The following is a 56,856-nucleotide window of genomic DNA, read 5'->3' as shown; positions in this document are numbered from 1 at the left end:
GACCGTCATCGAACACATGGCCCTGATGCCCGCCGCAGCGCGCGCAGTGGTATTCGGTGCGCGGCAGAATCATCTTGAAGTCCCGCTTGAAGCCGAGATGGCCGTCGATATACGACCAGAAGCTCGGCCAGCCGGTACCGGACTCGTACTTCCATTCCGACTTGAACAGCGGCAACTCGCAGCCGGCACAGACGAACGTACCCTCGCGCTTCTCCGCGTTCAGCGGGCTGCTGCCGGGGGATTCCGTGCCTTCCTTGCGCAGCACGTAGAACTGTTCCTCGGTGAGGATTTCCTTCCACTCCGAGGCACTCTTCTCGATGGTCTCGATGTCGGTCATGGCCTCGCTCTTGTTATCGGGATTGCCCGGCGCGGCGCCCGCCACCGCCAGCCGCATGGCGGTGGCCGATGCGCCCAGACCGAGCAGCCCCAGAACCAGATGTCGTCGCCGCATGATTGTACTCCGTGGATGCGTACCGATAGTGCCAGTACGGACCGGCGTACGCCCGGGATGCTTGCAAAAAACATGACATGGGTGTCAACTATCGCGATTATTTTCAGCCATTTCACGCCCGGCCAGCCGCTGGTGCGCCCTGTCATGACCGGAAAACGCGAACGAAACAAGCAGGCCAACCGCGCCACCATCCTGGCCGCGGCACGGGACTGTTTCATCGAGCAGTCCTTCGATGCCATCAGCGTGCGCGACATCATCCGCCGTACGCCGCTGGCCGCCGGCACCTTCTATAACTATTTCCCGGACAAGGACAGCGTCTATAGCGCCCTGCTGGACGACCGCATGCGCAGCCTCACCGAGCGCCTGACCGGCATCCGCCGCAACGCCCGCACTCTGCGGGAGTTCGTGCATGGCGCCTACAGTGCCGCCTTCGAGACCATTGCCACCGATCCGCTGTTCTACGAGGGCATCCTGCGCAATATTTCGATGGTCCGGGACACCTTCGAGCAGAGCGTGCTGGGCGTGTCGGTGCGGGCGCTGGAGAACGACATCCGCGACGCCATCGACCGCGGCCTGATCCCCGATACCGACGTGGAATACCTGGCCGCCGCGTTCTTCGGCGTGGGCTTCGAGATGGGCCGCAGCCTCGCCCGCCGCAAGGACCGCGACCCGGCCCGGGCCGCCGACATGGCCACGGCGATATTCCTGGACGGGTTCAGCGCGCCATCGCGGCCGCAGCACGCCGTGGCCTGACTCCGGGAAACAAGCCGGTGCGTTAAAATGGAACCATGAGCGCACTGATCGCCGACACCCGATCGATCGACCACCATCGCGCCGAGTTCGCCCGCGACGGCTACACCATCGTGCGCGGCATGGCGGATGCCGGGCGGCTGCAGCGCCTGCGCGATCTGGTCGGTGAGCATCTGACCCGGGCCGTCGCGCCGGTGGAATACGAGGCCGATGTGGCCTACCCCGGTGCTCCAGCGGGCCGCGATGCCCCCGGCGGTCAGACCGTGAGACGGCTGCTGCAGGCCTTCGACCGCGATGCCCATCTGGCCGACTGGGCACTCGTCCCGGCCGCCACCGCCATGGTCGGCGCGCTGCTGGACAGCCGCGACCTGCGCCTGACCCGCTGCCATCACAATTGCGTGATGACCAAGCAGCCAGCCTATTCCAGTGCCACCGGCTGGCATCAGGACCTGCGTTACTGGTCGTTCGAACGGCCCGAACTGGTCAACGCCTGGCTGGCGCTGGGTCACGAGCATCCCGCCAACGGCGGGATGCGCCTGCTGCCCGGCACTCACCGCATGAGCTTTGCCGCCGATCAGCTCGACGAGGCCCGTTTCCTGCGCGAGGACCGCGCCGACAATCTGGCGCTGCTGGCCTCCGCCCGTACCGCCGAGCTGGCACCGGGCGACGTGCTGTTCTTCCACGCCGGCGTCTTTCATGCCGCCGGGCGCAATACCACCGACGAGCGCAAGCTCTCGGCCGTATTCACCTACCACGACGCCGGCAACCCGCCCGTGGCAGGCTCGCGCTCGGCGCGGCTGCCGGGTGTGTCGATCCGGCCCGGTTATGCCTGACGGCAGCCGCAACGTCCTCGGCCAGCCGCTGGAGGCCTGCTGCCTGCGGCCCGTCGCCGGTTTCTATCGCAACGGTTACTGCGAGACCGGCCCGGAAGACGCCGGCCGGCACGTGGTGTGTGCGGAAATGACCCGGAACTTCCTGGACTACACGGCCAGTCGGGGCAACGACCTGGCCAGCCCCGGCCCGGGTTTTCCCGGCCTGAAACCCGGCGACCGCTGGTGCCTCTGCGCCGCCCGCTGGGAAGAGGCCCGGGCCGCCGGCGCCGCCCCGCCGGTAGTGCTGGCCGGCACCCATGAAGCCGCCCTGGAGATCGTCGACCTGGACGCCCTCAAGGCGGTGGCGCTGGACCTGCAGTAGCCGCGTGAGCCAGCGCGCTATTCCCGCCGTCTGGATGCGCGGCGGCACCAGCAAGGGCCTGTTCTTTCACGCGCACGACCTGCCGCCCGACCCCGCGGAACGCGACGCCCTGCTGCTGCGGGCACTGGGCAGCCCGGACCCGTTCGGCACCCAGATCGACGGCGTCGGCGGCGCAACCTCGTCGACCAGCAAAGTGGTGGTGATCGCCCCGAGCGACCGGGACGACTGCAATGTGGATTACCGTTTCGGCCACGTGGCCATCGACGCCCCGGTGATCGACTGGTCCGGCAACTGCGGCAACCTCACGGCCGCGGTGGGGCCGTTCGCCATCGATAGCGGGCTGGTCCCGGCCACCGAACCGGTCACGCGGGTCCGTATCTGGCAGGCCAATCTGGGCAAGCGTATAGAAGCCATGGTGCCGGTGACCGGCGGTCGCGCCCATGTGCAGGGGGAGTTCGTCATGGACGGTGTCGCCTTCCCCGGCGCCGCCATCGATCTGCAATTCACCGACGCCGGCGGGGAAGCCCGCGGCGGCGTGCTGCCCACCGGCCGGCCGGTGGATGTGCTGGAGGTCCCGGCGCTCGGCGCGATCGAGGTAACGCTGGTCCACGCCGGCAACGTCGCGGTGTTCGTGCGCGCGGCGGACCTCGATCTGACCGCCGCCGAAACCCCGGCCGAACTGGCCGCCGACGCCGACCGTCTGGCCCGGCTCAACCAGTTGCGCGATTACGCCACCGTGGCGCTGGGCCTGGCCGACTCGCCCGAGGACGCCGCCCGACGCCGGCCCGCCACGCCCAAGATTCATCTGGTGGGGCCGCCGGTCGGCCACCGCCTGCGCACCGGCCGCGAGCTGACCGCTGACGATATCGACCTGTGCGCCCGCGCCCTGTCCATGGGCCGGCCGCACCACGCCTACCCCGGCACCAGCGCCGTGGCCACGGGGGTGGCCGCGGCCCTGCCCGGCAGCGTGGTCCACGACCTGGCAACCGGCTCCCCGGCCGCCCGGCGTATCGGCCATGCCGCGGGTGTCATGAGCGTGGGCGCCGAACTCGACTGCCGCGACGGCGTGTGGACCGCGCCGGCCGTCAGCCTGCAGCGCAGCGCCCGGTGCCTGATGGCCGGCGACGTGTTCATCCCCGTCGGCTGAACCACGCCGACTTGTGCTGACCCCGGCGGGCGGGCAGGCTCGACCAACAATCGAAAAGGGGGACAGCATGGACACCAATCCGACTATCGCCACACTCAGCCAGCCGCTGGCCCGCGGCCGGGGCTGGCTGACCTTCCTGGGCATTCTGTCGCTGCTCTACGGGCTGCTGATGGCGTTGAGCATCATCGGCCTGCTGGTGGCCTGGATTCCGATCTGGCTGGGCATCCTGCTGATCCAGGCGGCCGGCGCCATCGGCCAGGCCGAGACCGGTTCAGACCCGGTGGCACTGCAGCGGTCGCTGGCCAAGCTCAAGACCTACTTCACGATCTGGGGTGTGCTGGCCATCATCATGATGGTGCTGACCCTGCTGCCGCTGATCCTGATGATCGCGACCGGCGGCGGGCTGTTTGGCGGCGAGATGTTCCGCGAGTTCCAGGAAATGATCGGGGAGATGCAGCGGCGGGCGATTTAGCTTCCCGCTCTCCCCGGCCCCTCTCCCGCTGGGAGAGGGGTTTTCAGCGAGCCGGCTACAGCAGTGCCTGATAGGCCGCCACCCGGAAATCCGGCGCCAGCAGGTGAATGCCGGGCGGCTGGAACTGGGCCATCTGGATGCCGATGAAATCCTCGGCCGGGTCGATCCAGAAATAGGTGCTGGCCGCGCCGCTCCAGCCATATTCGCCGGGGCTGCCGGGCAGCATGGCCGCGGCCGGGTCCATCATCACCCGGAAACCCAGGCCGTAGCCGTAACCGGGCGTGACGATGCCGCCGATTTCATAGGGCAGCAGCTCGCCGGGAATGTGGTTGGCGGTCATCAGGGCCAGCGTCTTGCGGCCCAGGTAGCGCCGGCCATCCAGGCTGCCGCCGCCCGCGAGCATGCGGCAGAACTGAAGATAGTCGCGTACCGTGGACACCAGCCCGTGGCCGCCGCGGCCGGGCGGATCAGCCGCCAGTTCCCGGCTGTCATCGGACCCGGCCAGGCGGCGAATCTTCCCGGCCAGCGCATCGCCGAACCAGGCGGAGACGCTGACCTCCGGTTCCAGCACGTCGTGCGAGCCGTACATCGCTGCGAAGCGCTCGCGCTTGTCCGCCGGCACCCCGAAGCCGGTGTCGACCATGCCCAGCGGCTGGAACAGTTCATCGCGCAGAAAATCACCGAAGGCCTGCCCGCTCATCACCTCCACCAGCCGCGCGACCACATCGTGGGAAAAACCGTAGCGCCAGCTTGTACCCGGATGAAAGGCCAGCGGCTGGCGGGCGATGTCATCGACGAATTCCGCCAGCGGCTTGTCGCTGGCCACGCGCTGTTCGCGGTAGAGCGCCTCCACCGGGCCGTTTTCCAGAAAGTGATAGGTGATGCCCGAGGTGTGGGTGAGCAGATCACGGATGGTCACCGGGCGGGCCGGCGGAACGGGTCCCTCGTCGCTGTGCACCAGGACGTCGGCGAAGGCCGGCAGGAACTTCGCCACCGGCTCGGCCAGCTGAAAATGCCCGCGCTCGTAGAGCATCATCAGCGCCACGCAGGCCACCGGCTTGGTCATGGAATAGATGCGGAACAGCGCATCCTCGCGCATCGGCAGGCCGGCCTCGCGATCCAGATAACCGACGCACTGGGTGTCCACCACGTCGCCATGACGGGCCAGCAGCGTCACTGCGCCCGCCATGCCCTGCTCGTGCACGTGCTTTTCCAGCGCGGGGCGGATGCGGGCCAGACGCTGCGGGCAGAGGCCGGCGCTGTGCGGATCGGTCATGTCAGGGCTCCTGGTGCGGATCAGCCGCGATTGTATGCCCCGGGGCCCGGCACTGGCGTATCCTGCGCGCCGGACTCACCTCTTGCGGCCGCGCACCGGCCGGCCACGCCATGCCCCGCTCATGCTGATCAACCTTCGCGACATCCAGTTGCGCTACGGCACCAATGCCCTGCTCGACGGGGTGGAATTCCAGATCGCCGCCGGTGAACGGGTGGCCTTCGTGGGCCGCAACGGCTCCGGCAAGTCCACCCTGATGCGCATCATCGACGGCGAGATCCAGGCCGACGACGGCCAGATCGAGGCCCGCAGCGACCTGCGCATCGCGCGGCTGGAGCAGGAAGTACCCGCCGGTGTCGGCGGTAGCGTATTCGAGGTGGTGGCCGGCGGGCTGGGCGACGTCGGCCGCCTGCTGGGCCGGTATCACGAACTGATCCACCGCATGGGCCAGGGCGAGGACGTGGGCGACGCGCTCGGCGAGGCCCAGTCGAATCTCGACGCCGCCGATGCCTGGACCATGGACCAGCGGGTCGAAGCCACCCTCACGCGCCTGCGGCTAACCGGGGAGGTGGATTTCGCCACCCTGTCCGGCGGCGCCAAGCGCCGCGTGCTGCTGGCCCGGGCGCTGGTGCGCGATCCCGAGTTGCTGCTGCTCGACGAGCCCACCAACCATCTGGATATCGAGGCCATCGATCAGCTCGAGCAGATGCTGCTGGACTGGCCCGGCGCGCTGCTGTTCATCACCCATGACCGCGCCTTTCTGCGGCGGCTGGCCACCCGCATCGTGGAGCTCGACCGCGGCCGGCTGACCTCGTGGCCGGGCGACTACGACAAGTATCTGGCGGGCAAGGCCAAGGCCCTGGAAGACGAGGCCAGGGCCAATGCGCTGTTCGACAAGCGCCTGGCACAGGAAGAGGTCTGGATCCGCCAGGGCATCAAGGCCCGGCGCACCCGCAACGAAGGCCGCGTGCGCGCGCTCAAGGCAATGCGCGAGGAACGCAAGGAGCGCCGGGAACGCACCGGCAACGCAAAGATCGCCATGCAGGACCCCAGCCGCGCCGGCAAGCGGGTGCTGCTGGCGGAGGATCTGGCGTTCGCCCACGAGGGCAAGCCGATCATCCGCGACTTCTCCACCCTGATCCAGCGCGGCGACAAGGTCGGCATCGTCGGCCCCAACGGCAGCGGCAAGACCACCCTGATCCGCCTGCTGCTCGGCGAACTCGCCCCGCAGGCCGGCACGGTGACGCCCGGCACCAATCTCGAGATCGCGCATTTCGACCAGCACCGGGCCGCGCTGGACGACAACGCCACGGTGGCCGAGAACATCGGCCAGGGCCGCAACGAGATCACCGTCAACGGCCAGCGCAAGCACGTGATGAGCTATCTGCAGGATTTCCTGTTCGCGCCGGATCGCGCCCGCTCGCCGGTGCGGGTGCTGTCCGGCGGCGAGCGCAACCGCGCGCTGCTGGCCAAGCTGTTCACCCGCTCGGCCAATCTGCTGGTGATGGACGAGCCCACCAACGACCTGGATATCGAAACCCTGGAACTGCTCGAGGAACTGCTGGTGCAGTTCACCGGCACCCTGCTGCTGGTCTCCCATGACCGGGCGTTTCTCGACAACGTCGTCACCAGCACCCTGGTATTCGAGGGCGATGGCCACGTCGGCGAGTACGTCGGCGGCTACAGCGACTGGCTGCGCCAGCGTCCGGCGCCGGCAACCACCCGCGCGCCGGCACGCAAGCCGGCGGCCCCGGCCCGGCCCGCGGCGCCGAAACCGGCGCTGTCCAGCCCGGAACGCAAGGAGCTGCGCGACCTGCCCGCGCGCATCGAGAAACTGGAACAGCGCATCGACGAGCTGCAGACCCTGTTCGCCCGCCCCGACTACTACGACGGTGACCCGGCGGAAATCCGCGCCGCCGGCGAAAAGCTGGCCGCCGCCGAGCGCGACCTGGAATCCGCCCTGGCCCGCTGGGAAGAACTGGAGCAACGCGCCGGCTGAGGTGGCTGGCACCGGCAACGCATTCGTTGCACCATATTCGCCGGGGGACGACCGCGCCGGACCAGGATCACAGGGGCACGCACATGAGCCACCGCGACGATCTCACCGGCCTGCTCTCCCGCATGCGGGAGAATTTCGACGGCGATCATTTCACCGTGCAGGAAATGATCGAGGCGATCGAGGACCGCGGCTTCGGTCCCCTCCTGCTGGCCCCCGCGCTGTTCGTGATGCCGCCCATCGGCGTGATTCCGGGTGTGCCCACCCTGATGGCGCTGGTCATCGTACTGCTGGCCGGGCAGCTGGCCCTGGGCCGGCGCCATCCCTGGCTGCCGCGCCGCCTGCGGAGCATCACCATCGAACGCAAGAAATTCGACCTAGCTTACGACAAGGTCGTGCCGGTGACCCGGCGTATCGACCGCCTGCTCTATCCCAGCCTGCCGTGGCTGACGCGGCCGCCGGCCCCCCGCCTGATCGCGGTGGCCTGTCTGCTGCTGGCGCTGTGCATGGTGCCGCTGGAACTGGTGCCCTTCGCCGCCGCCGTCCCGGCCGCGGCCATCGCCCTGCTCGCCCTGGCCCTGTCCGTGCGTGACGGCCGGTTGATCCTGCTGGCCGCGAGTATCGTCGGCGGCGGGCTGGTCGCCGGTTATGTGCTCAACGGCGGCTGAAGCAACCGCCGCATCGCCAGCAGGCCGATCACCGGCCCCGGCACCAGCACCCACATCATGTAGTCCGGGTGCACCACATGGCGCAGCAGTTCCACCAGCTGCAGGCTGACGATGGTGATGGCAAAGCCCATGGAATTGACAAAGGTCAGAGCGGTGCCCACCGAACGCCGCGGTGCACTACCGGCCACCAGGGTGGAGAACTGCGGCGAGTCGCCGGACACCGTCATTCCCCAGAACAGCAGGAAGGCCAGGAACACCGGCGTCGGCGCGTGCAGCAGCCAGGGCGAGACCACGCAGGCCACGCCCGAACAGGCCAGCTGAACGAACGCCACCCGGGCGCTGCCCAGCCGCCGCGACAGCATCCCCCCGCCCATGCAGCCGACAGCGCCGGCCGCGATGGCAAAGAACGACCACAACGACACGCCGACACCGGATGCCCCGCCGCCCTCGATATGCAGCACCAGCAGTACCGGGAAGAAGGCCAGCACCGGGTACAGTTCCCACATGTGACCGAAATAGCCGAAGGCCGCGGAACGCAGGTTGCGGTCGGCGAAGGCCTGCGGAATGGCGCGCGGATCGAACGGCGATGGCCCCGGCAGGTGCGGACCGGCCGGCACGAAAAGATACACCGCCAGACCGCCGGCCACCGCCAGCCCCGAGACCGCTGCCATCACGCCGCGCCAGGGCAGATCGCCACCCAGCGCCTCAATCAGATGCGGAAACGCCGTGCCCAGCACCAGCGCCCCCACCAGGTAGCCTAGCGCCCCGCCAAGCCCCTCGGCATACCAGGAGGCGGCGATCTTCATGCCTACGGGATAGATGCCGGCCAGGAAGAAACCGGTGGCAAAACGCAGCACCAGCAGCGGCCACAACCCGTCCGGCACCACGAACACCCCGGCGTTGCAGGCAGCCCCGAGCAGCGCGCAGACCAGGAACACCGTGGACGGCCGAAAGCGGTCGGACAACGTCAGGAGCGCGAATATCAGCGTGCCGGCGACGAAGCCGAACTGCACCGCGGAGGTCACCAGCCCCACCGCGTTGGCCGGCAGGTCGAACACGGTCTGCAGATCGGGCAGCACCGCGTTGGCGGCAAACCACAACGAGGTGGCCGCGAACTGCGACAGGACGATCACCGGCAGAATCCAGGCCGGGCGCTGGCGGGCGGTCGCATTCATGACGCGACTCTAGCAGGCCTACACGACCTGCCCCGCCGCATGGCCGGACGCCCAGGCCCACTGGAAGTTGTAGCCGCCCAGGTGGCCAGTCACGTCCAGTACCTCGCCGATGAAGAACAGCCCGGGAACGCGTAGCGACTCGAACCGGCTGGACGACACCTCGTCCACATCCACCCCGCCGAGCGTGACCTCCGCGGTGCGATAGCCCTCGGTGCCGCTGGCGGCGAACGGCCATTGGTGCAGCCGCCGTGCGGTGGCGGCGATGTCCGCCGGCCGCCACTGGCGCAGCGGCCGGTCGGGCAGGTCCTGAGCCGCCAGCGTCTGTGCCAACCGTTTCGGCAACACCTCGGACAGCACGCCGCGCAGCGTTGCGTCCGGACGGGCGGCAAGGCGCTCGGTCAGCCAGCCCTCGGCATCGCGGTCGGGCAACAGGTCGACGGCCAGCGGCTCGCCCGGCTGCCAGTAGGAGGACACCTGCAGGATCGCCGGCCCGCTGATACCGCGGTGGGTGAACAGCAAACCGGCATCGAAGCGATGACCGCCGGCCTCGGTCGCGGCGGGCACCGCCACGCCGGCCAGCACGGCATAACGTTCGCGTTCCGGCGACTCGAAGGTCAGCGGCACCAGCCCAGCCCGGGTGGGCTGCACGCGATGGCCGAACTGCCGGGCCAGTTCATAGCCGAAACCGCTGGCCCCCATCTTCGGAATCGACAGGCCGCCGGTGGCCACCACCAGCGATTCGGCGTTGACATCCCCCAACGCCGTCGCCACACGGAACCCGCCCGTCTCCAGCGGCGTAACTACATCCACCCCCGCGCGCACTTCAATGCGCACCCCGGCCGCCTCGCACTCGGCAAGCAGCATCGAAACGATCTGTTTGGACGACTCGTCGCAGAACAGCTGGCCCAGCTCCTTCTCGTGCCAGGCGATGCCGTGACCTTCGACCAGCGCGATGAAATCCCACTGGGTGTAGCGGGCCAGGGCCGACTTGCAGAAATGCGGGTTGGCGGAGAGGAAGTTCTCCGGCGTCACATCCAGATTGGTGAAATTGCAGCGCCCGCCGCCGGACATCAGGATCTTCTTGCCCACCCGGTTGCTGCCCTCCAGGACCAGCACCCGGCGACCCCGCTTGCCGGCCTCGATGGCGCACATCAATCCTGCGGCCCCGCCACCGAGGATGATCACGTCGTAATCCATCAAGCCCCGGCCCTGCCGAACAGGGCAGCGACCGACTCGCGAGCAAAGCGCCGGAGCCCGCGCCGGGATTCGCCGGCACGAGCCCGGATGGCCAGACTGTGGAGCAGTGCCTGGCTCATGGCGGCCAGGGTACGCGGGCTGGTGCCGGCGGCCAGCTGGCCTTCCGCCTCGGCGCGGTGAAGGCGGCCTTCCAGGATGCCATCAACCTGCCGGATAACGGCCCGCAGGTCTGCGCGGATTTCCGGGTGCGACACCGCTTCGGGCGCAGCCGTACAGAACACGAAACAGCCATTCGGCTGCGGCGCATCGAAATAGATGTCGAGCGCCGCGTAGTAGAAATCCAGCAGGGCAGCGGCGATGTCAGCCCGGCGGTCAAGGCGGCTGACCGGGGCCTCGCCCATGCGGTCGACAAAGCGTTGAAGGGCCCGCCGGTAAATTGCCTGCTTGTTGCCGAAGGCGTTGTACAGGCTGGGCCGGTTCATCCCCGTGGCGGCGGCCAGTTCATCCAGTGACGTTCCGGTCAAGCCCTGTGACCAGAACAGCCGCATGGCGGCCTCCAGCGCCTTGTCAGCATCATACTGTCGCGGCCGTCCCCGTGCCGTCATTTATGTACCGTATTGCATAAAATAAAGTCATCATTATTGTGCGGCACGTCACAAAAATATTCGAGGCGCTGCATGATGGATACTGGCAAGCTTCGGCTCATTAGCGGCACATTCCGGCTCAAGGCGGCCACGAAAAACCGGCCAGACACGCACGTCAGGCGGGCGCCACGACTGGCCAGATCCCCCATCACCAACAACGGAGGTCGACAATGGCTGAAACAAGAACCCTGGGTGCGATTCTATTCAACGACTTCGAACTGCTGGACGCCTGCGGCCCGCTGGAGATGTTCGGCAACCTCGGCAACGACCTGCGCATCGTGACCATCGCCGAGTCCAGGGGGCCGGTAAAATCGGTTCAGGGCCCGTCGCTGCTGGCAGAAGAAGACTTCGACTCGGCGCCACCCCTGGACATCATTCTGGTACCCGGCGGTATCGGCACGAACACTGAACAGGGCAATCCCGCCATGCTCGCCTTTCTGCGCGAGCGAGCGCCGGCCGCGGAACTGCTGACCTCGGTTTGTACCGGCTCGGCCGTACTGGCGGCCTCCGGCGTGATCGCGGGCAGCGCAGCCACCTCCAACAAGCTGTTCTTCGACCTGGCGCGCAGCCAGAGCGATGACGTCGAGTGGCGCGAATCCGCCCGCTGGGTGGAGGACCGCCGGGTGTTCACCTCATCCGGGGTGTCCGCCGGCATCGACATGGCCCTGGCCGTGATCGCACGGCTATTCGGCACGGAGCGCGCCGAGCAGGTGGCGGTGATGACCGAATACAGCTGGCACCGCGACGCCGACAGCGACCCGTTCGAGGCGTATCTGAATCAGGGTAACCTGAACGACTACCTCAGGGCCCTGGGCCGAGCCTGAGGTGGCCCGCCGATGCGTTCCGCTCAGCTTGCGCTGCCGGCCCCGCCGCTGCCTTCCAGCAGCCCACGGCTGGCATGCCAGTCCACCAGCGACTGGTCTGGATAGGCGCCGAAGTGACGATCGCCGCCCGATTCCGGTACCGGCACCCAATCCGGCGCATGATCCAGCATGATGTGGTCGCGTTCGGGCGCCGTCGGCAGCGGCGTGTCCACCGCCGAGGCGAACGGGTGGATCAGCTCGGGCCAGCGCGGGTCCCACACCCACAGGCAACTACCGCACTGTCGGCAGAAGCGCCGCTCGCCGGGGCTGCGCTCGTGCCGCGCCGGGAAATCGGTGTAGGCGCGGTAGACGGTGATGTGTTCCCCGCCGGTGACGTGCAGGGACTCGGCGTCGGCATGCAGGTTGATGGCGAACCCGCCACCGCCCGCTGTCTTGCGGCAGATGCTGCAATAGCAATGCATGAACGGCCGCGGCGCCACCGAGTTGCAGACGAACGACACTGCCCCGCAATGGCAAGACGCTTCCAGTCGCATGACTACTGTCCGGCGTTCGAACCCGGTGATTGACTCTGCCGCAAACGCTCCAGTAATGCGAACGTGGGGAAGCCGTCCGGAATCTGACCGATCGACTGCTGGAATGCCCTCAGCGCGCCGCGGGTGTTCGGGCCCATGACCCCGTCGGGCGTGCCGGCATCGAAGCCGGCATCGTTGAGCAGACCCTGCATTTCCTCGATCTGATCACGCGACATTGCCGCCAGCCCGCGCGGCCATTCGGCGACCAGCGGGCCGGCACCGGCAATGCGATCGGCCAGCCGGCCCACGGCCAGCGCGTAGCTAGTGGCATTGTTGTAGCGCAGGATGCTGCGGAAATTGGGCCCCACCAGAAATGCCGGGCCACGGGCGCCAGCCGGCGTGATGATGGCGGCATCATCCAGCTGCGGCAACGACCCGCCGGACGCCGGACGCACGCCATCGGCGGCCCAGTCCGAGGCGGACTGCCGGGTGCGTCCGTCGGCGCTGGCGTAGTCGAAGCTTTCCGGCAGACGCACTTCCAGCCCCCATGGATCGCCGGTATCCCATCCGGCCTCGTCCAGATAGTGGGCGGTGGAAGCCATCACGTCGGGGATGCTGCCCCAGATGTCGCGCCGGCCGTCGCCGTCGCCGTCCACCGCATAGGCCTGGAAACTGGTGGGGATGAACTGGGTGTGACCCATAGCCCCAGCCCAGGAGCCACGCATCCGGTCGGCGCTGATGTCACCGCTGTCCAGGATCTCCAGCGCCGCGAACAGCTGCTTGCGGGCGAAATCACGGCGGCGACCGTCATAGGCCAGCGTGGCCAGGGCGTCCACCGTGCGGGTGTCACCGAAGTTGCTGCCGTAATTGCTTTCCAGCCCCCAGATCGCCACCAGGATTTCCGGCCGGATACCGTAGCGATCGGCCGCCGCATCGATGGCGTCACGATGCTCGGCCAGCCGGACGCGCCCGGTTTCCACCCGGGTATCCGACACCGCGGTATCCAGGTAGTCCCAGATCTGCCGGGTGAACTCCGGCTGGGACCGGTCCAGCTCGATCACCCGCGGCAGGAATTCGGCACCGTCCAGCGCGGTGGTCAGCGTTTGCGCCGCGATGCCGCGATCCCGTGCCTCGCCGCGGAAGCCGACCAGCCAATCCTCGAACGACTCGCGCACCGGCTCTGCGGCGGCGGAATCGGGCGTCGCTGATTGGGCAGCGGACTCGGCCGGAGCCTGGGCAGGCGCATTCGACGAGGGCGCCGCCGCGCATCCGGTGGCAAGCAGGACGACGGCAACAGTGCCGGGGTATTTCATGGGTCGTGACTCGGGCTCGCTTGGGTCAGCGAATCCTACAACGAAACGGCCGGCAGGCCGGTTACCGGAAATGCCAGTTCAGCCCGATGGTGGCTTCCAGGAAATAGAACTCGCCCTGGATATCCTGATCCCGCGGGTCGATCCCGAAATTCTCGCCGCCGGCGACAATCGACGCCACGCCGCCCTCGATATGGCTCAACGGGTTCTTGCCCACCAGCCGTTTGACCGGGGAATAGGCCAGCGCCACATCCAGGCCCCAGGACCGGCTGAAGCGCCAGCTCAGGCCGGCGGTGTAGTGGTATTCGTTGACGGCAAATGCCAACGTACTCAGCAGGATGTCGGAGTTGCGTACCGGCTGCGTGTTGTTACTGAAGCCGAGACGCCAGGTCACGTTACCGCGCCGGTATTCGTAACCGAACTTGTAGATGGTCACGTCGCGCCAGCCGAAGCCCGGCGCATTGTCGCCGCCCAGACAGGTATCGAAATCCACCGGCCCGCCCAGCAGCACCGGCCGCACGCAGCCGTTGACGAACCGGTTCGGCCGCAGCCGGTTGCCCAGGGCGGCGACGTTGCTGAAGTTGATGCGCTGGTAGTCGATCAGCAGGCGATGGCGCGGTGCCGGTGTCAGCGCGATGCCGACGTTGAAACTGGAGGGCACGTCGAACGCGCCATCGCGGGCGAACAGGCCGCGGTATTTATCGAATTCGGTGGCATGCGTGCGCGTCTGGTACGACGCCCCGAGCCGCAGCCAGGCCGTGGGCTCGTAGGCCATGCCCACCCGCACGCCGAGGCCGAACGAATAGTCCTTGCCGTTCTCGGTGACGCGGTCGGGATTCTGGGAAAACCGCGCGAAGGCCCCCAGCCCGGAGGCGTCGAACCGCTGCACCATGAACAGCGGCGCGACGCCGACCCGCAGCCGACCGAACCGTCGGGCGTAGGTGGTGGCCACGAATAGCTGGGTCAGGTTGACCAGCGTGGTGGAGGAACCGTTGCCGCACAGCCCCAGCACGCCGGGCTGGCCGATGTTGCCGCCGCCACCGAAGATGCCCTCGCAGCGTTCGGCCACCGGCAGCAGATTGGTGGCATCGCCCTGGGCGAAGCCGCCGCTCCCGCGGGTGAATTTCGGATTCAGGCCGCCGTTGCCGTAAATGGCCACGCCCCAGGCGGAGTGCTCGTCGATGCGGCGGGCAAAGGCGACGCCGGGAATCGGGAAATACTTGTTCGCCCCCTCGTTGCCGCCGAAACGGCGCCCCGCCTGGTCCGTCGGATTCATCTGGAACAACCCGGCCCCGGTGACAGGCTCCAGGTCCGGCTCGTTGACGACGTTGAGCGTGCCGATGGGCACTAACAGGCTCAGGTCCAGATCCAGCCGGTCGTCGATGTCCGCGAGCAGCGCGGGATTGATGGACCCGGCGAACGCATCGTCCGCGCCGGCGGTCCCGGCACCGGCCAGCGCCCGCTGCTGCGCGCTGTAGCCGTGCAGGAAATAGCCGTTGGCGGCATGCGCCGCGCCCCCGACCAGCACCAGCAATACCAGCAGCCCCGCGACAAGACAGCGGCCCGGCGTCTGCCTGTCCATGATTCCCCCTTGGCGCCACGCAGCAGGCCGTACCGGCTGCCGATCTCATGATCCCTCGGCCTTCCCGGCTACCCTACCGGTGGAAAACACCGGGCGCGACCCGGATGCGCTGGCCGACCCGGCCTCCGCACCCGCATACTCGTACCCCTGTCCGTAAGCGAGGCCGGCCCGCCATGCGAATCCTGCTGTCCGCCGTGCTGATGATCATCTGCACCGTCGCCCGTGCCGACGATAACAACGCGCTCGAACGCGAAGTCGAACAGGTCGTCGCCACGATGCTCGAGGAGTTCAAGACGGCGCTGACTACCGCGATGAAGGAAGACGGCCCGGCCGCCGCCGTGGGCGTGTGCCGCGACGTGGCGCCGGGCATTTACCTCGATCTCGCGCTGGACCGGGGCTGGCGGGTCACCCGCGTGGGTACCCGGGTGCGCAACCCGCTGTTCGGCACCCCGGACGCCTGGGAGCAGGCGGGGCTGGCCGAATTCCGCCAGCGTCAGGCCGACGGCGAAACGCTGGAAAGCATGACGCGCAACGAGACGGTGCGCGAACCCGGCGGCCGCTACTACCGCCATCTGCGCGCACTGGGCACCCAACCCGTGTGCACGACCTGCCACGGCCCGCGCGACGAAATCGCTCCGGACATCCGCGCCATGCTGGACGAGCAGTATCCCCACGACCGCGCTGTTGGTTATGCGGCCGGCGATCTGCGGGGTGCGGTCAGCGTGAAGGTGCCACTGGCGGATTGAGCCGGATTCATCGTCGGCGCAGAACGCTCAGCCATTCTTCCGCCCCGCCGATACCGGCTTCGTATTAAACTATGCACCGCAGGCCGCCTTTCGTCGCGGCCATTCTCCGGGCGCCGATCGCGCGCCCCGCCGCTACAGGCCCGTCATGACTTCGCCCCCGAACAATCCCGATACCCCGGTCGCCTTCCGGGACCTTGGCCTGTCCGACGCCGTGATGCGCGCGCTGGATTCGGTCGGCTACGAGACCCCCACGCCGATCCAGGCCGCGACCATCCCGCCGCTGCTGGCCGGCCAGGACATCCTGGGCCAGGCCCAGACCGGCACCGGCAAGACCGCCGCCTTCGCGCTGCCCATCCTGTCGCGCCTGCCGGCCGGCGGCCGGGCACCGGGCGCGCTGGTACTGGCGCCGACACGTGAGCTGGCCATCCAGGTGGCCGAGGCGTTTCAGCGCTATGCATCCGCGATTCCCGATTTCCACGTGCTGCCGATCTACGGCGGCCAGAGCTACCAGCCGCAGCTGGCGGCCCTGAAACGCGGCGTGGACGTGGTAGTGGGCACACCGGGCCGGGTGGTGGACCACATCAAGCGCGGCACCCTCAAGCTGGACCAGCTCAGCTGGGCGGTGCTCGACGAAGCCGACGAAATGCTGCGTATGGGTTTCATCGACGACGTCGAATGGATTCTGGGCAAGACCCCGCCGCAGCGTCAGGTGGCCCTGTTCTCCGCCACCATGCCGCCGGCCATCCGGCGCATCGCCCGCACGCATCTGAAGGACGCGCAGGAAATCACCATCGCGTCCAAGACCAGCACCGCCACCAACATCCGGCAGCGCTACTGGATCGCGGTGGGGGCCAGCAAACTGGAGGCCCTGACCCGGCTGCTGGACGCCGAACCCTTCGACGCCATGCTGGTGTTCGCCCGCACCAAGAAGGCCACTGACGACCTGGCCGAACGCCTGGCCGCCCGCGGCCATGCCTGCGCCGCGCTGAACGGCGATATCGCCCAGGCCCAGCGCGAACGCACGGTGGCACGGCTCAAGAACAAGCAGCTGGACATCATCGTGGCCACCGACGTGGCCGCCCGCGGTCTGGACGTGGACCGCATCAGCCACGTGATCAACTTCGACATCCCGCACGATACCGAAGCCTACGTCCACCGCATCGGCCGCACCGGCCGGGCCGGACGCATGGGCGACGCCATCCTGTTCGTCACCCCGCGGGAAAAGCACCTGTTCAAGGCCATCGAACGCGCCACGCGACAACCCATCGAAGCGATGGACCTGCCCGGCGTCGAGGAAGTCAACGAACAGCGCAAGCAGCGTTTCGCCACCCGCATCACCGACTCCCTGGCCGGCGGCGGACTGGACAACTACCGCGCCCTGATCGAGGACTACCTCGCCAGCGAAAACGCCGATCCGATCGACGTGGCCGCTGCCCTGGCCCGCATGGCCCAGGGCAGCGAACCGCTGTTCATCAAGCCCGGCAAGGTCGACCGGCCGCGTGACGAGCGTCCCCCATCGCCGGCCGCAGGTCCCAAACCCAAAGCCCGCAAGGACGGCAAGCCCCGCCCGGTAGCCGAAGGCGTGGAGGTCTTCCGCATCGAAGTGGGCCGCGAGCACGGCGTGGAACCCCGCAACATCGTCGGTGCCATCGCCAGCGAGGCCGGCGTGGAGGCCCAGCACATCGGCCGCATCGACATCCGCGACGACCACAGCCTGGTGGAATTGCCCCCCGGCATGCCGCGCGAGATCTTCCGCCATCTCAAGACCGTATGGGTCGCCAACCGGCAGCTGGCCATCTCCCGCGCCGACAGCCCCGCCCTGCAGCCCTCCGACAAGCCCAGGCGCAAGCCCAAGGCCGCGGCCGGCAAGCCGAAGAAGGCCAAGAAGGCGAAGAAGCCCAAGCCGCGCGGACCGACCGAGTAGCGCTGCCCGGGCCATGGCCACCGAGGCATCGCGACCAGCCTGACCGGGTAGGTTCAATCCTCGGCCGCTGTGTCAGCATCCGGGATCCCATGCACCGCCGCCATCCAGGCGGTACAACCCCGGAGCCCTCATGGTCTACGCCCTGCTGCAACTCAACGTCACCGACGCCGACGCCCTGGCCGCCTACCGCGAAAAGGCCGCCGAAGCCCTCGCCCGCCACGGCGGCAAGGTGGAAGCCGCTGCCCCGCAACCCACCGTCCTCGAAGGCGAGCGCCCGGCGCCCGACATCGCCGGCGTGCTCAGCTTCCCGGATCGCGAGTCCGCACTCGCCTGGATCGACGACCCGGACCTACAGGAACTGCATGCGCTGCGGCGGAAAGGAGCCGAGAGCAATATCGTTCTGGTTGGTTAGCTGGCCGCGATCTGCAACTCGTCGTGCCGGTGATGAGAAGTCATGAATCGGCGCCGAAGAGCCCTCAGGCCCCTAAGGGTGAAGCGGAAAAGATGGTGGCCAGGGGCAGAATCGACCGATTTGTCAGGAACAAATCGGGACCCCCGAGGGCGGGTCCTCGCGTAGCGAGGATGCGGCCCATGGACGGGCCGCACAACCTCCGACATGTAGTGTCGGTGGTGTGAGAGGTCTTGGTTCAGCACCGAAGGCCTCTAAGGTCGCAAAACTTGCAGTGGAAAAATGGTGGCCGGGGGCGGAATCGAACCACCGACACTGCGATTTTCAGTCGCATGCTCTACCAACTGAGCTACCCGGCCAGGGTATCCGGCGATGACCATCGCCGTTCGGAGCGCGGTATTAAACCGATCGGGCTCTGCCCCGTCAAGCAGACGGGCCGCTATTCGCTGTTGCCGCCCCCCTCTTCCGGCGGCACCCAGTGGGTCTCGGCGGTTTCCCCACTGCCGAAGAAGTATTCTTCCATCTGCTCGGTGAGGAATTCGCGCGCCTTGGGGTCCGCGAGGTGCAGGCCGTATTCGTTGATCAGGCGAGTCTGCTCGGTCAGCCACTGCTGCCAGGCCTGGGCGGAGACGTTGTCGTAGATACGCTGACCGATATCGCCGGGCAGCGGCGGGCGGGGCAGGCCCTCGGCTTCCTGGCCGAGCTTGACGCATTGCACGGTGCGGCTCATGTGGGGTCGTCTCCCGGGAGTTGGCGAATGAGTCTGGCCAGAGGCGCGGGCAGCGCCGGTGGGCGCGTGCGCGGATGCCAAGCCAGTTGCTGGTCGTCGTCCATGATACCGGCGCCGTCGCGCACTCGCAGGGCCAGTGGCCGGATGCGCAGTTCGAAGTGGGTGAAACCGTGTTGCACTTCGGTCAGTTCCTCGCCAGCGGACAAGGGCTCGACACCCAGTTGCCGGCGACAGTAATCGGCGGGTTCGGCATCCTCGGGCAGTTCCGGCAGCGCCCACAGACCGCCCCAGATGCCGGCGGGCGGACGGCGATGCAGCAGCAACCGGTCATCCTCGCGGCGCAGAACCAGCATGCGGGTCCGGCGTACCGGCCGCTTGCGGCGCTTGCGCGGGGCGGGGATCTCGGCTTCGATGCCTGCGGACCGGGCGGCGCAAAGATCCGTCACCGGGCAGCGATCGCAGGCCGGCTGGCCACGCCCGCAGACGGTGGCGCCGAGGTCCATGATGGCCTGGGTATAGTCGGCCAGGCGATCATGGGGAGTGTGGTGTTCGGCGTGGGCCCACAGCCGCTTTTCCCAGGCCGATTCGCCCGGGGCGCCGCGTTCGGCGTGCAGCCGCGCCAGCACCCGCTTGGCGTTGCCGTCCAGCATGGCGGCGCGGCGGCCGAAGGCCTGGGCGGCGATGGCCCCGGCGGTGGAGCGCCCGATACCGGGCAGCGCTTGCAGGGCGGCCGGATCGGCGGGAAGTTCGCCGCCGTGTTCGGCCACGACCTGCCGGGCGGCAGCATGCAGGTTGCGAGCGCGGGCGTAGTACCCCAGTCCGGCCCAGTGCTGCATGACGGCATCGCTGTCAGCCGCGGCCAGATCCGCCACGGTGGGAAAACGCGCCATGAACGCCCGGAAGTACGGGACGACGGTTGCGACCTGGGTCTGCTGCAGCATGATTTCGGATACCCACACGCGATAACCGCTGCGGGGGTTCTGCCAGGGCAGGTCGTGGCGGCCGTGGTGCTCGAACCAGGCCAGCAGACGGCGGGCAAACTCGGTGGGCGGGGGCGATTGTCCGCCCCCGCCCGCTCCGGCGCGTGGCGCCCGCGTCACTGGGCGGTTTCGGCCTCTGGCTGCTCGGCCTCGGCGTCCTCGGCCGGTTGCTCGTCGGCGGGCTGCGCCGCCGGTTCCTCGGTTTTCTCCTCGGCCGCTGGCTCCTCGGCCTTCTTCTTGCCGCCGCCTAACAGGCCACCCAGGCCTTCGCGTAGTTCATTCTGCAGCTTGTCACCGAGCTTCTTCTTTTCTTCTTCGACTTCCTTGTTCACCTTCTCGCGCAGTTCGGCCTTCTCCTCGTCCACCTTCTGCTTGAGTTCGGCCTTCTCCTGATCGAGCTTCTGGCGCGCCACGCCCTTGAGCGCGTTCTTCACGTCGATGGAGTAACTGGGCGAGAACAGGTTGCCAGTCAACTTGATGGGAATGTCGAAGCCGGCGATTTCCTTGAGCACCTTGTTGTCGACATCCTCCGAGACATTGGCGTTGACGGTGTAGTCGAGGTCGTTGGTGACCAGGTTGAAACTGCCGTCTCCGCCCAGCTTGGCCACCGGGGTGTTCAGGTTCAGGTCACCGCCCTTGAGCAGGCCATCGGTGACCGAGAACGAGGCTGCGAACCGGGAAAACGCCGTGGTGCCGTCCGCGGATGTCGCGCTGCTATCCCCGCCGAGAATCTTGTTGCGGGCCATGGTCAGGATGCGGGACAGGTCGAACCCGGCGAACTGGCCGTCGCGGAACTCGAACGATACCGAGCCATCCAGCGATCGCTTGATCTGTTCGACCGTGTTGCCGGTGGTGGTGAGATCGATATCCAGATTGGCCAGCGCCGCGATCTTTTCGTTGCCGATCAGGTCCTTGACCAGCGGCCCCAGCTGCAGGCCGTTGAGCTTGCCCTTGATGGCATAGCTGGGCTGCTCGCTGGCAGCGTTGACGGTGCTCTGCATGCGCAGCGTACCGTTGTAGAGGTTAGCGCCCAGCGGCTGGATGTCCAGCACTCCGTCGCGCGCAGTCACCGCCAGTTCTGCGTCCTGGATCTTGAGATTGGATACGGTCAGATCACCGGCCGTGACCTTGCCGTCCAGCCGCAGATTCTTGAGCGGATCGAGTTCGATCCGGGTGCTGACTGCCTCGGCCGGCTCCTCGGGCTCGGCCGCCTGCTCGGTGTCGCCCTCGGCACCGGGTGGCAGATAGCGGTCCACATTCATCCTGTCCAGCGCCAGCTGGAAGCCGATGTCCGGATTGGCGAAATCGGCCACGCTGGCATCGCCCTTGAGGCTGCTGTCGTCAATCTCGATCAGCAGTTGATCGAGCCTGGCGCTGTTCAGGTCGGCCTCGAACCGGGTATCCAGGCCGGCGCTGGTCAGCACGCTGTCGTCACTGGTAGCGGGCGGGGCCATGCCCAGATTCTTCATCACGGTGCGCGGGTTGAACGACTGCACCGTCAGCTGCCCGGTGAAGGCGGGCTTGCCCATGATGTTGCTGCCATCCACATTGGCGGCCACGTTCAGGCCGGCGCCTTCCAGCGCCAGGTCGGTGACCTTCAGACGACCCGTCGACAGATCGGCTTCGCCGTTGCCAGTCAGGGACAGCGTCTGCTTGCCGCCCGGCACCGCGTTGCCTTCGGCCTCGACATCCACCGCCAGGCCGCTCAACCGGTAGAACTGGTTTTCCACGTCCGGCAGCACGTCCGCGGACAGGCTGGTGCGGCTGTCGATACCCAGTTCGTCGGAGATGAAGCGAAAGCCCAGATCGACCGGGAACGATTCACCCAGAACCACCGTGCCGGTGGCAAGACTCACGTCCGCCAGTTGGTAGGTCTTGTCCCCGTCGCGGAACGTCACGGCCGCGTCGGACACTTCCACCGCGCCGACTTCCAGCGAATCGATGGCGAACCCGCCCTCTTCCTCAGGTTCCGGCTCGGGTGCCGGTTCTTCCTCGGTCTCCTCGCTGGCGAAGGCCTCGACCAGATCATCCCAGTTGGTGGTGCCGTCGGCGTTGCGGGCCAGCCGCAGACGCAGGCCGTTGAGGCCGACCGTGCCCACTTCGATGCGCTTGCTCAGCAGCGGCAGCAGCCGCACACTGACTTCGGCCGTACCGATTTCCGCGAACGGCTCGTCACCGAAGCCTTCCGCATTGGCCAGCCGCGATTCGCCGATCTCCACGCCCAGCCAAGGGAACACCGACAGCGAGATATCCCCGCTCATGGTGAACTCGCGGCCGGTCTTTTCCTCGACCGCCGCGCCGATCTGATCGCGATAGTCGTTGGGGTCGATCAGCAGAGGCAGCGCAATGGCCGCCGCCACGATCAGCGCGACCAGCACGCCGATCACGATAAGCACAATCTTGATCACACGCTTCATGAGAGTCCGTTTCCCTGGAACAAGCGACTGAACCGGTGCGAGCCACACCTACGGGCAAGCCTGCCGCGTGGCCGGACTGTCCGCAAGCCGGGGCATGTTCACGCCGGCACTGTTGAAGCGTTATTCTACGCGGCCACTCGCTGCCGATGCCGCGCAACCCGATGCAGATTCAGCTCAATGGCGAACCCAGGACCGTGGAGGACGACGCGGATCTGGACCGGCTGATCGCCGATCTGGGGCTGGACGGCCGCCGCCTGGCGGTGGAGGTCAACGGCGATATCGTCACCCGGGCCGCCCGCGCCGGTCATGCGTTGCATGACGGTGACCGGATCGAGATCGTTCACGCTATTGGTGGTGGCTAGCCAGCCGGTCAAGCGATCCGCGCCGCAGCCACGGCAGCCAACGATTCAGGTAACCGACATGTCCGAACCCGCCCTGCAACACAATATCGGTGACGATCCGCTGATGATCGCCGGCCGCGCCTATCAGTCGCGGCTGCTGGTGGGCACCGGCAAGTATCGCGATCTGGCCCAGACCGGCGAGGCCATCGCCGCCTCGGGCGCCGAGATCGTCACGGTGGCAATCCGGCGCACCAACATCGGCCAGAATCCGGACGAACCCAACCTGCTGGACGTGATCTCGCCGGACCGCTACACCCTGCTGCCCAACACCGCCGGCTGTTTCACCGCCGAGGACGCAGTGCGCACCTGCCGCCTGGCGCGCGAACTGCTCGATGGCCACAAGCTGGTGAAACTGGAAGTGCTGGGCGATCCCACCACGCTGTACCCGGACATGGCCGCCACCTTCGACGCCGCCGAAACCCTGATCGCGGATGGCTTCGACGTGATGGTCTACTGCATCGATGATCCCATCGCCTGCCGCCGGCTGGAGGAAATGGGCTGCGTGGCGGTGATGCCGCTGGCCGCACCGATCGGCTCCGGGCTGGGCATCCAGAACCGCTACAACATCCTGACCATCGTGGAGAACGCGAACGTGCCCATTCTGGTGGATGCCGGCGTGGGTACCGCCTCGGACGCGGCCATCGCCATGGAACTGGGCTGCGACGGCGTGCTGATGAATACCGCCATCGCCGAAGCCAGAGATCCAGTGCTCATGGCCAGCGCCATGCGCCACGCCATCATCGGCGGCCGCCAGGCGCTCAAGGCCGGGCGCATGCCGCGGCGGCGCAACGCCTCGGCGTCATCGCCTTCGGACGGGCTGCTGGATGCCTGACACACCGGCGCGCATCTGATACACGAAACTTGAAACCCGAAACCCGCAACGACGATCCGGCCACGCCGGATCGCCGCATCCGCAGCTTCGTCAAGCGTGAGGGCCGTCTCACTCCGGGCCAGCAACGCAACCTCGAGGACCTGTGGCCCCGCTTCGGCCTCGACCCCGCCGACGGCGCCTTCGACTGGCCGGTCATCTTCGGTCGCGACGCGCCCCGCACCCTGGAAATCGGCTTCGGCGCCGGCGAGGTCCTGGCGACGCTGGCGGCGGCCCATCCGGACGAGGACTTCATCGGCATCGAGGTCTATCGCAGCGGCGTGGGCCGGCTGCTGGGCGAGGCCGCGCAGGGCCAGATGGCCAATCTGCGGGCAATCTGCGCCGACGCCGTCGGGGTCATCGATCACGCCATCCCCACGGCATCGCTGGACACCGTACTGCTCTACTTCCCCGACCCCTGGCCGAAGAAGCGCCACCACAAGCGGCGGCTGGTGCAGACCGCCTTCGCCGATCGCGTTCACCGCATTCTCAAGCCGGGCGGCGTTTGGCGGCTGGCCACCGACTGGGCCAACTACGCCGAGTGGATGCGCGAGGTGCTCGACTTGCATCCGGGGCTCGAGAACATCGGCGACGACAACGGCTGCGTCAGCCAGCCGCCCCGCCCGGCCACCCGCTTCGAGCAGCGGGGCCTGCGGCGCGGTCACGCCGTGGTGGACCTTGCCTATCGCCGCCGCTGACGCCACTGTAGGCGCCGATTTCACGCGCCAGTAGGAGTTGTCTCATGGAAATGCGCCGCCTCGGCCGCACCGATCTCGACGTCAGCCTGATCTGCCTGGGCACCATGACCTGGGGCGAGCAGAACACCGAGGCCGACGCCCACGAACAGCTTGATTACGCGCTGGAACGCGGCATCAACTTCATTGACGCGGCCGAGATGTATCCGGTGCCGCCGAAGGCCGACACCGCCGGCCGCACCGAGCAGTACATCGGCACCTGGCTGGCCCGACGCGGCAGGCGTGATGACGTGGTCCTGGCCAGCAAGGTCACTGGCCGCAGCGAGATGAGCTGGCTGCGCGACGGCAACAACACCACGCTGACCCCGGCGCAGGTCCGCCGCGCACTGGAAGCCAGCCTCAAGCACCTGCAGACGGACTATCTCGATCTGTATCAGGTGCACTGGCCGGACCGGCGCACCAACACCTTCGGCCGACTAGGCTACGTCCACAAGCCGCTGCCCGACGAGGTCGCCATCGAGGACACCCTGGGTGAGCTGGGCCGCATGGTGGACGAGGGCAAGATCCGGCACGTGGGCATTTCCAACGAAACCCCCTGGGGCCTGATGCGCTACGTGGAGATCGCGGACCGCACCGGGCTGCCGCGGGTGGTGTCGGTGCAGAACCCCTATTCCCTGCTCAACCGCACCTTCGAGATCGGTCTGGCCGAATGCGCCGAGCGCGAGGACGTGCGGCTGCTGGCCTACTCGCCGCTGGCGTTCGGCGTGCTGTCCGGCAAGTACCTCGACGGCGCCCGCCCGGATGGCGCCAGGCTGACCCTGTTCGAGCGGTTTTCGCGCTATTCCAATCCGGCAGCCGCGGCGGCCACCGCCGAATACGTGGCGCTGGCCCATGAACACGGGCTGGACCCGGCGCAGATGGCGCTGGCCTGGTGCAACTCGCGCAGTTTTCTCACCAGCACCATCATCGGCGCCACCAGCATGGATCAGCTCAAGGCCGACATCGACAGCGCCGAGATACAGCTGTCCGATGAGGTGTGCGCGCAGATCGAGGCCATCCACACCCGTCATCCCAACCCCTGCCCCTGAGCCGGGCACAACTTGCCGCCGGATCAGGCGTTTCCGGCAGCCCCCGCGCAGGCGGGGTTTGCAAGCGCGGCCAAGCGGCGTATAGGTAGGCATCGGGCACAGGCAACGCCACTCAAGGCGAGGAGGTGCACGATGCCCCGTCGGCTATACGAGATCGAAATCGGCGACTGGTACCTCAGCCCCTGGACAAGCTCCCGCTTCGAGGTGGTGGCCATGGACGAGGCCAGCCGCGCGGTAGAGATCCAGTACGAGGACGGCACGGTCGAGGAAATCGACTACGAGAGCTGGCCGCAGCTGGAAGCCGAGGATGCCGGGCCGCCCGATGACATTACCGGGGCCCTGGATACCGAGCCCGAGGACGACGACCAGGTCAGCCTGGACCTGGATGGCCCGGACGATCCGTTCGAGGAACTGGACTACCTGCTGCACTGATCGGGCCTAGGCCCAGGCGTAGCGGGGAATGCCGGCGTCAACGTGCCCGGGCTCATCACGATCACCGATGTGGTCGATGACGAATGCTCCATTGCCCGCTGCGGGGTTGACCATGCGGCCCTCATGGAGCGCCTCGTAACCGGCCTGGTCGAGATCGACCGCACCGTCCAGTGCCGCGCGGAAACCGATGCGCCCGGCCACAGCACGCCAACCCGGCACCAGCGTCAGCGGCAATACCTCGGCGGCGTCGCCGCTGCCGTAGCCAATGGCAAGCCAGCGTGGCCCCGGTTCGGCCTGTTCCGCCGCTTCCGACAGCCCCGCCGCCAGCCAGGCCGGCAAGGACCCCGTGTAGAGGTTGCCGCAGGCACGCATCGCGGCCTGACCCGGCCCGAGGCGGCCAAGTACGACGTCGCGGTAATCCTCGCGCCGCCGCCAGGCCCGTATCAGCGCCGTAGTGGCCGGGTAGCGCTCGGCATCAAGCGGGATATCGCCAGCGGGGCCAATATCCCGACCGGGCGTCAGCTCGGCGGCAAGCGCGACCGCATCCACCCCGACCTCGTGGCAGAACGCCCGGAGCGTATGCGGATCGTCCGCCAGCCAGGCCCGCAGGCACAACATGGCCCAGGCGGTTTCCGGCATGCGGGCATAGGGACGGTGCAGGAACACGGCATCCCAATCGGTGGCGCCCGCCGCGTCCGGCCGCGGCGCCATGTCATCAAACGCCGAGGCCACCGTATCGAGATAGCAGGCGGTGGAGTAGCGGCCGTTGAATACCGGAAAATCACGCGGCCGCGCCTGATCGGTCCGCTGGCCCGGGTACCGGGCGAAGGGTTTGCGAAAATCCGCCCCCCGGTATCGGGAAGCCCGGCCGGCGGCACCCAGGTCCACCGAGAGCAGGCGCGGCTCGGCCTCCAGCAACATGGCCACGGCCCCGGCACCCTGGGTGGCTTCGCCGCTGCTGCCGCGGGCGTACTCGGCGATATCGGCACTCACCACGATGGCCTGCCGCCCGGCTCCGTCGGTGGCCAGATAGCGCAGCGCCTGCTTCAGACCGTATATGCCGCCCAGGCAGGCATGCTTGATTTCGGGCACCTCGCAGTCCGCAGCCAGGGGCGCCCGGCCCCGGCTTGCGAGGTAGTCATCGAGCATCCCGCGGAGAATGACCGCGCCCGCCGCATTGTCGCTGGCCGACTCGGTTCCCAGCACCAGCATGCCCACCGCGGATGCATCCACGTCGTAGGCCTCGATCAGGCGCACCGCCGCACTGGCCGCCAGCGCGTAGACATCCTGTTCCGGGCCCGCCATGCGGAAGCTGTCGCCAATCACCCCCGCGACCTTTCCGGCAGGCTGACCGGTCCAGTCACACCAGTCGGCGAGATTGACGCGATGGGGTGGGAGATAGGCTGAAAAACCGCTGATACCGGGCATGGTCTGGTGCAATTGCTGAGGTGAACGGGTACGAAATGTTATCAGCGGGCGAGGGGTCAGCTCGGATACACTGCCCGCCATGCAAGCCGCCGCCCGTGCCCACGCCAATATCGCGCTGATCAAGTACTGGGGCAAACGCGACAGCGCCCTGAATCTGCCGGCCACCGGCTCCATATCGGTGACGCTGGATGCCCTGCATTCGGAAACGCGAGTCTGCTTCGATCCGGGGCTGGCCACGGACCAGGTGGCGCTGGAAAGCGGCGGCGATCCGGACCGCGTGAGTACATTTCTGGATCGGGTCCGTGCCCTGGCCGGAATCGATACCCGCGCCGACGTGCGTTCCCGCAACAACTTCCCCACCGGGGCCGGGCTGGCCTCCTCGGCCTCCGGATTCGCCGCGCTGGCGCTGGCCGCCTGCCGGGCGGCCGGGATCGACCCCTCGCCGGCCGAACTGTCCGCCCTGGCCCGGCAGGGCTCGGGATCGGCTGCCCGGTCGCTTTACGGCGGCTTCGTGGAGATGCAGCGCGGCCGTGACGACCGGACCGGGGCCGATGCCCACGCAGTACCGTTGCTGGCCGCGCCCGAGTGGCCGCTGGCGGTGGTGGTGGCCATCATCGACACCGGCACCAAGGCGATCGGCTCCACCGAAGGCATGACCCGGACGGCTGCTTCATCCCCGTTCTTCGACGCCTGGGTATCGGGCGCCGAGGCCGACCTCACCGCCATGCGGACCGCCATCGAGGCCCGCGACTTCGAGCGGGTCGGCGAACTGACCGAACACAGCTGCCTGAAGATGCACGCCACCATGCTGGGCGCCCGGCCCGGGCTGATCTACTGGCAGCCGGCCACGCTGGCCGTATGGCAGACGCTGGCGGATCTGCGGGCCGGGGGGCTGGCTGTCTACGGCACCATCGACGCCGGCCCGCAGGTCAAGGCCCTGTGTCATGCCGGGGACGGTGACGATCTGGCCATGGCATTGAGCGCGATACCGGGCGTGCGTGGCGTGCGGATCAGCGGCCTCGGACCGGACGCCCACCTGATTGCGGACCCGTGGGCGTAACCGCCACCGCCCCGGGCAAGCTGTTTCTGCTGGGCGAATACGCCGTACTGCACGGCGCGCCGGCCCTGCTGGCCGCCATGGACGCCCGCTGCCGGATCAATCTGGAGCCCGCCGATTGCTGGCGCGTGACCGCCCGACCACTGGGCCTGAGCGAGCTGATACTGGCCGATGACGGCGCCATCCCGGCCGAAGCCAGCGACGACGTCCGGCGCGCGCTGACCGTATTCGACGCGGTGCGCCGGACCGTGGCCACCGAATCCGAGCTGCGGCCCCTGCAGGTGACCATCGATACCACCGCCTTCTTCCGGGGCGGCCACAAGCTGGGTCTGGGCGCCAGCGCCGCGGTGGCAGTAGCCCTGACCGCCGGGCTGCATCGGCTGCTTGGCCACCCCGACGATCCGGCAACCGTCTGCAACACCGCTACCGCCGCCCACCGGCTGGCCCAGGGCGGCGAAGGCAGCGGAGCCGATGTGGCCACCGCCACCCACGGCGGCATTGTCGAGTTCGCGGCCGGTCGGCCCGCGCAGCCACGAGCCTGGCCGGCCGGACTGCATGCCCGCCCGGTGATGACCGGCAACGGCGCCGACACCCGCGAGCTGGTGGCGGCCGTGCGACGGCTTGCGACCACCGACCCGACCGGGCATGCGGCGGCAATCAGGCGTCTGGCGGACCTTGCCGACCAGGGCCGGGCAGCCGTGATCCGGTCGGATATCCCCGGCTTGCTGACCGCCTGCCGGGCCAGCCTGGAAGCCCTGGCAACGCTGGGCGTAGCCGCCGGGGCCGACATCGTAACGGCGCAGCACCGGGCACTGGCTGCCGCGGTGGCCGAAACCGGCGCAGTGTTTAAGACCACCGGCGCCGGCGGTGGCGATCTGGGGCTGATTCTGGCGGCTTCGCCGTCGGTTATGGAAGCGGCGAGACGAGCCGCGGAAGCCCTGGGTCACACCTGCCCACCGCTGGCATTCGGGGCCGGCGGGGTGGCTGTCACCGACGTGTCGGCAACGGTCAGGTAAAATACCGCTTACCCGGTCCCCGACCGGCCGCGACGCCGCCCCCGGTGAAACCCATCCACCGCACCCAGCGATGAGCCGTTCCCGCATCCCCGAGTTCTACAAATTCTCCGTGACCAACCGGCTGCGGGTGCTCTACGAGCGTGAGGTCCTCAGCGAGGCCGAATACCACATGCTCATGGACGGCAAGCACCTGCTGGACGCCGCCAAGGCGGACCGCCTGGTGGAGAACGTCATCGGCGCATTCTCTCTGCCCATGGGCCTGGGCCTGAACTTCCTGGTCAACGGCAAGGATTACCTGGTGCCAATGGTGGTGGAGGAACCTTCCATCATCGCCGCGGTATCATCGGCAGCCAAGGTGATGCGCAGCGCCGGCGGCATTCGCGTGGATGCCGACGAACCCATGCTGATCGGCCAGATCCAGGTCATGGACGTGGCCCACCCCACCCGCGTGCGCCAGGCCCTGCTTGCCCGCAGCGAGGAAATCCTCAACCTCGCCAACAGCCTGCATCCGAAAATGGTCAGCCGCGGTGGTGGCGCCCGCGACGTGGAGGTGCATCTGCACAGCGCCCAGGGTGCGCGCGGCGACATGCTGGTGGTGCACCTGATCGTGGACACCCGCGACGCCATGGGCGCCAACCTGGTCAACACCATGTGCGAGGGCGTGGCGCCGCTGGTGGAAAAGATCACCAACGGCAAGGTGTTCCTGCGCATCCTGTCCAATCTGACCGACCGGGCGATGGTGCGGGCCCGGGTGGAAGTACCGGTGGCACAGCTCGGCAACGGCACCTTCTCCGGCGAGCAGGTGCGCGACGGCATCGCGCTGGCCACGGAGTTCGCCGCCGCCGACCCCTACCGTGCCGCCACACACAACAAGGGCATCATGAACGGCATCGATGCCGTGGCCATCGCCACCGGCAACGACTGGCGGGCGATCGAGGCCGCCGCCCACGCCTATGCAGCCCGCGACGGCCACTACACTTCACTGACCAAGTGGTACGCCAACGAGGCCGGCAACCTGGTGGGCGAGCTGGACCTGCCGCTGAAGGTGGGCACGGTGGGCGGTCAGGTACAGTCCAACCAGGCGGTGATGATCGCCCATCGGCTGCTGGGGGTGGAAAGCGCGCGCGAACTGGCCGGGGTGATGGCCGCCGTCGGCCTGGCACAGAACTATGCCGCGCTGCGGGCGCTGTCCACCGACGGCATCCAGCGCGGTCACATGACCCTGCACGCCCGCAGCGTGGCCATCGCCGCCGGCGCCGAGGAAAGCCAGTTCGACGCCGTGGTGGAAAAACTGATCGCCTCCGGCGACATCAAGGTGTGGAAGGCACGCGAGATTCTCGATGGCATGACCGAACCGGCCGGCGCCACCACCGGCGAGGGCGAGCCCACCGCCGCGTTCACCGCCGACAGCGTCGAGGCCGGCGCCGGCTACGCCAAGATCATTCTGCTGGGCGAGCATTCCGTGGTCTACGGCAAGCACGCCATCGCCGCCCCCATCCCGCTGACCATCCGCGCCGATGTACAGCGCCAGGAATCCGGCACCACCCTGTTCATCCCGCGCTGGGGGGTGGAAACCGAACTGCACCCCCCGACCGCCACGGACAACGCCCTGCACAAGTCCATGGATCTGATTCTGCAGCGGTTGGGCGTGCGGGACGAACCCATGCGGGTGGAGGTCTATCCTCACGTGCCGCGGGCGGTGGGACTGGGTGCTTCGGCCGCGCTGGCAGTAGCGGTAATCCGCGGGGTGGCCGAGGCTTTCGACATCGAGCTCGACGACGCCCGGGTCAACGAGCTGGCCTACGAGTGCGAGCAGATCGCCCACGGCACCCCCAGCGGCATCGACAATACCCTGGCCACCTATGGCCGGCCGATCCTGTTCCGCAAGGGCGAGCTGCCGGGCAGCGCCCCCGCCATCCGCGAAGTGCATCCGGCCCGGCCGATCCCGGTAGTCATCGGGCTGTCCGGCGTACGCACCCTCACCGCCCAGACCGTGGGCCGCGTGCGCGCCGCCTGGCAGGCGCACCCGGAACGCTACGAGCCGATCTTCGACCAGATCGACCAGCTGGCCCTGGCCGGCGTCGACGCGCTGGCGCAGGGCGATATCGCCACGCTCGGCGAACTGATGAATATCGATCAGGGGCTGCTCAACGCCCTGCAGGTTTCCTGCTGGGAGGTGGAGGAACTGGTGCAGATTGCGCGCGAGAACGGCGCCCTGGGGGCCAAGCTCACCGGCGGCGGCGGAGGCGGCGCGGTGATCGCCGTGGCAGAGGCCGACCGCACCGAGGGCATCGCCATCGCCATGCGCCGGGCCGGCTATGACACGTTCATCACCGAGATCCGGTAGCGCGGATCGCTTCCAGTGGCACTTCCCGGCACCACCATGAACCGCAAAGAACGCAAAGTGCGGAAAGACAAGCAGCACTTCTTGCGCATCGCAGTTCGGGAAGCCAGTACGAAAATGCGCTTCGTGCTGCCAGCGTTCGTTGCCGGGAAAACGCCGGCCCGAACGAACACCTCTTTACGGACCTTTGCGCCCCTTGCCGTTAGCGCTTCGGTGGTCTGAGTCCATGCCGAGCACCACGCCAGCCAATCACGCGGTCGTCTCCTTCGACGACGAGCCCCTGATCCGGGTCGACAGCGAGGACAACCTGCTCGGCTTCGAATCCAAGGACGCCTGTCACGACGGCGAGGGCCTGCTGCACCGGGCATTCTCCATCTTCCTGTTCGACCGCCGGGGCCGCCTCCTGCTGCAGCAACGCAGCCCGCAGAAGCGGCTGTGGCCGGGCTTCTGGGCCAACAGCTGCTGCAGCCACCCGCGCCGGGGCGAGTCAGACACCGAGGCGGCGGCCCGCCGCATTCACGAGGAACTGGGCGTGAGTCCGCCGCTGACATTCCTCTACCGCTTCGAATACCACGCCCGCTATGGCGATCTGGGATCGGAACACGAACTGTGTTCGGTCTATGCCGCGACGGACGACCATCCGGTCCGAGTCAACATCAACGAAATCGCCGATATTCAGTGGATCGAACCGGATGCCCTGGATGCCGAACTGGCCGAGCACCCCGAACGCTACGCCCCCTGGCTGAAGCTGGAGTGGCCGCAAGTTCGAGCCGACCATTGGGCGCGAATCACGGGATCCACCAAAGCCTGACCTTCCAGATGTAGGCTGGCATTGCTCGGATCAACCCGGATGGCCATGACGCGGCCATCCCGGGGATGCGCCGCTTATCCCGGTTTCCGGCCGTTTGGGCAGGCGCCACGAATGACGCCCCACGGAAGCCGGACCCACCAATCCATGGGACTTCTCCGTCGTGGGGCCGCATCCATGCGGCAAGCCATGTCGGGGCCGAAGAGGCAGGAACTCAATCCGGCAACCGCAGAATCCGCCGGGCAGCGTCGCCAACGCGCCCGTTGCTGGCAAACACGCTGGTGGTATCCAGACCGATCGGCCCGCCGTCCAGCTGGCCGATTTCGCCGCCGGCTTCACGCAGAATCACGGCCAGGGCGGCGATGTCCAGAATGTTGAGGTCGGATTCGACAATCAGGTCGATGCGGCCGGCTGCCAGCAGATGGTAATGATAGAAGTCGCCGTAGCCCCGATGCCGGTGGACAGCCCGCAGCAGTTCCCCCACGTTCGACCAGCGATCGGAACCGGCCAGCGTGCCGATATTGCCGAGTGACAGGGTGGCGCGGTCGAGCCGGTCGACCTCGCTGACGCGGATCGGCTCGCCGTTTAGCGTAGCACCCTCGCCTAGTGCGGCCGCCGCCATTTCGCCGCCGTTGAACATCGGCGCGTTGGACACGCCAACCACCAGTTCACCGCGATGCATCAGCGCGATCTGGGTGGAAAAGAAGGGATAGCCGCGCACGAAACTCTTGGTGCCGTCGATGGGATCGATCAGCCACACATATTCGGCGTCGGCGGATTCACGGCCCAGTTCCTCGCCATAGAAGCCATGTTCCGGGAAGGCGTCGGACAGCACCGACTTGATTGCCCGCTCGCTTTCCACATCGGCCACCGTAACCGGGCTGTCATCGGCCTTGTCCGAAACCTCGAATTCGCCCTGGTAGTAGTGGCGAATCACCACTTCGGCGGCGCGCGCCGCTTCGATGGCCCTGGCCAGAAACTGCTGTGTCGAGCCCAAAGGTTCCTCCCTTAGTCGGATGAAGTGTCAGGTAATCCAGCCGCCAATGGTAAACGCCGACAGCACCGCCAGCAGGATGATCAGGCTGCGGGATACGATACCGATGGCCTGGCGCAGGCGTTCGTCGATGTCCGGCGGTGGCGCCTGTTCCTCGTCGATCAGCAGCGCACCGCACCCGATTGCCACCAGCCGCTGCCAACCTTGCTCGACCCAGTTGTCGCCGTCGGCCGCATCGCGCTGACGCCAGGCGGTCAACGCCCCGTCAGTGCTGCCGGCCAGACCATAGAGCAGCATGGCCAGATGTTGCGGCGCCCAGGCAAGAATACCGTGCAGGCGCTGGGAGGCATCCTGCAGTGGCTCGCCGGCATCCAGCCGCCGGAAATGCCGTGGCGAAGCCGCCACCAGCCGGTAGGCCGCCGCGCCCAGCGGTCCGAGCACGAAGAACCACAGCAGCACGCCGAACACCCGCTCGTGCCCCTGCAGAAAGATCGCGCGGATCACGGTCCGCGGATCCGCGTGTTCCGCCGTCTGCTCGGTGTCGCCGACCAGATCCGCGGCGATCGAATCGGCGGCTTCACGGCGGTCTTCCTGCAGGGCGGCGCGGTAGGCGCGCACCTCCTCCCATAGATCCCGCGGGCCGAGGGCGAACACCAGCACGAGCACCGAGAACAGCAGCCCCAGCAGGCTGAAGATACCGCCCTCCAGCAGCGCCTGAACCGCCCCGATCAGCAACAGCGGTGGCGCGATCAGCAGCAGGCCCCAGGCCGAACGCCACAGGCCGTCGAACAGGGTCGAGGACTGAAGCTGGTCCAGATAACGCCCGTACCAGTCGTACTCGCGCCAGCGCCGCAGATGGCTGAGCAGCCGTTCCGCGATCAACGCGGCAAAGATCACGATAAGCGTCATGCCCGTGCTCCCGGCGCCGTCGGTCCGCGCCTGTCAGTCAACTTCGGGGTGGTCGAGCATCGACCGGAAACGCGGCCAGTCGAACGCCGGACCCGGATCAGTCTTTCGCTGCGGTGCAATATCACTGTGGCCCACTATACGGTCTGCAACAATCCCCGGAAAGCGGGCCATCAGCAGCCGCGCGGTCGCCGCCAGCTGCTGATACTGGACTGCCTCATAGGGGCAATCGTCCGTACCCTCCAGTTCGATACCCACCGCGAAATCGTTGCAACGCGGCCGCCCGCGGAACCGGGATTCGCCGGCGTGCCAGGCCCGGTCCTCGAATCGCACGAACTGCTGCATCCGGCCATCCCGGCGGATCAGCAGGTGCGCGGACACCCGCAGGCCAGCGATGGCGGTGAAATAGGGATGGGCGTCCGGATCCAGCCGGTTGCAGAACAGCGCCTCGATGGCGTCGCCGCCGAACTCGCCCGGCGGCAGGCTGATGCCATGCACCACCAGCAGGTCCACCGCCATGCCGGCCGGCCGGGCATCGAAATTGGGTGACGGGCAGCAGGTTGCCGCGTCGAGCCAGCCGTCGATGATGTGCCAGTCGGTCATGTTCTCAAAAGTATGCCAGCAGGGACATTCGGCCGCGGACGAAGTCGTGCCGGGCAGTGTCTTCCAGCGTCACGCCGGCCCGCAGCCCCAGTCCGCCGGGCAATGACCACTGCTGGGTCAGGGACGCCCAGGACCGGTGGCCCGAATCGCCGGCCACATGGTCGAGTGCCCCGAGTTCCGCGCGCAGCCGCCAACCGGGACGCAGTGTCGCCAATACCCCGGCACTGGCGCCGGCGCCCACGGCGTAGTCGGCGTCATAGCCGTGATTCGCGTCCAGGCTGCTCAACGCGAACATATAACCGGTCACCCGGTCGGCCAGCGACCAGGCCAGACCCGGGCCGCCCTGGGCAAAGCCGCCGAGATGGCCATCCGGATCGCCGGGCACGCTCACCGGCCGCTGCCGCAGCCCGGCCGAGAACTGCCAGGACCAGGGATCGAACAGCGCATTGCGGGGACGCAGGGAGGCGATATCCACCAGCCCCAGGCGGTCGATTTCGATGCGGTCGCGGCGAGTGTCCACGCGCAGGTCCGCGGAGAGGAAGGCCAGCTGCGTGCCCTCGCTGTAGCCCCCGGGCGGATCCAGCAGGTCGTGATAGGCCACCCGGCCGTGCAACCCCAGTGACCAGTCCGCGTCCTCGTTGACCATCGACACCCCCACCCGCCGGCTGGCGTGACCAGCATGGGGCGCCACTGGCGGCGCCGAAGGCGAAGCCAGCCCACTGCCCGCCTGCACACGGCTGCGAGCGACCAGGATGGCCTGCAGGCGCGCATCGCCCTCGGCGGGCGGCAGGCGTCCCGTCTGCACGCGGTAGTACACATGATCATGGGCCAGTTCCAGCACCCGGGCGCGCACCGACGGTGACAACCGGGCGACGGGCGACGCATCGGGCGTCTGCTCCCCCCGCGACACGGCCAGTGCCAGCCGCCGGTTCGCGGGCACCATCTGACCGGCGGACACTTGCAGCCGGTGGGCCAGCGCCGGCCGGAACGTCGCCTCACCCAGCAGTCCAGGCACCGAATCCACGGCCCTTATGGTGTCGGCGGGGATGGCATACCAGTCGAAGGTGGACGCCAGATCGAGCGAGGGCCGCACCGCCTCCAGCAGGGTCAGCAGCTGATAGGCGCAGTTGCGGTTGAGAAAGAAATACTCGAACTTCATCCCGCGCAATTCCCACAGGTGGCTCACCAGCCGGCGGCGTTCGGAGGCGGTCAGGTCCAGCGGATACGACCAGATGTCGCGGTTCTCGATCCAGGCATAGTCCCGCACCTTCTCGTAGTAGGGAAACACCCCGAACTGCCCGGCATAGCCGCCGGTCAGCCCGCGCCAGGCAAAGCCCAGTCCGGCATCCTCGCCGGTAATGGCGGCGAAGTTCACCGCATGGGCCAACAATTCCCCGTCGCGTGCGGTGTCCAGCCGCAGCAGGGTGTGCCCGAACAGCGACGCCGCGCTGCCGGTGTAGGCGGTGGGGAACACCAGACTCACGCCATCCGGATCCAGCCGCGCCTGCCAGCGCTCAAGCTCGGGGCAGTCCGAAGCGTCCGGCGGCGTCAGGCCGAGCTGCTCGGCCAGCCAGGCCGCCCGAGCCGGAAACAGACAATGCGCCGGACGATCACGGCCCGGCGCACGGCCACCGTGTTCCAGCGCCGTTCGCATCGCCGCCAGTTCCGCGGCCGGATTGGTGCGGCCATCGGACGCCAGAAAGAAATCGCCGCTGACCACCGCACTCACCGCATCGCCGCCCGAGCGCGGCCGGTAATGCAGAAGCGTGCGCCAGGCGCGGGACTCGGCCAGCTCGCGGCTGCCGCTGTCGACCGCCGGGGCCGGTCCCGGCAGTGCCAGCAGCAGAAGCGCCAGCGCTACGGTCAGGCGCCGGTCAATCAAAGAAATGGCGCAGCGCCACACGACAGCCCACCTCGTCGCCGCCGGACCAGTCGCGGTAGTCGCAGCCCAGCCGGACGGCGTCCTGGGACGTGACCGGCAGGTTCAGCGTGAGTTCGCTGCGATGGCGCGCGAACCCGGCCTCATACCATCGGCTGGTCTGCATCAGTCCCAGCTGCCAACCCGGGCGCTGATACAACGCCCCGAACTCGGGGCCGGCACCCAGGCGCACTGCCGGTTCCGCCCCCGACACCTGCTCGGCCCGGGCGGTCGCCAGTCCGTAGACCAGCCAGTTCCCGATCTGCCAGGTCGCGCCAGGCCCGCCCTGCAGAAACAGCGCCTGGCGCCGGTGATCGGTATCGCCATCGGTACCCGCGCGCACGCGCTCCAGCCCGCCGTGCACGAACCATGACGTGGGTTTGACGAAGGCGCCGCGCGGGGCCAGCGAGCGGATGTTGACCAGATCGAGACTTTCCAGCACCAGCCCCTCGGCCTGGTCCAGGCGCAGATTGATGTCCAGGCCTTCGATGCCGGCGCCACGCAGGAAGCCGGTCACCGGATCGAGCACGTCGTGGTAGGTCAGGCGGTAACCCGCTTCGACGAACTCGCTGCCGCCGCGCGAGCCCAGCCCGAACCGGGCCATCTCGGTGCCATGACCGGTCTCCGGGGCCGCCGGTTCGGGCGGTTCGGGGGCCGGCAGCGCCGGATTGCGCTGCACCACCCGCAGCAGCGCCAGGCTGTGACGAGCGACGTCATCAGTACGAGCCTGGTCGCGGGCTTCCAGCCGTAGCGCCTGATATGCCACCCGGGCAATACGGTGGCGGCGATGCGATGGATGGCGCCGGAAGGCGGGTGACTCCGCCGCCGCGGGATCCTCGACCAGCTGCCGGGCCAGCGTCAGTTCCGGATCGCTCAGATCGGCGGCGGCGAACTCCAGCTCGTTGGCCTTGGACGGCCGATAGCGGCGCTCGGTGACCAGTCCGGCGCGATAGAGGGTGCGCACGGTATTCACCGGCAGCTCGGCGAATCGGAAACGTTCGATCAGCGGCGCCCGAGGCCGGGCCACCTTGATCAGCTCCAGCAGGCGGAAGGAGCAGTTCTCGTCGAAGAAGAAGTAGTCGAAATTGATGTTGCGCAGTTCCCACAGATGCCGCACCAGCCAGTCCAGCTCGTCGGCGTCGAGATTCAGCGCGTATTCCCAGATATCGCGATTTTCCAGGTGGGCGTAGTCGCGGATCTTCTCCACGTAGGCGGTCAGCGAGAAATGACCCGGATAGCCGCCACCAAGCCCGCGCCAGATGTAGAACAGCGAGTTCTCGTTCGGGTTCACCTGGGCGCCGAAGTTGATCGCGCGTGACAACCAGGTGGAGTCGGGATCGGGTTCCGGGTCCAGCCGCAGCAGTGTGTGCCCGAACATCGACGAGGGGCTGTTCAGATAAGCAGCGGGAAATGCCAGCACCAGCTGACCGGTGGGCATCTTCTCGCGCCACTCGGGGTATTCCTCGCAGTGATCGAAGACCCCGTCATGCGGCCAGTCGAGGCGCTCTGCGAGGAACCGGTAGCGTGCCGGAAAGCGGCAGATGGCAGCGGCACCCCGCTGGCTCAGGGCGGCATGGCTGGCCACCAGTTCCGCACGCGGGTCGCGCTTGCCGGATTCGGCCAGGAAAAAGTCCGGGTCATCGACATAGCTGGCGCCGACATCCCGCAGGGTAGCGCCGGGGTTGATGTGCATCAGGGCCTGCCAGCGGGCGGATGACGCCCAGGCCGTGAAATCGGCATCGGTGGGGGCCGCGTGGGCCATCCCGGCCGCGGCGGAGAGGCAGAAGATCAGGGCGGCGCGAATCAAACCGTGGGGTCAAGTCCGGGCCGCGGGGCGGCAGATGGTGCGCCCGCAGGCGCGAAGTTCAGGAAGGTGCCCCGCCACACGGGCGGGGCACCTCGAATTGCCTCTAGATCAGGACACGTAGCCTGACAGGCGCTCATCGGAACGCATGACGTGAACGATGTTGTTCATCACGTCGCGCGCGGTGACGTCCTCGGCCGGGAACACTGCCGAGAAGTTGTCGTGCATCAGGGCGTTGAAGTGATCGCGGTCGGCAACGTCGATGCCCATGGACACGGACAGCGCGGTCAGGGCTTCACCCTGGCCGGTAGCCATGTCCTGCGCCACTTCCTCGAGCACGCCGTTCTGCGACAGCAGGCTCTCGCCGCCGTAGGTAAGCGCCCCGTTGGTGCTACAGCCGTTGGTGCCACTGGTCATGCCGAAGGTGGCATTACCCGAGGTGCCGTTGACGATGGTTGCCAGAAGGTGAACGGGCAGACCGCTCTTGCCTTCGAAGACCAGGTTGCCCCAGCCGCAACCCGGGCCGCCCGGCGCCACCGCGCTCGCGGCCATGCTCGAGCCCAGCAGCGCGCTTGCCAGTAGAATCTTTTTCATCGTGAATCTCCCAGAATCCGGTTTGGATTGACTTGTTGTTCCACTCCCGGTCCGAACAGACCGGGACCCCACTATAGGGCAGCCGGCGGACAACACACTACCCCTGTTCGCGGGAAGTGCCCGGCCGGATACGCGCCAGCCAGGCACAAAGCGCCAGCATGATCACCAGGCCCGGCCAGGGCCCCAGCGATACGCCGGCGACAGCCAGCACATCCCGGTCGCCGCTGACCACGATCGGCACGGCCAGGCCGATGCCCATCAGCGCTTCGCCGGTAATCAGGCCGGCGGCGGCCAGCAGCCCTGACCCCTGCACCGGACGCTGACCGGCCAGCAGGGCCATCAGCCCGCCCAGGGCGATCGGCACCGAAAGCGACAGAGGCAGGTAGATGCCTACCGCCACCGCCAGTACGGGCAGCCGGAAATCCGACCCGGCGCGACGCAGCCACTCGTCGGCTGCGATCAGGGCCACCGCCACCAGCGCCCCCAGCCCTACCATCGACCAAGGCAGATCCCCGCCGAACACACCGCCGGCCACCGCCGCCATCAGGCTGGCCTGGGGCGCCGGCAGGGGATCGGGATGCGCTTCGGTCGGCACGCCGATGCCATAGGCGTTGAGCAGCAGTGATAGCACCGGCGCCAGCACGCACACGCTGCTGGCCACGCCCAGCATCTGCGCCAGCTGCTGCTGCCAGGGGGCCGCGCCCAGGATGGCGCCGGCCTTGAGATCCTGCATGTTGTCCCCGCCGATAGCGGCAGCGCAGCACACCACCGCGCCCACCAGAATGGCGGCCACCGGGCCCAGCGTGTCGTCGCCGAACAGCCACAGAAGCAGCAGCGCGGTGATCAGGATGGTCGCGATGGTGACGCCCGACACCGGATTGTTGGAGGAGCCCACCAGCCCGGCCATGTAGGCCGCCACCGCCGAGAACAGCCCGGCGGCCACCAGCATCATCAGCGTGAGCGGCACCGCGGCCACCGCGGAATCCAGCAGCCCGGCGTAGAACACGAACATGGGGACGATCAGGACCAGCCCCAGCCCGCCGAGCAGCCAGCGCGGAAGATCACCTTCGCCGCCAAGCACGCTGGTCCCGCCGATGCGCTGCAGCCCGGCGACCAGCGAGTCCCGCATGGCCCACAGCGCCCACAGGCCGCCGACCAGCATCGCCCCGACGCCCATGTAGCGAATCTGTTCGCTCCACAGCGACCAGGCCGCGTCGAGGGGCGTATCCGCCGGCGGCAAACCATGCACCAGCGCGTAAAGCGGCACCACCACACCCCAGGCGAACAAGCCGCCCGCGAATACCAGGACCGCGATGTTGAAGCCCACGATGTACCCCACCGCCAGCAGCGCCGGTGACAGGTTGGCCCCGGCGTAGAACACCGTCTGGCCCACCTGCGCGGCTACTTCGCCGGTGGCCTGCCACAGCCTCAGCCCGCTCTCCGCCAGCTTGGTGGCCCCGCCGACCACCACGCCGATCAGCAGCATCCCCATCCCGGCCCCGGCCTGGCCATGGCCGGCCCGCAGCACCTCGGCGGTGGCCCGGCCTTCGGGAAACGGCAGGTCCATGCCGTGGATCAGGGCATGCCGCAGCGGCACCGTGATCAGCACCCCCAACAGGCCGCCGATGCCGGCGATGAACACCACCCACCAGTAGGGGAAACTGTCCCAGTAACCCAGCAGGACCAGCGCCGGCAGGGTGAAGATCACGCCCGCGGCGATCGACTCGCCGGCGCTCGCCGCCGTCTGGACGATATTGTTCTCGAGAATGCTGCCGCGGGCCAGGGCTCGCAGTATCGCCATCGACACCACCGCGGCGGGAATCGAGGCGGACACCGTCAGGCCGGCGAACAGGGCCAGGTAGGCATTGGCCCCGGCCAGGATCATGGCGAGCATGATGCCGAGCAGGGCGGCGCGCAGGGTTAGCTGGGACATTACGAGAAAAATCGGCAATCCGGTTTTCGCAGTCTACCGCGTCATGCGCCGCCCGGAACGCCTGCGGCCGCGGGCGGTCAACAACAGCGGTGGTCGCCTGATAAGCTCCGGGCGATCCGCGATCGAGGAGACAGACAATGCCCAGCCGCCACGCCGGCTCACCCGCCACCTATGCCCTGCTGATCGGCCTTGCTACCGCCGGCTGCCAGCCCGCCGAACAGGCGCAGGCTGCCGAAGCGCCGAGCCCCGAAGCGGCAAAGGCCGCCGAGGCCGCCGCCGACAACACCGGTGGCGGCAGGGACATTCCCGACGTGGACATCGAATTCACCCGCTTCACCCTCGGCAACGGGCTGGACGTGGTGGTGCACGAAGACCACAAGGCCCCGATTGTTTCAGTCAACATCTGGTACCACGTCGGGTCCAAGGACGAGGGTCCGGCCCAGACCGGCTTCGCCCACCTGTTCGAGCACCTGATGTTCCAGGGCAGCGAGAACTGGGACGGCGAGTATTTCGAGCCCTTCGAACGGGCCGGCGCCACCTCGATGAACGGCACCACCAATACCGATCGCACCAACTACTTCGCCAACGTCCCGGTCCCGGCACTGGACATGGCCCTGTGGATGGAATCCGACCGCATGGGGCATTTCCTGGGCGCGGTGGATCAGGCCCGTCTCGACGAACAGCGCGGCGTGGTGATCAACGAGAAGAAGCAGCGGGCCAGCCAGCCCTACGGCGAGGTCTGGGAAAAGCTGCCGCCCAACACCTATCCCGACGGCCATCCCTATTCCTGGTCCACCATCGGCTCGATCGAGGACCTGAACGCGGCCTCGCTGGAGGACGTGAAGGCCTGGTTCAAGCGCTACTACGGTCCCTCCAACGCGACCCTGGTGATCGCGGGTGACATCGACCCCGACACCGTGCGCGACAAAGTCGAGCGCTACTTCGGCAGCATCCCCGCCGGGCCGCCGCTGGAGCACCAGAAGGAGTGGGTCGCGCCGATGACCGGCGAACACCGCCAGGTGATGCAGGACCGCGTGCCCCAGGCCCGTGTCTACAAGACCTGGAACGTGCCGGCCGACGGCACCGCGGACGAAACCCGGCTACAGGTCGCCGCCCATCTACTGGCCGGCTCCAAGACCAGCCGGCTGTACAAGCGGCTGGTATACGACGAGCAGCTCGCCACCGACGTGTCGGCCGATCTGTGGAGCAAGGAGATCGGCTCGCAGTTCATCATCACCGCCACCGCCCGGCCGGACGTGCCGCTGGCCGAGGTGGAGGCCGCGCTGGACGAGGAACTCACCCGCTTCATCGAGGAAGGCGTCAGTGCCGAGGAACTCGACCGCAGCCGCACCAGCCTGGCCGCGTCGTTTCTGCGCGGGGCCGAACGCATCGGCGGTTTCGGCGGCAAGGCCGACATCCTGGCCCGCGGCGCGGTCTATCACGACGATCCGGGCCACTTCCGCCAGTATCTCGACACCCTGCGCAACGTGCAGCCTGACGCCCTGCAGGCCACCGCCAGGCAATGGCTTTCCGATGGCGTCTATGTGCTGTCCGTACTGCCCTTCGGCGGGCACAGCCACGCCGACAGCGACGTGGACCGCTCGCAATTGCCGGATATCGGAGACGCGCCGGACCTGACCCTGCCCGAACTGCAACACGCCGAACTGGATAACGGCATGAAGATCTGGCTGGCCGAGCGCGATGCCGCCCCGGTGGTGCAGATGCGCATGATGCTGGATGCCGGCTACGCCGCCGATCCCAAGGGCGCGCCGGGTACTGCCAGCCTGGCCCTGGGCATGCTTGATGAAGGCACCGAACAGCGCGACGGCCTCGCAATCAGCGCCGAACTCGACCGCCTTGGCGCCAGCCTGTCCACCAGCTCGTCGCTGGACGCCTCCAGCATCAGCATGTCGGCCATCAGCAGCAAGCTGGACGCCTCGATGGACCTCTATGCCGACGTGATCCGCCGGCCATCGTTCCCGGAAGAGCAGTTCCAGCGGCTGTCGAAACAGCGCTTGGCCAGCATCGCCCAGGAAAAATCCAACCCCACCAGCCTGGCCCTGCGCACCATCGGCCCGCTGCTCTACGGCGATAAACATGCCTACGGCGTGCCCCTGACCGGCAGCGGCACCACGGCGGCCATCGAGGAACTGACCGTCGCCGACATGCAGGCCTTCCACCGACGCTGGGTACGCCCGGACAATGCCACGCTGATCGTGGTGGGTGACACCGACATGGCCACGCTCAAGCCCCTGGTCGAGGAAGCGTTCGGCGACTGGCAGGCCGGAGATGATGCGCCGCCGCTCAAGAATCTGCCCGATCAGCCGATGCCGGATCAGCAACGTATCTACCTGATCGACAAGCCCGGCAGCAGCCAGGCCACGGTGATCGCCGGCAGCCTGGCGCCGCCCAAGTCGCATCCGCAGGACATCGCCATGAACACGGTCAACGCCATTCTCGGCGGCATGTTCAACTCGCGCATCAATCTCAACCTGCGCGAGGAAAAGAACTGGTCCTACGGCGCCCGCAGCCTGCTGATGGACGCCCGCGCCCAGCAACCCTTCTTCACCTACGCCTCGGTACAGATTGACCAGACCGCGCCGGCGATAAAGGAGATGCGCGCCGAGATCACCGGCATCCTGGGTGACCAGCCGCCCACGGAAGAGGAACTGACCTCGGCTCAGGCAAACCTCACCCGCACCCTGCCAGGCAATAACGAAACCAGCAGCGAACTGGCCGGGACCTTCGCCAACCTGGCCGTGTTCGGCCTTCCCGAGGACTACTACCAGAATTACGTTACCCGGGTTCAGGCACTGGACATCCCCGCGCTCGAGCAGGCCGCGGAAACGCTGCTGAAGCCGGAACAGCTGATCTGGGTGGTGGTCGGCGACCTGGAAAAGATCGAAACCCCGATCCGCGAACTCGAGTGGGCCGAGGTCGAAGTCCTGCCGATGGACGATGTCGCAGCGCCCTGACCGGCGCGCGGCCTTCGCGGCGGTGCTGGCGCTGATCACCGCCAGCGCCGCGGCGGACGTCTCGCGCGAGGAAATCTTCGTACTCAACGCCGACGGCGAAAGCTACACGGTGTACAAGACCCTGCGCTCCGACCTGCCCGGCCGGGCACTGTTCCTGGCCGAGGGCGAGAGCGTGGACGACTACGTCTACATCCATCCCGCCGACTACCGCCGGGAAACCACGGACGACGGCACCCGGCTGGTGTTCGACAGCGGCGACTACGCATTGATGCGCGCCGACCGCTTCCGCGACTGGCAGCTCACCGACAATCCCGACGGCAGCACCACCTTCCACAGCTGGGACGGCCGCGAACTGGACAATGGCCACTACGGCAAGTGGAACAGCCCGGATCCGTTCGCCCACTTTTCCTATGTCTGGATCCTGCCGGCAAACATTGAAGTGCTGGATGCCCAGAGCAACCGGGACGGCAACTGGCAGCAGCGCGGTCGCACGCTGGCATGGCGCGGCGAGCAGATCAACGACCTGACCTTTCGCATCCGCTTCCAGCGGCAGGCGCCTGAAACGCCGACATTCCGCGCGGTCGAGGCCGATCCGGAACTGCCGGATGCCGAGCGCATCACCCTGGATTCCGCGGTCCTGTTCCCCTCCGGCCGGCACCGGCTGACCAGCGCGGGCGAACAGCTGCTGGCCGAGCTCGCTGGCCGGTTGAAGGCCCGCGGGCCGACCCGGGTCATCGTGGCCGGCCACACCGACAACCAGCCGCTAAAGCCCTATCTGCGCGAGCGCTACCCCAGCAACTGGGAGCTGTCGGCGGCCCGGGCCACCGGCGTGGTGCGGTTCCTGGCCGAACAGGGCGTGGACGCAGGGATACTGGAAGCCCGGGCACTCGGGGCCGAACAGCCGGTGGCCGACAACGACACCGCCGAGGGACGCGCCCGCAACCGGCGCATCGAGATCACCATTGCCGGGGCGGCGGCTTCCGGTCAGGCCGACACGGCGGCTACCGGCGACAACGAAAGCCGGTAATCGCCAGTCGGCTGACGCCGTGCGCTATGCCCCCTGGCGGGCGGTGACCCCGGCGCTCTTCTCCTCGGCACGCAACAACTGCAGCTCGTGATTGAGCCCCTTCAGCAGGGCCACGCACATCAGCAGCAAAACCAGCGTGAACGGCAGCCCGGTGGTTACCGCGGCGGCCTGCAGGGCGGACAATGCCTCGGCACCGCCAACCACCAGCAGCGCCGCGGCGATCAGACCCTCGGCGACACACCAGAACACCCGCTGAGCCACCGGCGCCTCGGTCTTGCCGCCGGCGGTGATGGTATCGATCACCAAGGAGCCGGAATCCGACGAGGTGATGAAGAACACCAGCACCAGCGTGATGGCCAGGAACGAGGTAACGCCTGCCAGGGGCAGATTCTCCAGCATGTGGAACAGCGATAGCGAGGAATCGCTGATGCCATTGGCCAGCGACCCCACGCCGTTGACGGCCTGATCCAGCCCACTGCCGCCGAACGCGCTCATCCAGATGGCGGTGACCACCATCGGCACAATCAGCACGGCAGTGAGGAATTCGCGGACAGTGCGACCGCGAGACACCCGGGCGATGAACATGCCCACGAACGGCGACCAGGAAATCCACCAGGCCCAGTAGAAGATGGTCCACGAGTGGTAGAAGGTCTCGTCTTCACGGCCGACCGGATTGCTCAGCGGCAACAGGTACTCGGCGTAGCCGGCCACAGTGGTCCCCAGGCTGGCGAAGAAGCCCATCACCGAACCGGTGATGATGACGAACAGCAGCAACAGCCCGGCCAGCATGATGTTGATATTGCTCAACAGTTTTACGCCGCCGTCGATGCCGCGCACCACGGATACCAGCGCCACCGCGGTGACGCCGGCGATGATCAGGATTTCCACCATCAGGCTGTCGGCAATACCGAACAGGAACTGCATGCCGCCCGCGGCCTGTTGGGCACCGAACCCCAGGGACGTGGCCAGGCCGAAGATGGTAGCCACCACCGCCAGGGTATCGATCACGTTGCCCAGCGGGCCCCAGACGCGATCACCGAACAGCGGGTAGAACACCGAACGGATCGCCAGCGGCAGGCCCTTGTTATAGGCAAAGAAGGCCAGTGACAGTGCCACCACGCCGTAGATGGCCCAGGGGTGCAGCGCCCAGTGATACATCACCGCACCCATGGCGGCAGTCCTGGCGGCGTCGGTGCCACCCGCCACGTTCAGGGGCGAACCCGCCCATTCGGTGAAGTAGCCCACCGGCTCGGCCACCGACCAGAACATCAGCCCGATTCCCATGCCGGCGGCAAACAGCATGGCGAACCACGACATGCGGGAGAACGCCGGCTCGGCATCCTGGCCGCCCAGGCGGATGCGACCGAACGGCAGCACGATCAGGGCCAGGCAGAACAGCACGAAAAAATTGCCGGCACTCAGGAACAGCCAGTCGAAGGTGTTGATGACCCAGTCGCGGGCACCAGTCAAGGCGGTCTTCGAGATATCCGGGAACAGCATGGAGCCGGCCACGAAGATCACGATCAGAATCGCGCTCCAGAGAAAGACGGGATTGTGCAGGTCCAGCCCGAACGGGTGGATATTGTCCTCACCGACTTCGTACTCGGTGTCGTAGCGTTCCTGAAGCTCCGCGACTTCTGCGTCCTGGCTCATTATCGGCATTCCCAAAGCATTGCCATTGACAAGCGCCAGACCCTAGCACAGCCAAGGAAAAACAATGAGGAGCCCCGCGCGGTCTTGCTGCAAGGGTCGTCGGTGGAAGGGTCAGTCGCCGGACGCCGCCGGCGAGTAAGTCGCCCCGTTCGGGCGCATCAGCGCAGGGCGGCGGGGCCGCCGAAGTCGCCGAGCGGGCGCAGGAAGGTATAGCGGGCCGGCGCACCGACCAGCTGACCGGCGGCTTCATCGGTATTCCGACCCAGTGCCGAAAATGGCAGCGACACCACGAACAGCCCGGTACCCGCCACCGTCGCCACCAGACTCAGGGGTCGGATCACCAGCACATCCACTCCCATCGCCGCTGCCGACGGAGCATGGGCGGCGTCCACGTCCGCCGCGTGAACCGGCTGGAACCCGGCGGCCGCGACTGCCAGCAACAGGCTGGCCAGCGCTGCTTTGGTTCGCGTGACTGTCGATCGGTTCATGAACTTGTCCGGAGCGGGGCGTATCGCCGAACATTAGGCAGCCGCCAACCCCCTGTCAATCGCAACCAGGCCGGACCACGTCACCGCATGAGCCAGCATCAGATCTATACCGCCTCCGACCCTGCCAATGCCCATATCGTGCGCGACTATCTCGCCGGGCATGGCATCGAGGCCCACATCCGCGGCCAGTTCCTGTGGGGCGGCATGGGGGAACTGCCGGCCAACGCCTACCCCACCCTGTGGGTGACCGACCCGGACCAGGTCGACCCCGCCCGCGCCCTGATCCGGCGATTCGAGGCCGACGACACCGCCACCCGCCAGGCCTGGCGCTGCGGCGGCTGCGGGGAACAGCTGCCGGGGCAATTCGACGCCTGTTGGCGTTGCGGTAGGAATCGTTCGAGCGATTAGCGCTGCTATCGCCAATCCGGTACCGGCCGACCGGCCGCGCCGCAAACGCTAACGGGGCTGACGACGCGGGCGGTTCGAGAACAGCACTCTTCCCTTTCCGTCGGGCGAGCCAAGCACTGCGGGCGGCGAGGTCCCTGGCCTGAAGGGGGCGCGCCAAGGAAGGGCGCGCGGTTTTCGCCGGCACGCGGACGTGCCGTCGCCCCCCCCCCCCTCGCCGACCGAAGCGCACAAGGCATCCCGGCCCGAACAAATGCGACTATATTTCGATGCACATCGCCCTCTACCAACCCGAAATCCCCCCCAACACCGGCAATGTGATCCGCCTGTGCGCCAACCTAGGTACCACGCTGCATCTGATTGAGCCGCTGGGATTCGAGCTGGACGATGCCCGTCTCAGGCGGGCCGGGCTGGATTACCGGGAGCTGGCCTGTCTGCGTACTTGGCCGGACTTGCCCGCACTGCTGGCCGCCCTGCCCGGTCACCGGCTGCTGGCCTGCTCTACTCGCGGCCGGAAGCGATACGACGAAGTCCGGTACCGGGCCGATGACGTCCTGCTGTTCGGACCGGAAACCCGGGGATTGCCGGATGCGCTGCTGTCCGGACTACCGCCGGACCAGGTGCTGCGCATTCCCATGCGGCCAGGCAATCGCAGCCTGAACCTGTCCAATGCGGTGTCGGTAATCGCCTTCGAGGCCTGGCGCCAGGCCGATTTCGACGGCGCCGGTCTGGCCCCGCAGTGATTGCATTATCATCGGCGTCATGAGCACGGAACAGGCAGGCATCCGGGTATTGCTGGTCGATGACCACGCGGTGGTGCGGGCCGGTTACGGCCGGCTGCTGAAAAGTGCGCCCGACATCGTGGTCCACGGTGAAACCGACACAGGCGAATCGGCCTACCATCTGGTCAGCCAGACACATTTCGACGTGGTGGTAATGGATCTCTCGCTGCCGGGGATGAGCGGCATCGAGGCCTGTTCGCGTATCCGCAAGCGTCGCCCCGACACCCGGGTGCTGGTGTTCTCGGTGCATGAGGAGGAAATTTTCGTCAAACGGGCTCTGCAGGCCGGGGCCGACGGCTACCTCACCAAACGAGCGGTGGCCGAGGTTCTGGTGGAGGCGGTACGCGATGTCGCCAGCGGCCGGCAGTATCTCGACCCGACCCTGGCCATGGCGGGAGCCGGCATCGATCCGCTTGCCTGTCTGTCGCGGCGGGAATTCGAGATATTCCGACTGCTGGCCGAGGGTCATGCGGTGCCGGAGATCGCCAACGCCCTGTTTTTGAGCCCGAAGACGGTCTCCAACCATGCCAGCCGTATCCGCACCAAGCTGGATGCCACCTCGGCGGCAGATCTGACCCGGCTGGCGATCCGGCGCGGCGTGATCGCCGCCTGACGGTGGCTGCCGGCCGTCAGCCCGCGGGCAATCTCGGGCCGCGACGGTCGCCCCGGCTGGGCCTGCGGGCGCGGCTGATGCTGTTCATCACGCTGCTGCTGGCAGCCGTGCTGCTGGCCGCCGCCGCGCTGGTGATCCAGAACGCCCGAACCGCGGTCAGCGACGAGACCGAAGCCACCGTATCCCTGGCCGCGGCATTGCTGGGGCGCACGCTGCCCCGGCATACCGACAGCAATACCCTGCTGCGCCAGTTCACCCCGGGGGAACAGCTACGTCATCTGTGTCTGCGCCTCATTCTGCCACGCACCCCGGCCCCGACCTGCGCGGATACCACGCCACCCGGTACACCAGCCTGGTTCGCCACACTGACCCGCCCGGAACAGGCGGCCGAAACCGTGCTCGACATCGAGGGCCAGCCGGGGCGCATCCTGATTCATGCCGATCCGGCCGATGAAATCGCCGAGGCCTGGCGCGACGTGCGAGGTCTGCTGGCGCTGATTCTGCTGTTCTACGCGGTATCGCTGGCCGCGGTGTTCCGTTCGCTGGGCCGCATCACCCGGCCGGTGCATACCATCAGCGCCGCTCTGGCCGGGGTGGAGCACGGCGAGCTCGAGCGCCGCCTGCCGGCCTTCGACATGCCGGAGTTCGACCGCCTCGCCGCCCGCTTCAATCTGATGGTGGCCACGCTGGAACGCACCCGCGACGAGAACCAGCGGCTGCACCGCCACTCCCTGCGCATCCAGGAAACCGAGCGCCAGCGGCTGGCCCGTGAACTGCACGACGAACTGGGCCAGAGCCTGACCGCCATCCGCGCGGACGTGGGCGGCATTCTCGCCCGCGAGACCAGCCTGCCGGCCGACGTGGCGGAATCGGCCCGGGCGATCAACGACGTGGCCGGCCGCATCTACGACCAGGCCCGCAGCATGATGCGCCGGCTGCGCCCACCCGGCCTCGACGAGCTGGGCCTGGCCGCGGCGCTGGAGGAAACGGTGGCCGGCTGGCAGCGGCAGAATCCGGATATCGCGTATCACCTGACGCCAGCCAACGACCTGTCAGCCCTGGATCCGGAGATCGCCATCCACGCGTTCCGTATCGTGCAGGAGGCCCTGACCAACGCCCACCGGCACGCGGACCCCCGGACCATCCGTATCCGGCTGGCCCACGAGGGCGGTCAGGTGACCGCTACTATCGAGGATGACGGCAACGGGTTCGACCCGGCACGAATGTCCACCGGCGTGGGCATCTCCGGCATGCGCGAACGGGCGGAGTTGCTGGGCGGGCAGCTGCAGATCGACAGCCGGCCCGGACGCGGAACCCGGGTACACGCCAGGCTGCCGCGCACGCCGCCGAAAAATCGGGAAGTATTCCCATTGAGCGAATAGGGGCCCCGTTCAACCATGCGCCCTGGCCGACGACGAGAGTAATCGGAGAGGGAGACATCGAATGCCGATCATCAAGGGGAAGATGGCGCTGACACTGGCGCTGGCCGCCACCGGGGCCTGGGCCCAGTCATCCGGCGACCCGGACGCGCTCGATCAGGTAGACGTGATCAGCACGACGCCGTTCGAGGGCAGCGAGGTGGACGCCGACCGCTATCCCGCCAATGTGCAGTCCAGTACGGCGGCCGACATCGAGCGATCGGAGTCGGTCAACATGGTGGAGTTCCTGAACACCGAACTGGGCAGCGTCCATGTCAACGACGCCGTGAACAACCCGTTTCAGCCGGACCTGAAATACCGCGGCTACGTCGCCTCGCCCCTGCTGGGGCTGCCGCAGGGCCTGTCGGTGTACCAGGATGGGGTACGGGTGAACGAGCCGTTCGGCGACACCGTCAACTTCGACCTGATCCCGCAGGCGGCGATCGCCGACATTGATCTGCTGCCCGGTTCCAACCCCCTTTTCGGGCTGAACACCCTGGGCGGTGCGCTCAACATCAAGACCAAGTCCGGCTTCTCCCATCCGGGCCTGCAAGCCCAGGCCTACGGCGGCGATTTCGGGCGCTATGGCGGGCATGTCTCCCTGGGCGGCAACAGCGGCAACCTCGGCTGGCTGTTCCTGGTACAGGGCATGGAGGAAGACGGCTGGCGCGATTTCTCCGATTCGGAGGTATTGCAGCTGTTTTCCAAGTTCAGCCACATCGGCGAACACGGCGAAACCCATTTCTCGGTGACCGCCGCCGACAACCGGCTGCGCGGCAACGGCGCCGTACCACAGCGGCTGGCCGAAGAGCGTGGCCGCGACCAGATATTCACCTACCCGGACGAGACCTCGCCGCAACTGATGATGTTCAACCTGCGGGGGGTGCGTGATCTCAGTGATCGTACCTCGCTGGCCTGGGGCGGCTATTATCGCCAGAGCGACGTCGACACCTTCAATGGTGACGGCAGCGAATTCGACGAATGCGAGGAATTCCTCGGCGCCGGCGATCCCAATGCGGCAAACCTCTGTGAGGAACCCGAGGAGCCGGACGCCATGGCCGAGGTGGTGGAACAGCCCAACGGCGATCCGATCCCGGCCGGACCGGCCACTCTGGGCGGCACCCAGAACACCTCCAGCACCCGGCAGGACGGGTACGGCGTCAACCTGCAGTTGCGCACCCCGGGGCTGATCGGCGGCGAACTGACCACCGGCCTGACCTACGACGCTGGCGACAGCGACTTCGCCTCACAACAGGAAGTCGCCCGACTGACCGCCGAACGCGGCACCGTGGGCAGCGGTTTCTTCGTGGGCGAATCGTTCACCCGGGTCAACGTGGAAAACGACAACATCGGCGCATTCTTCATGCATCGCGCTCCGCTGACGCCGGATCTCGAATGGACCCTGGGCGGGCGCTTCAATCGCACCAACATCACGCTCAATGATCAGACCCCGGCCTTTGCCACCGAACCCGGCAACAGCCTGGATGGCGATCATCATTTCTCCCGCCTGAACATGACCACCGGCATGGCCTGGGCGGTATCCCGCCAGCTGACCTTCTTCAGCAGCGTCGGTCAGTCCTCGCGGGCACCCTCCCCGCTGGAACTGACCTGCGCCAATCCCGATGCCCCCTGCCGTCTGCCCAACGGCTTCGTGGATGATCCGCCGCTGGAACAGGTAGTGGCCACCACCGTCGAAATCGGCGCCCGCGGCGGTACCCGCCATCTGGGCTGGCGCTCGGCAGTATTCCATGCCGTCAACGAGGACGACATCATCTTCATTTCCGCGGGCAATCGCTTCGAGGGCTTTTTCGACAACGTGGGCGACACCCGCCGCCAGGGCGTGGAGCTGGGACTGGACTGGCAGGCGATGCCGCGGCTGCGGCTGACCGCCGACTACACCTTCGTCCAGGCCGAGTTCCGCGACAGCTTCCGGGTGAACTCGCCCAACCATCCCAATCGCGAGCCCGATCCGGACAACCCGGGCGAAACCCGGGCGGCGGGAAGCGCCCAGCAGGTCAACTCGGGCGACCGGCTGCCGCTGGTGCCGGAACACATATTCAAGCTGGGCGCCGACTGGAATGCCACCGAACAGCTGCGGCTGGGGTTGGACGTGGTCGGCAACAGCGACCAGATCTTCCGCGGCGACGAGTCCAACACCGACAGCGAACAGATCGGCGGTTACGCCATCGTCAATCTCCACGGCGAACTGGCGGTTACCAACGCCGTATCGCTGTTCGCCCGGGTCAACAACGTGTTCGACACTGACTACGAGACCTTCGGGGTGTACGGCGAATCGGACGAGGTCCTGGCCGGCCCGCAGTTCGAGGACGCCTTCCGCTTCATCGGACCGGGGGCACCGCGGGGCATCTGGGGCGGCATCCGGGTGGCCCTGTGATCGCGATTCGAACCCCGGCGATTATCGCCAGAAACCCGACGGACAAGGCGGGCGGCTAAAGCCGGAATTTGTTGCAGCGCGGACTTCGGTCCGCCGCTCCTGCCTGCCCCGGCATGCCCCGGCATGCCGGTCAGGATGATGCCGGTTCTTGCGCCCCGCGCTCGGCCGTCGGCTGGCTAGTGAGATGCAGGATGGTCTGACGGATATCCGGCCCCAGCAGCTGCAGGGCGTGTTCGGCCAGCGTCCGCATGCGCGGATCGATACGCAGGGACCCACCATTGCCGGTGAGCAGTCCGTCGCGCTTGAGCGTTTGCAGATGATTGCGGAACAGCCGCAGATCGAAGAACTCCGGGCTATTGCGGCCGGTGAGGATGGCCATGCGTTCGGCCATAAGCTGACACTGGCGCTCGAAGGCTCCGCGCTCGATGTGGCCGCTGTCGAGGCTGTTGGCCAGCAGCACCGCGGTCATCCCGTAACGCTCCAGCGTTTCGCGCATGATGCGCGCCAGGCCGATCAGGGCCGCGAATTCGCGGGTGCCCACCGCCGGGCGCCGCAGGTCGCCGCTGTGTTCATCCTCGGTCAGCAGACCCACGGTGAGCATGCCGTCGAGCGCGGCTTCCAGTGCCGACGCTACCCCGTCCGCCGGCCAGCGCAGGAACAGTTCCGAGGCCAGTAGCGGGTAGAGCGCCTCGGCGTCACGCAGCACGCCGGCCCGCGAACAGGTTTCCGCATGGGCGAAGAAGTTGGCCAGCAGCGAGGGCAGTGCGAACAGGTGCATCACGTTGTTGCGGGTATAGGTCAACAACACCGCGTCGCGCTCGGCCAGCGTGAGCACGTCACCCCAGGCATGCGGATGACGCTGCAACCGCACCAGCGGCTCGGCCTCGGCCAGCAGCGCGGCCCCGTCCGCCGACGGCAGGCGAACATCCGGGCTGTAGGGACAGGCCCGCGCCAGTGCCAGCAGGGCCTCCACCCCGTGGATCAGCTCGTGCTCGGCCACCGCCTTCTGCGGGCTGCCCAGCAGGATCAGCGACACCAGCCCGGCGGCATTCAGCGAGGCCGCGGCATTGATGCGCACCATCACCGTCTCGGCCACGTCGTCGACGAAACCGGCCAGCCAGTCCGGGCGCGAGGGGCCCGGCACCGCCGGCAGCTCCCGGCGCCAGCCAGGCCGGTGGCGATCCGCCCACTGGTCCAGACGCAGCGGTTCACCGAACGCGATGTGCGCCCGTCCATACTTGCGCGACAGCACCTTGCGGCTGCTGCGCAGCAATCCGCGTACGGATTCACCCTTCTTCGGACGGGTGCCGCTGAGTTCCTCGAAGTAGCTGTTCACCTCCATCACCCGGTCGTAGCCGATATAGACCGGCACCAGCGCCACCGGGCGGTCCGGATGATGCAGCAGGCCGCCGGCCACCATCGCCAGCATGCCGGTCTTGGGCGGCAACAGCCGGCCGGTGCGGCTGCGCCCACCCTCCGGGTAGAACTTCATCGGCTGACCGCGGCCGATGAGCACGTCGACGTAGCTGCGGAAAACCGCGGTGTAGAGCTTGTCGCCCCGGAAACTGCGACGGAGGTAGAACGCCCCGCAACGCCGCAGCAGCCCGCCGACCGGCCAGAAGTCAAGATTGATGCCGGCAGCAATCTGCGGCAGGGCGAAGCCCTCCTGGTAGAGGATGTAGGACACCAGCAGGTAATCCATGTGGCTGCGATGCGAGGGCAGATACACCAGCGACGCGTCGTGGGCGGTATCCCGCAGCCGTTGCAGGTGTGCCACCTCCACTCCGTCGTAGATGCGATGCCACAGCCAGGACAGCACCCGCAGCATGAAGCCGATGGCAATGTTGGAGTAGTCGGCGGCGATCTCGTCGGCGCAGGATCGCGCCCGGGCCCGGATGGCGGCGACGCTGACGTTCTCGGCCCGGGCAGTGCGCTCGATCACCGCCCGCACTTCCGGGTCGGCCAGTACCGAATTGATCACCTGACCGCGATGCGACAGTGTCGGTCCCAGGGTAGCCGCCCGCTGACGGCGGAAATGCACCCGCAGCACCCGGGAAAGCTTGCGCACCGCCACCTCGGGGGCGACGTCGCGCCCGGCGAAGGCACCGTAATCCAGCGGCTGCCCGAAATGCAGCAGGGTGTTTCGGCCCTGGGCCAGGATGATCAGCAGCTTGCGCAGGCGTCCCGGGCGTTCGGTATCCGCGAACAGGATGCGGAACAGCGACGTCTCCTTGACCGGGTTCTGCCCCCAGAAAATGGATACCGGCACGATCTGGATACCGGAGGCCGGGTCGTCCATGCCCTGCTGGATCATGCGCTGCCAGACCGCCCGGCCGCGCCCCGCCGCTTCCGGCAGAGCCAGCACCACCGCGCGGTCATCCGCAGGCAGCCGATGTCGCACCGGATGCGGCCGCGGCAGGCCATGGGCGGCCACCGCCATTTCCAGCGCCAGCCAATCGCTCAGGCCGGTGCCGGCCAACACGTAACAGATGCGCTGCTGGTCATCCAGCGCCAATTCCTTCAGATCGGTGGGCGTCACCCGGGGGCGGACCCAGGCCCGCAGCGGCCAGCGCACGAGGCCCACGAACAGCAGCAGGACGCGACCGAACAACGCACGCATCGCTAGCGATCCGGCTGGCGCACGAGCAGCCGCACCAGGCGCCGGACACCGACGCCGACCGCCCGGGCAATGCGGGCGGGCCAACCGCGATGCTCGGCGCGGCGGCACTCTTCCGCGGTGGCGAGTTCCGGCGCCCAGCGCAGCTTGAGTTTGGCCAGCGCATTGCGATCAGCCTGGCAGAAGGCGCGAAAGACCGCGTTCCATGGCCGGTTCCAGGGTCGGCCGCGATGTACCCTGGCGACGAAGTCCACCAGACAGGGCTGGCCGTCGGCACGCAGCAGGATGTTGCCCGAGCCGCGCAGGTCCCCGTGTGCCACCCCCCGCGCGTGCACGTCAGCAAGCAGTTTTTCCAGTCGATCGTGAGCCGCGGGGGTGGGTTGCGATCGCGACCATTTGGGCGCCGGCAGATACTCGATCAGGATGCCGAGCCCGTCGACCCGCCGGTACACCCGCGGAATGCCCTCAATCCCGGCCAGCCGCTCCAGCGCGCTGGCCTCGCGATAAACGAACAGGGGCGCGAACCAGCGCATCAGCCAGGCGCTGTCGGCGTAATCCTTGAACACCGCCTCAGCCTCGCCCGCGACCACCCGCGTCACGCTCGGCTGAGTGCCGCCGCCATCGCGGAAGCGTTCCCGGGCGTGGGCCTGGAGCTGTTCACGACTGAACGCGACGAGCCGGTCGAAATCGGATGCTGCGCCGTCCCTGCCCGCCACCGGATTCAGTTGCCCGGAACCTCGCGCGGCGGCTTGCCGTCCGCCACCTTGGCCTCACGGTTCTGCAAATAGGCGGTGCGCACGAAGGCGTAGGGGTCAAACGCATTGCGGACGGTCTGCTCGAAGCCCAGCAGGCTGGCACGCAGATCCAGCAGATACAGCACCTGCAGCGTCAGCTGGGTGGCGGTTTCGTCGATGTGGTTGGTGGGGTCGAGAAACCAGTCGACCACGTTGCCGGACAGATCACGCCCGGTACTCGGTCCGAGCAACGGCAGCATCAGGTAGGCCCCCTGCCCCACACCCCAGACGCCCAGGGTCTGGCCGAAATCCTCATCCCGTTCGGGCAGGCCCAGATCGGCGGCCACGTCGAACAGTCCGCCAATGCCCATGGTGCTGTTGATCACGAAGCGGGCGGTGCCGCCCAGGGCGTGGTGAATCTTGCCCTGGAAGCCGTCGTTGGCGGCGGTGACCGGCACC

The 56,856-nt window shown here is 67.7% G+C and carries 51 protein-coding genes and 1 tRNA gene (2 of these 52 cut by a window edge); 27 read left to right on the top strand and 25 right to left on the bottom strand.

Annotation, left to right across the window (positions count from 1 at the left end):
- Positions 1-451, bottom strand: partial view of a peptide-methionine (R)-S-oxide reductase MsrB gene (msrB, locus tag RM532_RS12725; RefSeq protein WP_311653713.1) — the 5' portion only. The gene continues 62 nt to the left of window position 1, outside the view; the window shows 451 of its 513 coding nt (coding positions 1-451); it begins with the start codon at positions 449-451; its stop codon lies beyond the left edge, outside the window.
- A 144-nt stretch (positions 452-595) separates the two neighbouring features.
- Between msrB and RM532_RS12720 the strand changes: the two genes are divergently transcribed.
- The 5 genes from RM532_RS12720 to RM532_RS12700 all read left to right on the top strand — a co-directional run bounded on the left by RM532_RS12720 (position 596) and on the right by RM532_RS12700 (position 4,014).
- Positions 596-1,204, top strand: coding sequence for a TetR/AcrR family transcriptional regulator (locus RM532_RS12720; protein ID WP_311653712.1), 609 nt, complete (start codon positions 596-598; stop codon positions 1,202-1,204).
- Positions 1,205-1,239: 35 nt separating this feature from the next.
- Entirely contained in the window at positions 1,240-2,034 is a 795-nt protein-coding gene (locus RM532_RS12715) for a phytanoyl-CoA dioxygenase family protein (RefSeq protein WP_311653711.1), read from the top strand.
- Positions 2,027-2,395, top strand: coding sequence for a DUF2237 family protein (locus RM532_RS12710; RefSeq protein ID WP_311653710.1), 369 nt, complete (start codon positions 2,027-2,029; stop codon positions 2,393-2,395). The genes RM532_RS12715 and RM532_RS12710 overlap by 8 nt, the downstream gene beginning before the upstream one ends.
- Before the next feature lie 4 nt (positions 2,396-2,399).
- Positions 2,400-3,542, top strand: coding sequence for a 2-methylaconitate cis-trans isomerase PrpF family protein (locus RM532_RS12705; protein WP_311653709.1), 1,143 nt, complete (start codon positions 2,400-2,402; stop codon positions 3,540-3,542).
- A 67-nt stretch (positions 3,543-3,609) separates the two neighbouring features.
- A complete protein-coding gene (locus RM532_RS12700; RefSeq protein ID WP_311653708.1) occupies positions 3,610-4,014 on the top strand; it encodes a DUF5362 family protein in 405 nt (134 codons plus the stop codon).
- Between the two features lie 55 nt (positions 4,015-4,069).
- On the opposite strand, the gene RM532_RS12695 is transcribed toward RM532_RS12700, so the two are convergent.
- Positions 4,070-5,290 (bottom strand): serine hydrolase domain-containing protein, encoded by a 1,221-nt coding sequence (locus tag RM532_RS12695; protein ID WP_311653707.1) that lies wholly within the window; start codon positions 5,288-5,290, stop codon positions 4,070-4,072.
- A 121-nt stretch (positions 5,291-5,411) separates the two neighbouring features.
- On the opposite strand from RM532_RS12695, the gene RM532_RS12690 reads away from it, so the two are divergent.
- Positions 5,412-7,286, top strand: coding sequence for an ATP-binding cassette domain-containing protein (locus tag RM532_RS12690; RefSeq protein ID WP_311653706.1), 1,875 nt, complete (start codon positions 5,412-5,414; stop codon positions 7,284-7,286).
- A gap of 83 nt (positions 7,287-7,369) precedes the next feature.
- Entirely contained in the window at positions 7,370-7,951 is a 582-nt protein-coding gene (locus RM532_RS12685; RefSeq protein WP_311653705.1) for an exopolysaccharide biosynthesis protein, read from the top strand.
- Here RM532_RS12685 and RM532_RS12680 read toward each other — a convergent pair.
- Genes RM532_RS12680 through RM532_RS12670 form a run of 3 tightly spaced genes read right to left on the bottom strand, consistent with a single transcriptional unit; the run spans position 7,930 to position 10,928 of the window.
- Positions 7,930-9,126: an MFS transporter gene (locus RM532_RS12680; protein ID WP_311653704.1), complete on the bottom strand. Its 1,197-nt coding sequence runs from the start codon at positions 9,124-9,126 to the stop codon at positions 7,930-7,932. The two genes, RM532_RS12685 and RM532_RS12680, sit on opposite strands and share 22 nt — an antisense overlap.
- An 18-nt stretch (positions 9,127-9,144) precedes the next feature.
- Entirely contained in the window at positions 9,145-10,323 is a 1,179-nt protein-coding gene (locus tag RM532_RS12675; RefSeq protein ID WP_311653703.1) for a BaiN/RdsA family NAD(P)/FAD-dependent oxidoreductase, read from the bottom strand.
- Positions 10,323-10,928, bottom strand: a complete 606-nt coding sequence (locus RM532_RS12670; RefSeq protein ID WP_311653702.1) for a TetR/AcrR family transcriptional regulator — start codon at positions 10,926-10,928, stop codon at positions 10,323-10,325. Before RM532_RS12670 ends, RM532_RS12675 begins: the two co-directional genes overlap by 1 nt.
- Before the next feature lie 209 nt (positions 10,929-11,137).
- Here RM532_RS12670 and RM532_RS12665 point away from each other — a divergent pair, with 209 nt between their 5' ends.
- Positions 11,138-11,791 carry a DJ-1/PfpI family protein gene (locus RM532_RS12665; protein WP_311653701.1) on the top strand — a complete coding sequence of 218 codons (654 nt, stop codon included), beginning with the start codon at positions 11,138-11,140 and terminating at the stop codon, positions 11,789-11,791.
- 23 nt (positions 11,792-11,814) lie between these two features.
- On the opposite strand, the gene RM532_RS12660 is transcribed toward RM532_RS12665, so the two are convergent.
- From RM532_RS12660 to RM532_RS12650, 3 genes are all read right to left on the bottom strand, one after another.
- The gene (locus RM532_RS12660; RefSeq protein ID WP_311653700.1) at positions 11,815-12,324 is read right to left on the bottom strand and encodes a GFA family protein; all 510 of its coding nucleotides are present in this window, start codon (positions 12,322-12,324) and stop codon (positions 11,815-11,817) included.
- Positions 12,325-12,326: 2 nt separating this feature from the next.
- Positions 12,327-13,478, bottom strand: a complete 1,152-nt coding sequence (locus RM532_RS12655) for a lytic murein transglycosylase (protein WP_311653699.1) — start codon at positions 13,476-13,478, stop codon at positions 12,327-12,329.
- Between the two features lie 199 nt (positions 13,479-13,677).
- Entirely contained in the window at positions 13,678-15,195 is a 1,518-nt protein-coding gene (locus RM532_RS12650) for an OmpP1/FadL family transporter (RefSeq protein ID WP_311653698.1), read from the bottom strand.
- A gap of 173 nt (positions 15,196-15,368) precedes the next feature.
- On the opposite strand from RM532_RS12650, the gene RM532_RS12645 reads away from it, so the two are divergent.
- The 3 genes from RM532_RS12645 (at position 15,369) to RM532_RS12635 (ending at position 18,277) form a co-directional block, all read left to right on the top strand.
- Positions 15,369-15,941: a Tll0287-like domain-containing protein gene (locus RM532_RS12645; RefSeq protein WP_311653697.1), complete on the top strand. Its 573-nt coding sequence runs from the start codon at positions 15,369-15,371 to the stop codon at positions 15,939-15,941.
- A 145-nt stretch (positions 15,942-16,086) separates the two neighbouring features.
- A complete protein-coding gene (locus tag RM532_RS12640; protein WP_311653696.1) occupies positions 16,087-17,865 on the top strand; it encodes a DEAD/DEAH box helicase in 1,779 nt (592 codons plus the stop codon).
- A gap of 130 nt (positions 17,866-17,995) precedes the next feature.
- A complete protein-coding gene (locus RM532_RS12635; RefSeq protein ID WP_311653695.1) occupies positions 17,996-18,277 on the top strand; it encodes a DUF1330 domain-containing protein in 282 nt (93 codons plus the stop codon).
- A 280-nt stretch (positions 18,278-18,557) separates the two neighbouring features.
- Here RM532_RS12635 and RM532_RS12630 read toward each other — a convergent pair.
- From RM532_RS12630 to RM532_RS12615, 4 genes are all read right to left on the bottom strand, one after another.
- A tRNA-Phe gene (locus RM532_RS12630) sits at positions 18,558-18,633 on the bottom strand.
- 80 nt (positions 18,634-18,713) lie between these two features.
- Positions 18,714-19,004, bottom strand: a complete 291-nt coding sequence (locus RM532_RS12625; protein ID WP_311653694.1) for an oxidative damage protection protein — start codon at positions 19,002-19,004, stop codon at positions 18,714-18,716.
- Positions 19,001-20,104 carry an A/G-specific adenine glycosylase gene (gene mutY / locus RM532_RS12620; protein WP_311653693.1) on the bottom strand — a complete coding sequence of 368 codons (1,104 nt, stop codon included), beginning with the start codon at positions 20,102-20,104 and terminating at the stop codon, positions 19,001-19,003. Before mutY ends, RM532_RS12625 begins: the two co-directional genes overlap by 4 nt.
- Positions 20,101-22,401, bottom strand: a complete 2,301-nt coding sequence (locus RM532_RS12615) for an AsmA family protein (protein ID WP_311653692.1) — start codon at positions 22,399-22,401, stop codon at positions 20,101-20,103. Before RM532_RS12615 ends, mutY begins: the two co-directional genes overlap by 4 nt.
- A gap of 161 nt (positions 22,402-22,562) precedes the next feature.
- Here RM532_RS12615 and thiS point away from each other — a divergent pair, with 161 nt between their 5' ends.
- From thiS to RM532_RS12590, 5 genes are all read left to right on the top strand, one after another.
- A complete protein-coding gene (gene thiS, locus RM532_RS12610) occupies positions 22,563-22,763 on the top strand; it encodes a sulfur carrier protein ThiS (protein WP_311653691.1) in 201 nt (66 codons plus the stop codon).
- Positions 22,764-22,866: 103 nt separating this feature from the next.
- Entirely contained in the window at positions 22,867-23,634 is a 768-nt protein-coding gene (locus RM532_RS12605) for a thiazole synthase (protein WP_423246901.1), read from the top strand.
- A gap of 29 nt (positions 23,635-23,663) precedes the next feature.
- A complete protein-coding gene (gene trmB, locus RM532_RS12600; protein WP_311653689.1) occupies positions 23,664-24,368 on the top strand; it encodes a tRNA (guanosine(46)-N7)-methyltransferase TrmB in 705 nt (234 codons plus the stop codon).
- Between the two features lie 44 nt (positions 24,369-24,412).
- Positions 24,413-25,453 (top strand): NADP(H)-dependent aldo-keto reductase, encoded by a 1,041-nt coding sequence (locus RM532_RS12595; protein ID WP_311653688.1) that lies wholly within the window; start codon positions 24,413-24,415, stop codon positions 25,451-25,453.
- A gap of 132 nt (positions 25,454-25,585) precedes the next feature.
- Entirely contained in the window at positions 25,586-25,885 is a 300-nt protein-coding gene (locus RM532_RS12590) for a DUF6763 family protein (protein WP_311653687.1), read from the top strand.
- 6 nt (positions 25,886-25,891) lie between these two features.
- On the opposite strand, the gene RM532_RS12585 is transcribed toward RM532_RS12590, so the two are convergent.
- On the bottom strand, positions 25,892-27,313 hold the full coding sequence (locus RM532_RS12585) for a hydroxymethylglutaryl-CoA synthase (RefSeq protein WP_311653686.1): 1,422 nt from the start codon (positions 27,311-27,313) through the stop codon (positions 25,892-25,894).
- Between the two features lie 79 nt (positions 27,314-27,392).
- On the opposite strand from RM532_RS12585, the gene mvaD reads away from it, so the two are divergent.
- The 4 genes from mvaD (at position 27,393) to idi (ending at position 32,541) form a co-directional block, all read left to right on the top strand.
- Complete coding sequence (mvaD, locus tag RM532_RS12580) at positions 27,393-28,373, top strand: diphosphomevalonate decarboxylase (protein ID WP_311653685.1); 981 nt, start codon at positions 27,393-27,395, stop codon at positions 28,371-28,373.
- Entirely contained in the window at positions 28,364-29,386 is a 1,023-nt protein-coding gene (locus RM532_RS12575) for a mevalonate kinase family protein (protein WP_311653684.1), read from the top strand. Before mvaD ends, RM532_RS12575 begins: the two co-directional genes overlap by 10 nt.
- A gap of 70 nt (positions 29,387-29,456) precedes the next feature.
- On the top strand, positions 29,457-31,733 hold the full coding sequence (locus RM532_RS12570) for a hydroxymethylglutaryl-CoA reductase, degradative (protein ID WP_311653683.1): 2,277 nt from the start codon (positions 29,457-29,459) through the stop codon (positions 31,731-31,733).
- A gap of 223 nt (positions 31,734-31,956) precedes the next feature.
- On the top strand, positions 31,957-32,541 hold the full coding sequence (gene idi / locus RM532_RS12565) for an isopentenyl-diphosphate Delta-isomerase (protein ID WP_311653682.1): 585 nt from the start codon (positions 31,957-31,959) through the stop codon (positions 32,539-32,541).
- Between the two features lie 211 nt (positions 32,542-32,752).
- Here idi and RM532_RS12560 read toward each other — a convergent pair whose 3' ends face one another.
- The 7 genes from RM532_RS12560 to RM532_RS12530 form a co-directional block, all read right to left on the bottom strand.
- Positions 32,753-33,535 (bottom strand): inositol monophosphatase family protein, encoded by a 783-nt coding sequence (locus tag RM532_RS12560; protein WP_311653681.1) that lies wholly within the window; start codon positions 33,533-33,535, stop codon positions 32,753-32,755.
- 27 nt (positions 33,536-33,562) lie between these two features.
- Complete coding sequence (gene ampE / locus RM532_RS12555) at positions 33,563-34,441, bottom strand: regulatory signaling modulator protein AmpE (protein WP_311653680.1); 879 nt, start codon at positions 34,439-34,441, stop codon at positions 33,563-33,565.
- Between the two features lie 33 nt (positions 34,442-34,474).
- Positions 34,475-35,041, bottom strand: coding sequence for a 1,6-anhydro-N-acetylmuramyl-L-alanine amidase AmpD (ampD, locus tag RM532_RS12550; protein ID WP_311653679.1), 567 nt, complete (start codon positions 35,039-35,041; stop codon positions 34,475-34,477).
- 4 nt (positions 35,042-35,045) lie between these two features.
- Positions 35,046-36,923, bottom strand: coding sequence for an Lnb N-terminal periplasmic domain-containing protein (locus RM532_RS12545; protein ID WP_311653678.1), 1,878 nt, complete (start codon positions 36,921-36,923; stop codon positions 35,046-35,048).
- Complete coding sequence (locus tag RM532_RS12540; protein ID WP_311653677.1) at positions 36,916-38,766, bottom strand: Lnb N-terminal periplasmic domain-containing protein; 1,851 nt, start codon at positions 38,764-38,766, stop codon at positions 36,916-36,918. The genes RM532_RS12545 and RM532_RS12540 overlap by 8 nt, the downstream gene beginning before the upstream one ends.
- 108 nt (positions 38,767-38,874) lie before the next feature.
- On the bottom strand, positions 38,875-39,357 hold the full coding sequence (locus tag RM532_RS12535) for a DUF3015 domain-containing protein (RefSeq protein ID WP_311653676.1): 483 nt from the start codon (positions 39,355-39,357) through the stop codon (positions 38,875-38,877).
- 97 nt (positions 39,358-39,454) lie between these two features.
- Positions 39,455-41,290: an OPT family oligopeptide transporter gene (locus tag RM532_RS12530; RefSeq protein WP_311653675.1), complete on the bottom strand. Its 1,836-nt coding sequence runs from the start codon at positions 41,288-41,290 to the stop codon at positions 39,455-39,457.
- A 137-nt stretch (positions 41,291-41,427) separates the two neighbouring features.
- On the opposite strand from RM532_RS12530, the gene RM532_RS12525 reads away from it, so the two are divergent.
- Positions 41,428-44,265, top strand: coding sequence for a M16 family metallopeptidase (locus RM532_RS12525; protein ID WP_311653674.1), 2,838 nt, complete (start codon positions 41,428-41,430; stop codon positions 44,263-44,265).
- Entirely contained in the window at positions 44,249-45,292 is a 1,044-nt protein-coding gene (locus tag RM532_RS12520; RefSeq protein ID WP_311653673.1) for an OmpA family protein, read from the top strand. Before RM532_RS12525 ends, RM532_RS12520 begins: the two co-directional genes overlap by 17 nt.
- 24 nt (positions 45,293-45,316) lie before the next feature.
- Here RM532_RS12520 and RM532_RS12515 read toward each other — a convergent pair whose 3' ends face one another.
- A complete protein-coding gene (locus tag RM532_RS12515; protein WP_423246899.1) occupies positions 45,317-46,954 on the bottom strand; it encodes a BCCT family transporter in 1,638 nt (545 codons plus the stop codon).
- Between the two features lie 149 nt (positions 46,955-47,103).
- The gene (locus tag RM532_RS12510) at positions 47,104-47,433 is read right to left on the bottom strand and encodes a hypothetical protein (protein ID WP_311653671.1); all 330 of its coding nucleotides are present in this window, start codon (positions 47,431-47,433) and stop codon (positions 47,104-47,106) included.
- Positions 47,434-47,520: 87 nt separating this feature from the next.
- Here RM532_RS12510 and RM532_RS12505 point away from each other — a divergent pair, with 87 nt between their 5' ends.
- The 5 genes from RM532_RS12505 to RM532_RS12485 all read left to right on the top strand — a co-directional run bounded on the left by RM532_RS12505 (position 47,521) and on the right by RM532_RS12485 (position 53,046).
- A complete protein-coding gene (locus tag RM532_RS12505) occupies positions 47,521-47,841 on the top strand; it encodes a putative signal transducing protein (RefSeq protein ID WP_311653670.1) in 321 nt (106 codons plus the stop codon).
- 266 nt (positions 47,842-48,107) lie between these two features.
- Entirely contained in the window at positions 48,108-48,581 is a 474-nt protein-coding gene (locus tag RM532_RS12500) for a tRNA (cytidine(34)-2'-O)-methyltransferase (protein WP_311653669.1), read from the top strand.
- A 19-nt stretch (positions 48,582-48,600) separates the two neighbouring features.
- Positions 48,601-49,233: a response regulator transcription factor gene (locus tag RM532_RS12495; RefSeq protein WP_311653668.1), complete on the top strand. Its 633-nt coding sequence runs from the start codon at positions 48,601-48,603 to the stop codon at positions 49,231-49,233.
- Positions 49,234-49,235: 2 nt separating this feature from the next.
- Complete coding sequence (locus RM532_RS12490; RefSeq protein WP_311653667.1) at positions 49,236-50,615, top strand: sensor histidine kinase; 1,380 nt, start codon at positions 49,236-49,238, stop codon at positions 50,613-50,615.
- Positions 50,616-50,676: 61 nt separating this feature from the next.
- Complete coding sequence (locus RM532_RS12485; protein ID WP_311653666.1) at positions 50,677-53,046, top strand: TonB-dependent receptor; 2,370 nt, start codon at positions 50,677-50,679, stop codon at positions 53,044-53,046.
- Between the two features lie 130 nt (positions 53,047-53,176).
- On the opposite strand, the gene plsB is transcribed toward RM532_RS12485, so the two are convergent.
- The 3 genes in view from plsB to RM532_RS12470 are tightly spaced (at most 5 nt apart) and all read right to left on the bottom strand, a layout consistent with a single transcriptional unit that may run on beyond the window.
- Positions 53,177-55,666 (bottom strand): glycerol-3-phosphate 1-O-acyltransferase PlsB, encoded by a 2,490-nt coding sequence (gene plsB / locus RM532_RS12480; protein ID WP_311653665.1) that lies wholly within the window; start codon positions 55,664-55,666, stop codon positions 53,177-53,179.
- A 2-nt stretch (positions 55,667-55,668) separates the two neighbouring features.
- Positions 55,669-56,379 (bottom strand): protein kinase family protein, encoded by a 711-nt coding sequence (locus RM532_RS12475; RefSeq protein WP_311653664.1) that lies wholly within the window; start codon positions 56,377-56,379, stop codon positions 55,669-55,671.
- A 5-nt stretch (positions 56,380-56,384) separates the two neighbouring features.
- Positions 56,385-56,856, bottom strand: the 3' portion of a protein-coding gene (locus RM532_RS12470) for an MlaA family lipoprotein (protein ID WP_311653717.1). Its footprint extends 203 nt past the window's final position; the window shows 472 of its 675 coding nt (coding positions 204-675); its start codon lies off the right edge, out of view — the gene reads right to left on this strand; the stop codon is at positions 56,385-56,387.

The sequence above is a fragment of the Spectribacter hydrogenoxidans genome, assembly GCF_031846275.1.
Lineage (GTDB): Bacteria > Pseudomonadota > Gammaproteobacteria > Nevskiales > Salinisphaeraceae > Spectribacter > Spectribacter hydrogenoxidans.
This window is presented reverse-complemented; position numbering and strand designations above follow the sequence as displayed.

Excerpts from the sequence above, each read along its gene's own strand:
- RM532_RS12645 (WP_311653697.1), top strand. The coding sequence starts at position 15,369 with ATGCGAATCCTGCTGTCCGCCGTGCTGATGATCATCTGCACCGTCGCC.
- RM532_RS12720 (WP_311653712.1), top strand. The coding sequence starts at position 596 with ATGACCGGAAAACGCGAACGAAACAAGCAGGCCAACCGCGCCACCATC.
- RM532_RS12570 (WP_311653683.1), top strand. The coding sequence starts at position 29,457 with ATGAGCCGTTCCCGCATCCCCGAGTTCTACAAATTCTCCGTGACCAAC.
- RM532_RS12660 (WP_311653700.1), bottom strand. The coding sequence starts at position 12,324 with ATGCGACTGGAAGCGTCTTGCCATTGCGGGGCAGTGTCGTTCGTCTGC.
- RM532_RS12500 (WP_311653669.1), top strand. The coding sequence starts at position 48,108 with ATGCACATCGCCCTCTACCAACCCGAAATCCCCCCCAACACCGGCAAT.
- RM532_RS12675 (WP_311653703.1), bottom strand. The coding sequence starts at position 10,323 with ATGGATTACGACGTGATCATCCTCGGTGGCGGGGCCGCAGGATTGATG.
- RM532_RS12670 (WP_311653702.1), bottom strand. The coding sequence starts at position 10,928 with ATGACGGCACGGGGACGGCCGCGACAGTATGATGCTGACAAGGCGCTG.
- RM532_RS12665 (WP_311653701.1), top strand. The coding sequence starts at position 11,138 with ATGGCTGAAACAAGAACCCTGGGTGCGATTCTATTCAACGACTTCGAA.
- RM532_RS12525 (WP_311653674.1), top strand. The coding sequence starts at position 41,428 with ATGCCCAGCCGCCACGCCGGCTCACCCGCCACCTATGCCCTGCTGATC.
- RM532_RS12510 (WP_311653671.1), bottom strand. The coding sequence starts at position 47,433 with ATGAACCGATCGACAGTCACGCGAACCAAAGCAGCGCTGGCCAGCCTG.
- RM532_RS12605 (WP_423246901.1), top strand. The coding sequence starts at position 22,867 with ATGATCGCCGGCCGCGCCTATCAGTCGCGGCTGCTGGTGGGCACCGGC.
- RM532_RS12695 (WP_311653707.1), bottom strand. The coding sequence starts at position 5,290 with ATGACCGATCCGCACAGCGCCGGCCTCTGCCCGCAGCGTCTGGCCCGC.
- RM532_RS12505 (WP_311653670.1), top strand. The coding sequence starts at position 47,521 with ATGAGCCAGCATCAGATCTATACCGCCTCCGACCCTGCCAATGCCCAT.
- RM532_RS12485 (WP_311653666.1), top strand. The coding sequence starts at position 50,677 with ATGCCGATCATCAAGGGGAAGATGGCGCTGACACTGGCGCTGGCCGCC.
- RM532_RS12680 (WP_311653704.1), bottom strand. The coding sequence starts at position 9,126 with ATGAATGCGACCGCCCGCCAGCGCCCGGCCTGGATTCTGCCGGTGATC.
- plsB (WP_311653665.1), bottom strand. The coding sequence starts at position 55,666 with ATGCGTGCGTTGTTCGGTCGCGTCCTGCTGCTGTTCGTGGGCCTCGTG.
- RM532_RS12615 (WP_311653692.1), bottom strand. The coding sequence starts at position 22,401 with ATGAAGCGTGTGATCAAGATTGTGCTTATCGTGATCGGCGTGCTGGTC.
- RM532_RS12595 (WP_311653688.1), top strand. The coding sequence starts at position 24,413 with ATGGAAATGCGCCGCCTCGGCCGCACCGATCTCGACGTCAGCCTGATC.
- RM532_RS12535 (WP_311653676.1), bottom strand. The coding sequence starts at position 39,357 with ATGAAAAAGATTCTACTGGCAAGCGCGCTGCTGGGCTCGAGCATGGCC.
- ampD (WP_311653679.1), bottom strand. The coding sequence starts at position 35,041 with ATGACCGACTGGCACATCATCGACGGCTGGCTCGACGCGGCAACCTGC.
- RM532_RS12690 (WP_311653706.1), top strand. The coding sequence starts at position 5,412 with ATGCTGATCAACCTTCGCGACATCCAGTTGCGCTACGGCACCAATGCC.
- RM532_RS12635 (WP_311653695.1), top strand. The coding sequence starts at position 17,996 with ATGGTCTACGCCCTGCTGCAACTCAACGTCACCGACGCCGACGCCCTG.
- RM532_RS12590 (WP_311653687.1), top strand. The coding sequence starts at position 25,586 with ATGCCCCGTCGGCTATACGAGATCGAAATCGGCGACTGGTACCTCAGC.
- RM532_RS12495 (WP_311653668.1), top strand. The coding sequence starts at position 48,601 with ATGAGCACGGAACAGGCAGGCATCCGGGTATTGCTGGTCGATGACCAC.
- RM532_RS12585 (WP_311653686.1), bottom strand. The coding sequence starts at position 27,313 with ATGCCCGGTATCAGCGGTTTTTCAGCCTATCTCCCACCCCATCGCGTC.
- RM532_RS12650 (WP_311653698.1), bottom strand. The coding sequence starts at position 15,195 with ATGGACAGGCAGACGCCGGGCCGCTGTCTTGTCGCGGGGCTGCTGGTA.
- RM532_RS12640 (WP_311653696.1), top strand. The coding sequence starts at position 16,087 with ATGACTTCGCCCCCGAACAATCCCGATACCCCGGTCGCCTTCCGGGAC.
- RM532_RS12625 (WP_311653694.1), bottom strand. The coding sequence starts at position 19,004 with ATGAGCCGCACCGTGCAATGCGTCAAGCTCGGCCAGGAAGCCGAGGGC.
- RM532_RS12710 (WP_311653710.1), top strand. The coding sequence starts at position 2,027 with ATGCCTGACGGCAGCCGCAACGTCCTCGGCCAGCCGCTGGAGGCCTGC.
- RM532_RS12520 (WP_311653673.1), top strand. The coding sequence starts at position 44,249 with ATGTCGCAGCGCCCTGACCGGCGCGCGGCCTTCGCGGCGGTGCTGGCG.
- RM532_RS12715 (WP_311653711.1), top strand. The coding sequence starts at position 1,240 with ATGAGCGCACTGATCGCCGACACCCGATCGATCGACCACCATCGCGCC.
- RM532_RS12530 (WP_311653675.1), bottom strand. The coding sequence starts at position 41,290 with ATGTCCCAGCTAACCCTGCGCGCCGCCCTGCTCGGCATCATGCTCGCC.
- idi (WP_311653682.1), top strand. The coding sequence starts at position 31,957 with ATGCCGAGCACCACGCCAGCCAATCACGCGGTCGTCTCCTTCGACGAC.
- mvaD (WP_311653685.1), top strand. The coding sequence starts at position 27,393 with ATGCAAGCCGCCGCCCGTGCCCACGCCAATATCGCGCTGATCAAGTAC.
- RM532_RS12685 (WP_311653705.1), top strand. The coding sequence starts at position 7,370 with ATGAGCCACCGCGACGATCTCACCGGCCTGCTCTCCCGCATGCGGGAG.
- RM532_RS12515 (WP_423246899.1), bottom strand. The coding sequence starts at position 46,954 with ATGCCGATAATGAGCCAGGACGCAGAAGTCGCGGAGCTTCAGGAACGC.
- RM532_RS12700 (WP_311653708.1), top strand. The coding sequence starts at position 3,610 with ATGGACACCAATCCGACTATCGCCACACTCAGCCAGCCGCTGGCCCGC.
- thiS (WP_311653691.1), top strand. The coding sequence starts at position 22,563 with ATGCAGATTCAGCTCAATGGCGAACCCAGGACCGTGGAGGACGACGCG.
- ampE (WP_311653680.1), bottom strand. The coding sequence starts at position 34,441 with ATGACGCTTATCGTGATCTTTGCCGCGTTGATCGCGGAACGGCTGCTC.